The 57,671-nt window shown below is 41.1% G+C and carries 51 protein-coding genes and 2 tRNA genes (2 of these 53 cut by a window edge); 35 read left to right on the top strand and 18 right to left on the bottom strand.

Going from position 1 to position 57,671, the window contains the following annotated elements; genetic code table 11:
• Positions 1 to 724, top strand: the 3' portion of a protein-coding gene (locus tag EXA13_RS03530; protein ID WP_238131920.1) for an aldo/keto reductase. It extends 185 nt beyond the left edge of the window; the window shows 724 of its 909 coding nt (coding positions 186-909); the start codon falls outside the window, past its left edge; its stop codon occupies positions 722 to 724.
• A gap of 70 nt (positions 725 to 794) precedes the next feature.
• On the opposite strand, the gene EXA13_RS03525 is transcribed toward EXA13_RS03530, so the two are convergent.
• Together EXA13_RS03525 and nadE are read right to left on the bottom strand one after the other, a co-directional pair.
• Positions 795 to 2,120: an anaerobic C4-dicarboxylate transporter gene (locus tag EXA13_RS03525; protein ID WP_238131919.1), complete on the bottom strand. Its 1,326-nt coding sequence runs from the start codon at positions 2,118 to 2,120 to the stop codon at positions 795 to 797.
• A gap of 275 nt (positions 2,121 to 2,395) precedes the next feature.
• Positions 2,396 to 3,241, bottom strand: a complete 846-nt coding sequence (gene nadE / locus EXA13_RS03520; RefSeq protein WP_238131918.1) for an ammonia-dependent NAD(+) synthetase — start codon at positions 3,239 to 3,241, stop codon at positions 2,396 to 2,398.
• Positions 3,242 to 3,370: 129 nt separating this feature from the next.
• Between nadE and EXA13_RS03515 the strand changes: the two genes are divergently transcribed.
• A complete protein-coding gene (locus tag EXA13_RS03515) occupies positions 3,371 to 3,889 on the top strand; it encodes a nicotinate-nicotinamide nucleotide adenylyltransferase (RefSeq protein WP_238131917.1) in 519 nt (172 codons plus the stop codon).
• Between the two features lie 93 nt (positions 3,890 to 3,982).
• Positions 3,983 to 4,327, top strand: a complete 345-nt coding sequence (locus EXA13_RS03510; protein WP_238131916.1) for a HopJ type III effector protein — start codon at positions 3,983 to 3,985, stop codon at positions 4,325 to 4,327.
• A gap of 89 nt (positions 4,328 to 4,416) precedes the next feature.
• On the opposite strand, the gene emrD is transcribed toward EXA13_RS03510, so the two are convergent.
• Positions 4,417 to 5,622, bottom strand: coding sequence for a multidrug efflux MFS transporter EmrD (emrD, locus tag EXA13_RS03505; protein ID WP_238131915.1), 1,206 nt, complete (start codon positions 5,620 to 5,622; stop codon positions 4,417 to 4,419).
• Positions 5,623 to 5,946: 324 nt separating this feature from the next.
• On the opposite strand from emrD, the gene EXA13_RS03500 reads away from it, so the two are divergent.
• The 6 genes from EXA13_RS03500 (at position 5,947) to EXA13_RS03475 (ending at position 11,787) form a co-directional block, all read left to right on the top strand.
• Complete coding sequence (locus EXA13_RS03500; RefSeq protein ID WP_238131914.1) at positions 5,947 to 6,222, top strand: hypothetical protein; 276 nt, start codon at positions 5,947 to 5,949, stop codon at positions 6,220 to 6,222.
• A gap of 201 nt (positions 6,223 to 6,423) precedes the next feature.
• A complete protein-coding gene (locus EXA13_RS03495) occupies positions 6,424 to 7,338 on the top strand; it encodes a siderophore ABC transporter substrate-binding protein (RefSeq protein ID WP_238131913.1) in 915 nt (304 codons plus the stop codon).
• 238 nt (positions 7,339 to 7,576) lie between these two features.
• Positions 7,577 to 8,515 carry an iron chelate uptake ABC transporter permease subunit VctD gene (gene vctD / locus EXA13_RS03490; RefSeq protein WP_238131912.1) on the top strand — a complete coding sequence of 313 codons (939 nt, stop codon included), beginning with the start codon at positions 7,577 to 7,579 and terminating at the stop codon, positions 8,513 to 8,515.
• On the top strand, positions 8,505 to 9,455 hold the full coding sequence (gene vctG / locus EXA13_RS03485) for an iron chelate uptake ABC transporter permease subunit VctG (protein ID WP_238131911.1): 951 nt from the start codon (positions 8,505 to 8,507) through the stop codon (positions 9,453 to 9,455). Before vctD ends, vctG begins: the two co-directional genes overlap by 11 nt.
• A gap of 7 nt (positions 9,456 to 9,462) precedes the next feature.
• Positions 9,463 to 10,224 (top strand): iron chelate ABC transporter ATP-binding protein VctC, encoded by a 762-nt coding sequence (vctC, locus tag EXA13_RS03480; protein WP_238131910.1) that lies wholly within the window; start codon positions 9,463 to 9,465, stop codon positions 10,222 to 10,224.
• 372 nt (positions 10,225 to 10,596) lie between these two features.
• Positions 10,597 to 11,787: an acetate/propionate family kinase gene (locus tag EXA13_RS03475; RefSeq protein WP_238131909.1), complete on the top strand. Its 1,191-nt coding sequence runs from the start codon at positions 10,597 to 10,599 to the stop codon at positions 11,785 to 11,787.
• 102 nt (positions 11,788 to 11,889) lie between these two features.
• Here EXA13_RS03475 and EXA13_RS03470 read toward each other — a convergent pair whose 3' ends face one another.
• The 3 genes from EXA13_RS03470 to EXA13_RS03460 form a co-directional block, all read right to left on the bottom strand.
• On the bottom strand, positions 11,890 to 13,470 hold the full coding sequence (locus tag EXA13_RS03470; protein ID WP_238131908.1) for a GGDEF domain-containing protein: 1,581 nt from the start codon (positions 13,468 to 13,470) through the stop codon (positions 11,890 to 11,892).
• 2 nt (positions 13,471 to 13,472) lie between these two features.
• Positions 13,473 to 14,936 carry a tetratricopeptide repeat protein gene (locus EXA13_RS03465; RefSeq protein ID WP_238131907.1) on the bottom strand — a complete coding sequence of 488 codons (1,464 nt, stop codon included), beginning with the start codon at positions 14,934 to 14,936 and terminating at the stop codon, positions 13,473 to 13,475.
• 84 nt (positions 14,937 to 15,020) lie between these two features.
• A complete protein-coding gene (locus tag EXA13_RS03460; RefSeq protein WP_238131906.1) occupies positions 15,021 to 16,655 on the bottom strand; it encodes a methyl-accepting chemotaxis protein in 1,635 nt (544 codons plus the stop codon).
• 406 nt (positions 16,656 to 17,061) lie between these two features.
• On the opposite strand from EXA13_RS03460, the gene EXA13_RS03455 reads away from it, so the two are divergent.
• The 4 genes from EXA13_RS03455 (at position 17,062) to EXA13_RS03440 (ending at position 24,658) form a co-directional block, all read left to right on the top strand.
• The gene (locus EXA13_RS03455) at positions 17,062 to 20,067 is read left to right on the top strand and encodes an ATP-binding protein (RefSeq protein ID WP_238131905.1); all 3,006 of its coding nucleotides are present in this window, start codon (positions 17,062 to 17,064) and stop codon (positions 20,065 to 20,067) included.
• A 315-nt stretch (positions 20,068 to 20,382) separates the two neighbouring features.
• Positions 20,383 to 20,997 (top strand): response regulator transcription factor, encoded by a 615-nt coding sequence (locus tag EXA13_RS03450; protein ID WP_238131904.1) that lies wholly within the window; start codon positions 20,383 to 20,385, stop codon positions 20,995 to 20,997.
• Between the two features lie 108 nt (positions 20,998 to 21,105).
• A complete protein-coding gene (locus tag EXA13_RS03445) occupies positions 21,106 to 22,752 on the top strand; it encodes a response regulator (protein WP_238131903.1) in 1,647 nt (548 codons plus the stop codon).
• A 268-nt stretch (positions 22,753 to 23,020) separates the two neighbouring features.
• Complete coding sequence (locus tag EXA13_RS03440; RefSeq protein ID WP_238131902.1) at positions 23,021 to 24,658, top strand: methyl-accepting chemotaxis protein; 1,638 nt, start codon at positions 23,021 to 23,023, stop codon at positions 24,656 to 24,658.
• A gap of 29 nt (positions 24,659 to 24,687) precedes the next feature.
• Here EXA13_RS03440 and EXA13_RS03435 read toward each other — a convergent pair whose 3' ends face one another.
• The 5 genes from EXA13_RS03435 to proV form a co-directional block, all read right to left on the bottom strand.
• Positions 24,688 to 25,248, bottom strand: coding sequence for a mechanosensitive ion channel domain-containing protein (locus tag EXA13_RS03435; protein WP_238131901.1), 561 nt, complete (start codon positions 25,246 to 25,248; stop codon positions 24,688 to 24,690).
• A 124-nt stretch (positions 25,249 to 25,372) separates the two neighbouring features.
• Positions 25,373 to 25,864 (bottom strand): MarR family winged helix-turn-helix transcriptional regulator, encoded by a 492-nt coding sequence (locus EXA13_RS03430; RefSeq protein ID WP_238131900.1) that lies wholly within the window; start codon positions 25,862 to 25,864, stop codon positions 25,373 to 25,375.
• 47 nt (positions 25,865 to 25,911) lie between these two features.
• Positions 25,912 to 26,916, bottom strand: a complete 1,005-nt coding sequence (gene proX / locus EXA13_RS03425; protein WP_238131899.1) for a glycine betaine/L-proline ABC transporter substrate-binding protein ProX — start codon at positions 26,914 to 26,916, stop codon at positions 25,912 to 25,914.
• A 2-nt stretch (positions 26,917 to 26,918) separates the two neighbouring features.
• Positions 26,919 to 28,013, bottom strand: coding sequence for a glycine betaine/L-proline ABC transporter permease ProW (gene proW / locus EXA13_RS03420; protein WP_238131898.1), 1,095 nt, complete (start codon positions 28,011 to 28,013; stop codon positions 26,919 to 26,921).
• A 2-nt stretch (positions 28,014 to 28,015) separates the two neighbouring features.
• Positions 28,016 to 29,203, bottom strand: a complete 1,188-nt coding sequence (proV, locus tag EXA13_RS03415) for a glycine betaine/L-proline ABC transporter ATP-binding protein ProV (RefSeq protein ID WP_238131897.1) — start codon at positions 29,201 to 29,203, stop codon at positions 28,016 to 28,018.
• A gap of 309 nt (positions 29,204 to 29,512) precedes the next feature.
• Between proV and EXA13_RS03410 the strand changes: the two genes are divergently transcribed.
• The 5 genes from EXA13_RS03410 to EXA13_RS03390 all read left to right on the top strand — a co-directional run bounded on the left by EXA13_RS03410 (position 29,513) and on the right by EXA13_RS03390 (position 35,337).
• The gene (locus tag EXA13_RS03410; protein WP_238132177.1) at positions 29,513 to 30,367 is read left to right on the top strand and encodes a tetratricopeptide repeat protein; all 855 of its coding nucleotides are present in this window, start codon (positions 29,513 to 29,515) and stop codon (positions 30,365 to 30,367) included.
• A gap of 184 nt (positions 30,368 to 30,551) precedes the next feature.
• On the top strand, positions 30,552 to 32,462 hold the full coding sequence (gene speA, locus EXA13_RS03405) for an arginine decarboxylase (protein ID WP_238131896.1): 1,911 nt from the start codon (positions 30,552 to 30,554) through the stop codon (positions 32,460 to 32,462).
• On the top strand, positions 32,463 to 33,389 hold the full coding sequence (speB, locus tag EXA13_RS03400; RefSeq protein ID WP_238131895.1) for an agmatinase: 927 nt from the start codon (positions 32,463 to 32,465) through the stop codon (positions 33,387 to 33,389). It abuts the gene before it with no gap.
• 231 nt (positions 33,390 to 33,620) lie between these two features.
• The gene (locus tag EXA13_RS03395) at positions 33,621 to 34,787 is read left to right on the top strand and encodes a D-alanyl-D-alanine carboxypeptidase family protein (RefSeq protein ID WP_238131894.1); all 1,167 of its coding nucleotides are present in this window, start codon (positions 33,621 to 33,623) and stop codon (positions 34,785 to 34,787) included.
• Between the two features lie 205 nt (positions 34,788 to 34,992).
• Positions 34,993 to 35,337, top strand: a complete 345-nt coding sequence (locus tag EXA13_RS03390) for a helix-turn-helix domain-containing protein (protein ID WP_238131893.1) — start codon at positions 34,993 to 34,995, stop codon at positions 35,335 to 35,337.
• Between the two features lie 116 nt (positions 35,338 to 35,453).
• On the opposite strand, the gene EXA13_RS03385 is transcribed toward EXA13_RS03390, so the two are convergent.
• Positions 35,454 to 36,389, bottom strand: a complete 936-nt coding sequence (locus EXA13_RS03385; RefSeq protein WP_238131892.1) for an OmpA family protein — start codon at positions 36,387 to 36,389, stop codon at positions 35,454 to 35,456.
• Between the two features lie 547 nt (positions 36,390 to 36,936).
• Between EXA13_RS03385 and EXA13_RS03380 the strand changes: the two genes are divergently transcribed.
• From EXA13_RS03380 to EXA13_RS03365, 4 genes are all read left to right on the top strand, one after another.
• Complete coding sequence (locus tag EXA13_RS03380; protein ID WP_238131891.1) at positions 36,937 to 37,521, top strand: fimbrial protein; 585 nt, start codon at positions 36,937 to 36,939, stop codon at positions 37,519 to 37,521.
• 77 nt (positions 37,522 to 37,598) lie between these two features.
• Entirely contained in the window at positions 37,599 to 38,252 is a 654-nt protein-coding gene (locus tag EXA13_RS03375) for a fimbrial biogenesis chaperone (protein ID WP_238131890.1), read from the top strand.
• Between the two features lie 23 nt (positions 38,253 to 38,275).
• Positions 38,276 to 40,687 (top strand): fimbria/pilus outer membrane usher protein, encoded by a 2,412-nt coding sequence (locus EXA13_RS03370; RefSeq protein ID WP_238131889.1) that lies wholly within the window; start codon positions 38,276 to 38,278, stop codon positions 40,685 to 40,687.
• Positions 40,678 to 41,766, top strand: coding sequence for a fimbrial protein (locus EXA13_RS03365; RefSeq protein WP_238131888.1), 1,089 nt, complete (start codon positions 40,678 to 40,680; stop codon positions 41,764 to 41,766). The genes EXA13_RS03370 and EXA13_RS03365 overlap by 10 nt, the downstream gene beginning before the upstream one ends.
• Positions 41,767 to 41,816: 50 nt before the next feature.
• Here EXA13_RS03365 and EXA13_RS03360 read toward each other — a convergent pair whose 3' ends face one another.
• Both EXA13_RS03360 and EXA13_RS03355 read right to left on the bottom strand, forming a co-directional pair.
• Complete coding sequence (locus EXA13_RS03360; RefSeq protein ID WP_238131887.1) at positions 41,817 to 42,299, bottom strand: hypothetical protein; 483 nt, start codon at positions 42,297 to 42,299, stop codon at positions 41,817 to 41,819.
• The gene (locus tag EXA13_RS03355) at positions 42,296 to 43,066 is read right to left on the bottom strand and encodes a winged helix-turn-helix domain-containing protein (protein ID WP_238131886.1); all 771 of its coding nucleotides are present in this window, start codon (positions 43,064 to 43,066) and stop codon (positions 42,296 to 42,298) included. Before EXA13_RS03355 ends, EXA13_RS03360 begins: the two co-directional genes overlap by 4 nt.
• 428 nt (positions 43,067 to 43,494) lie before the next feature.
• Here EXA13_RS03355 and EXA13_RS03350 point away from each other — a divergent pair, with 428 nt between their 5' ends.
• The 7 genes from EXA13_RS03350 (at position 43,495) to artM (ending at position 47,755) form a co-directional block, all read left to right on the top strand.
• Positions 43,495 to 44,232 carry an EAL domain-containing protein gene (locus EXA13_RS03350; protein ID WP_238131885.1) on the top strand — a complete coding sequence of 246 codons (738 nt, stop codon included), beginning with the start codon at positions 43,495 to 43,497 and terminating at the stop codon, positions 44,230 to 44,232.
• Positions 44,233 to 44,483: 251 nt separating this feature from the next.
• Positions 44,484 to 44,570, top strand: a tRNA-Leu gene (locus tag EXA13_RS03345).
• Positions 44,571 to 44,589: 19 nt separating this feature from the next.
• Positions 44,590 to 44,663 (top strand) — tRNA-Cys (locus EXA13_RS03340).
• A 225-nt stretch (positions 44,664 to 44,888) separates the two neighbouring features.
• On the top strand, positions 44,889 to 45,617 hold the full coding sequence (gene artP / locus EXA13_RS03335) for an arginine ABC transporter ATP-binding protein ArtP (RefSeq protein WP_346346943.1): 729 nt from the start codon (positions 44,889 to 44,891) through the stop codon (positions 45,615 to 45,617).
• Positions 45,618 to 45,667: 50 nt separating this feature from the next.
• Positions 45,668 to 46,399, top strand: a complete 732-nt coding sequence (locus EXA13_RS03330) for an arginine ABC transporter substrate-binding protein (RefSeq protein WP_238131883.1) — start codon at positions 45,668 to 45,670, stop codon at positions 46,397 to 46,399.
• 1 nt (position 46,400) lies between these two features.
• Positions 46,401 to 47,090: an arginine ABC transporter permease ArtQ gene (artQ, locus tag EXA13_RS03325; protein ID WP_238131882.1), complete on the top strand. Its 690-nt coding sequence runs from the start codon at positions 46,401 to 46,403 to the stop codon at positions 47,088 to 47,090.
• Positions 47,087 to 47,755 carry an arginine ABC transporter permease ArtM gene (gene artM / locus EXA13_RS03320; protein ID WP_238131881.1) on the top strand — a complete coding sequence of 223 codons (669 nt, stop codon included), beginning with the start codon at positions 47,087 to 47,089 and terminating at the stop codon, positions 47,753 to 47,755. The genes artQ and artM overlap by 4 nt, the downstream gene beginning before the upstream one ends.
• Before the next feature lie 166 nt (positions 47,756 to 47,921).
• Here the strand turns inward: artM and EXA13_RS03315 are convergent, their stop codons facing one another.
• Positions 47,922 to 49,502 carry a BCCT family transporter gene (locus tag EXA13_RS03315; protein WP_238131880.1) on the bottom strand — a complete coding sequence of 527 codons (1,581 nt, stop codon included), beginning with the start codon at positions 49,500 to 49,502 and terminating at the stop codon, positions 47,922 to 47,924.
• Between the two features lie 459 nt (positions 49,503 to 49,961).
• Between EXA13_RS03315 and nirB the strand changes: the two genes are divergently transcribed.
• The 5 genes from nirB to EXA13_RS03290 all read left to right on the top strand — a co-directional run bounded on the left by nirB (position 49,962) and on the right by EXA13_RS03290 (position 55,150).
• On the top strand, positions 49,962 to 52,538 hold the full coding sequence (gene nirB / locus EXA13_RS03310) for a nitrite reductase large subunit NirB (RefSeq protein ID WP_238131879.1): 2,577 nt from the start codon (positions 49,962 to 49,964) through the stop codon (positions 52,536 to 52,538).
• Positions 52,535 to 52,861, top strand: a complete 327-nt coding sequence (gene nirD, locus EXA13_RS03305; RefSeq protein ID WP_238131878.1) for a nitrite reductase small subunit NirD — start codon at positions 52,535 to 52,537, stop codon at positions 52,859 to 52,861. Before nirB ends, nirD begins: the two co-directional genes overlap by 4 nt.
• 110 nt (positions 52,862 to 52,971) lie before the next feature.
• Complete coding sequence (locus EXA13_RS03300; RefSeq protein WP_238131877.1) at positions 52,972 to 53,784, top strand: formate/nitrite transporter family protein; 813 nt, start codon at positions 52,972 to 52,974, stop codon at positions 53,782 to 53,784.
• Between the two features lie 29 nt (positions 53,785 to 53,813).
• Complete coding sequence (cobA, locus tag EXA13_RS03295) at positions 53,814 to 54,578, top strand: uroporphyrinogen-III C-methyltransferase (RefSeq protein ID WP_238131876.1); 765 nt, start codon at positions 53,814 to 53,816, stop codon at positions 54,576 to 54,578.
• A gap of 98 nt (positions 54,579 to 54,676) precedes the next feature.
• Complete coding sequence (locus tag EXA13_RS03290; RefSeq protein WP_238132176.1) at positions 54,677 to 55,150, top strand: NYN domain-containing protein; 474 nt, start codon at positions 54,677 to 54,679, stop codon at positions 55,148 to 55,150.
• A gap of 106 nt (positions 55,151 to 55,256) precedes the next feature.
• Here the strand turns inward: EXA13_RS03290 and EXA13_RS03285 are convergent, their stop codons facing one another.
• Positions 55,257 to 55,439: a DUF2986 domain-containing protein gene (locus EXA13_RS03285; protein ID WP_238131875.1), complete on the bottom strand. Its 183-nt coding sequence runs from the start codon at positions 55,437 to 55,439 to the stop codon at positions 55,257 to 55,259.
• Positions 55,440 to 55,520: 81 nt separating this feature from the next.
• On the opposite strand from EXA13_RS03285, the gene EXA13_RS03280 reads away from it, so the two are divergent.
• Positions 55,521 to 55,910: a nitrous oxide-stimulated promoter family protein gene (locus EXA13_RS03280; RefSeq protein ID WP_238131874.1), complete on the top strand. Its 390-nt coding sequence runs from the start codon at positions 55,521 to 55,523 to the stop codon at positions 55,908 to 55,910.
• A gap of 22 nt (positions 55,911 to 55,932) precedes the next feature.
• Here the strand turns inward: EXA13_RS03280 and EXA13_RS03275 are convergent, their stop codons facing one another.
• Positions 55,933 to 57,087, bottom strand: a complete 1,155-nt coding sequence (locus EXA13_RS03275; RefSeq protein WP_238131873.1) for an MFS transporter — start codon at positions 57,085 to 57,087, stop codon at positions 55,933 to 55,935.
• Between the two features lie 186 nt (positions 57,088 to 57,273).
• Positions 57,274 to 57,671, bottom strand: partial view of a thioredoxin TrxC gene (gene trxC, locus EXA13_RS03270; RefSeq protein ID WP_238131872.1) — the 3' portion only. 37 nt of this gene lie beyond the right edge of the window; 398 of the gene's 435 nt are visible here — the last part of the coding sequence; its start codon lies beyond the right edge, outside the window; its stop codon occupies positions 57,274 to 57,276.

The following is a 57,671-nucleotide window of genomic DNA, read 5'->3' as shown; positions in this document are numbered from 1 at the left end:
TTTATTTGGTGAAGCGCTAGCTCTTGAGCCATCACTTCGTGAACAACTGCAGATTGTGACCAAATGTGATATTAAGCTGTGCAGTGATCAATTTCCGGATCGGAAGATTAACCACTATGACACCAGCTCTGCACATATTTATCAGTCTGTAAATCAGTCTTTGCAACGTTTAGGTGTTAATGAGTTAGATGTACTGTTGTTGCATCGCCCTGATTTGCTGATGGATGCAGATGAAGTTGCAGAAGCGTTTGCTGAATTACATAAAGTCGGTAAAGTGAAACATTTTGGGGTGTCGAATTTTTCTCCTGCACAATTTGAATTGCTACAGTCTCGACTAGGTAAACCGCTAGTGACGAATCAGGTGGAAATCAATCCATTGAATTTTGAGGTTGCTCACGACGGTACGTTAGATCAACTACAAATGCTTCGTGTTCGCCCCATGGCTTGGTCTTGTTTGGCGGGCGGGATGCTCTTTAACGGGCAAAGTGAGCAAGCACAACGTGTGCGATTGGTTCTTGAACAATTGAAAGAAGAGATTGGCGCACAGAGTATTGACCAAGTGGTGTACGCTTGGGTACGTAGCTTGCCTTCTCAACCTTTACCTATCATTGGTTCTGGAAATATAGAACGAGTAAAAGCGGCGGTAGCAGCATTAGAGCTAACGTTAACCCGTGAGCAATGGTATCGAGTTTGGGTGGCAGCGAAAGGGCATAACGTGCCTTAAATTACGCTTTCATGATAAAAAAGCCGCAGCATGGTATTGTGCCGCGGCTTTTTATTTTATAGCTGTGGTATTAACCAATCACAATTTGCCCGAGTACGTAACCTAAGCAACATGCGCTGATCACACCCACTAAACCGGGAGCCATAAAGGAGTGGTTAAAATACCATTTACCTATTTTGGTGGTGCCTGTCATGTCAAAGTTAACAGTAGCAATATCCGATGGATAATTAGGAATAAAGAAGTAACCATACAATGCAGGCATAAGCCCGATTAACAAGGCGGGTTCTAAACCTAGCGCTAAACCAACCGGTAGCATCATCTTGGCAACGACGGCCTGTGAATTCACGACAACGGAAACGATGAATAGTGCGAGAGCAAAGGTCCAAGGGTAGGCATTTACCATGTCGATAATACCAGAGCGGAACTGCGGCATCGCATATTGGAAATAAGTGTCAGACATCCAAGCAATACCAAAAATGGCGATTGCGGCCACCATTCCGGACTTAAAGACAACCCCTTCAGGGACCACTTTAGGGTTCACTTTTGCGACCAGTAAAATAATCCCACCAAAGCAGAGCATCATCATTTGAATGACGGTAGCCATATTGACGGGTTTATCACCGCCAACCATGCGCACTTCTGGGAACATCGCGACAAAAACAATCACTAGAATCGACAAAATGAAGAGTAATACCGAGTTTCTGGCAGCATCGGGGAGTTTTTCATCCAATGATGTTGCAGTAGTGCTCAAGATTTTTTCTTTAAAAATAGGATCTTGTAATCTAGCTTGGTAGTCCTGATCTTGATCCAGTTCCTTACCTCTACGCATGCTATAAAGTGACATTAATATCGTGCCAAATAATGTGGCAGGAACGGAAACCATCAAAATAGAGAGCAGAGTAATACTGTGGTTGATATTAGAGAGTTCTGCTAAGTAATAGACGACAGCCGCAGAAATAGGAGAAGCGGTTATCGCAATTTGTGAAGCAACGGAAGCGGCTGCCATTGGGCGTTCAGGGCGGATTCCATTTTTCAGAGCGACATCACCAATAATGGGCATAATGGAATAGACCGCATGGCCAGTACCCAATAAAAAAGTCATTGAGTAGGTGACTAAAGGCGCGATTAAGGTGACGCGTTTTGGGTTGCGGCGCAATAAACGCTCGGCGACTTGTAACATGTATTTAAGGCCACCCGCCGCTTCAAGAATAGAAGCACAGGTTACAACGGCCAAAATAATCAACATTACGGTAATTGGAGGAGAGGTGGGCGGCATTTTGAAAATAAAAACTTCAATAACCAAGCCAATGCCTGAAACAACCCCTAGACCAATACCACCATAACGAGAACCCGTGTAAAGGATCAGCAAGAGGAATAAAAATTCCAAATAGAGCATAAATAGAAACCTTATTATTAAAATAAATAGCATCTATTTTCCTGCGCTATACATAAAAAATATGAAGCAGGGTTCACACAAAATTACATTTTAAAAATGGAAAGATTTAGGTGTGATGTATGTCGCATTTTCTATGAAAAAAGTAAACGAATTGACGCGCTAGCTGTAGCGAAAATGTTGTGCCACAAAGTGAGAAATGTAAAGGAAAGCCAAACTAAAAAGGTTTGGCTTCACAAGTGATGATTCTCTTGTCACTCTTTTATGCTACTGAGTGTTTATTGTTTTTCGATTTCATCATAAATGGTGGGGATAGGCTGGCGTTTATGTTGTGTCGTCAGATAAATTTGGATCAACCGCTCAGTGACAGATGAGGGTACGGGCTTACCTTCTAAAAAATCATCAATTTGTTCATACGTCAGGTTTAGTGCCTCTTCATCAGCCTTTTGTGGCGCAAGCTCTTCTAAATCTGCGGTTGGTACTTTGTGGACTAATACTTCTGGCGCTCCAAGTGCCGCTGCTACCAAGCGTACTTGACGTTTATTCAGGCCAAATAGAGGTGCTAGATCACAAGCCCCGTCTCCGTATTTAGTATAAAAACCAGTGATATTTTCGGCTGAGTGATCGGTCCCTAGCACTAGCCCCCCTACATAACCAGCAATTTCATATTGAGCGATCATCCGAGCTCGAGCTTTTACATTTCCTTTTACAAAATCAATTTTGGCGGTATCGGTTGGTAATAAGCCCGTACCCGCCAGTGCTTCATGTGAGGCAGCATGCAAACCGTCTACCCCTGATTTTATATTGACAGAAACAGAATAGGTCGGTTGGATAAAAGAGAGGGCGAGTTGAGCTTCTTGCTCATCTTTTTGTTCGCCATAAGGTAAACGAACCGCAATAAATTGGTAGTGGTCGGTATGGTATTGCTGATTTAAGGCATCCACAGCTAATTGAGCTAAACGTCCGCAGGTTGTTGAATCGACTCCACCACTGATCCCCAGTACCAGAGCTTTACATCCAGACTCTAGCAGTTTGCGCTTAATGAAATTCACTCGGCGCTCAATTTCAAATTGTGGTTCTATACTGGGTTGCACCCGCATTTCTTCTCGAATCGTTTGTTCCATAATCTTTCCTTTGCCAGCAAGCGAAACCGCATCGGGAGGCTCGCATCTTGATATGAGTTAGTTATATCATACCGCAAACGATAAATTAGAAAACCGTGAATACGATCTCGAAAATAGAGAGAGAAATCGATGGAAAAAATTGCCGTATTTGGTAGCGCTTTTAACCCTCCAACGCTTGGCCATAAAAGTGTGATTGAGTCACTGACGCATTTTGATCGCATTTTGCTGGTGCCCAGTATCGCTCATGCTTGGGGCAAAGAGATGTTGGACTATGCATTACGCTGCCGTTTGATTGATGCTTTTATTGCAGATTTAAGTTTACCTCAAGTGCAATTAGCGGATGTTGAAAAAGGCCTATTACAGCCGGGGCAAAGTGTGACGACCTATGCTTTACTGACCTTCTTGCAAGAACAATGGCCAGAGGCTGAACTGACTTTTGTGATTGGGCCGGATAACCTTTTTCAATTTGGTCAATTTTACCGTGCGCAAGACATCCTTCAACGTTGGTCGGTTATGGCTTGCCCAGAAAAAGTGAAAGTTAGGAGTACGGAAGTTCGACGGTCTTTACAAGAAAAAAAAGAGATCAGTACACTAACAACATCATCTGTAGAAACGTTACTGAAGCAACTTAACTGTTATTGTCAGTAAGCGTTGAGTGCTAGAAACAATGAATAGACAGCGTTCCCACGCTATCCAATTTTTCTTACACTGATTACTTACGATTTTATAGGATAGAGAAAGATGGAACTGAACGAGTTACTCACCCACATTCAACAGCGCCCGCAAAGCATCACTTTTTCAGACGTGATAGCGACGATTGATGAGCATTACCTATTTACACCTACGGCTTTTACCAATGGTGATATTCATAATGCGGTTAATCAGAATAATGGTTCGTGCAAGATATTTGCTTTTGCTTTACTGCATCAGCTTTCGCTAGAGAGCACGTTGGCATGTTTTGGTGATTTTTATCGACAAGATGTGCTGGAATATCCCCACAATAATGACCACCAAAATATCCGAAATTTCATGCGCTATGGCTGGCAAGGTATTCATTTTAGTGCTCAAGCATTACAGCTACGTTAACGTTATATTCCTGACTTTGTTGATGAGGTTCTGGGTATCTCATACGTAGATCCCAGAACTGTACACCTTGATTTTTTAACTGATGAAGGTCATATCGCCAAAGGCATATGTTGGGAAGGATCTTGATGTTTATAGACGCGTCTTAGCCCGAACAAAGCAAGTATGGACATCACTAACATAATGATGCCTAGAGGCAATTGGTTTGTAGCGGGGAAAAGTGAAGCGACTAACGTTGCAATGCCTGCGCCTAGGTTTTGCATGCCACCAAGAATCGCCCCCCCAGTCCCTGCATGATATGGTAGCGGTTCCAGTGCTCCCGTTGTGGCTGCAGGAAACAAAATACCAGCCCCTAAGAAATAGATGGTTGCACCGCCAATTAAGGTCAAAGCGGTGGTTTGATCAAATAGTCCAGGGATGAGAACAATCATTGAGCCACAGATGATAGCCATCAAGCCAACGTGCAATGCCTGTTTTTCTCCACTTCGCTGCGCAATCACATTAGACAACCAAGCCCCTGTAAGGTAGCCGGGAATTGGGGTGACAAAAAGTAAGCTAACAGTTGTGGCTGGCAAGGTTAATACTCCTCCCAAAAGAACACCTGCGGCACCTTCGAAAACGGCAACCCCAGCAAAGGTGGCGACTAAGCAGAGTAAGTACCCTTGAAAGCGGTGATCTGAGAGCACAAAGTGGTAGCTTTTCAGTACGGGTTCTTTTTTACGTATTTCTTTTGGTAAGGTTTCCATCATATAGGTCATCATGATAATAATGACAGCGATAGCAAATAAAGACAGAAATAGATAGCTGGATCGCCAACCAAATGTTTCAGTTAAATAGCCACCGAGTACGGGAGCGATTAAAGGTGAGAAGATCAAACACATGCTGATCAAACTGTTTGCTTGATGTAGCTTTGCGCCACTGAAACAATCTCGTGTCAGTGTTCGACTCATTGCGCCACCACAGCCAATTCCTAACCCTTGAATAAAACTTCCCGCTAAAAAAATCGTATATTGATGGGCAAAAAGTGCCACTAAAGTGCCAATAATATAAATGGCTAATCCTGCAAGGATGATAGGTTTACGACCAAGACGATCGGATAACGTGCCATAGATAAACTGTGAAAAGCCATAAGGAATCAAGTAACAAGCCATAACAGCTTGTAAAGCGGCGGGTGTGACTAAAAATTCACTTGCCATGTAACCCACAGAAGGTACATACATGGTTTGGGTCATTTGACCGACGGCTGTCAATATAGCGATAAGGAAGGTCAGTTTAGCTAATGGAAATGTTGCAGACATCTTTTTCTCCACCCAACAACATTAAAATAAAAAGGAAAAATTTTACTAATGAGAAATGAAAGCATGGCTACACTCTCAGCGCGAGATGGTAGTGTGTCATTAGTGCTTAATCAATCCTAATTTACTCTATTTAGCACGATATAATTCTATAATTTAGATTAGAAAAACTAATCAAATCTGCGGGGAGAGGGTGGGTTTTTTACTTGATAAAATAAGAGATCCTTATCATAGGAAAAGTAAGGTTTTTTATCGTTAACCTATTGTCTTTCCTCGAGTCGATGTTATTCTTTATGTAAATGATAATTAATATCATAAAGGTGGTTCATGGTCGCCCTCATCTTTACGCTTCTTTTGCTATTGGGGTTGGGATACAAACTGACGATTCCTGTTGATCGACTGCTGGCGCTTGCGTTGTTGCTGGTGGGACTTTCATTACTACAACTGATCCATGTTGTTCTCGTTCTGATTTGCCTATTTACTGCGGCTCCAATCCTCAGCTATTGGAAAAATTGTCAGTGGACAAAAATGGTTTTTCTTCTCTGTGTGTGCATGCCTTGCCTATTGAGCCTATTGTTGATTCTCTTTCCTATCCATCAGTAAGCCTTTTTAGAAATAAAATCTAGCACGGCAGAATATAATTTAGGTGTGAGTGGTTGGCGAAAAATAACCTAATGGTGTGATAAGCCTACGAAATCGTTGCGACGCTATTGCGACCTAAAACAGAACTAGTTATAGTGCCACTCACTTAATGCGAATGCTTATCAAAATACATCGCAATATTTATTGCTAATAAGGAAGGGTATGAAATCAGTAATGAGTTGGGCCGCATTTGGGCTGTTTACTTCACTCTCGGTACAGGCTGCCAATGTAACGATTGAGCACCAAATGGGTAAAACAACGGTAGAGCAGAATCCTCAACGCGTGGTGGTCATTGGTATTGGTCCATTGGATGCGGTTCACTATTTTGGGATTAATCCGGTTGCTGTCTCTAAAGTGGCAGAACTTCCAGAGTATTTAGCGCAGTACAAAGGGGCTGACTACGCACCCGCAGGCTCACTCTTTGAACCTGATTTTGAGCGAATTTATACGCAAAAACCCGATGTCATTATCACAGGACCTCGTGCGGCACGTACGGCTTATGATGAGCTAAGCAAAATTGCACCTACAGTCGTGTTTGCCATTGATGATAAAAAACCGTATTGGGAGAGTACTCAGGCACAATGGCGTAATCTAGGTAAGCTTTTTGCCATTGAAGACAAAGTAGAAGCGAAGATTGCAGAATTAGATAAAACCTTTACGCAAGTGCATAACTACAACCAAAAGCACCAAGCTAAAGCCATGACAGTGATGAGCTCAGGGGGCAACATTACGACCTTTGGGGCCAATTCGCGTTTTGCGGCAGTCTATAAAGATTTTGGCTTTAGTGAAGCCGCGACAGTGAAGCAAACGGCCAATCACGGAAACTTGATCTCATACGAATATATTCGACAAAATAACCCGCAAACGTTGTTTATCATTGATCGCGATAGGTTAGTCAATAAAGGGGAAAGCCGTACTCGTGAAGAGTTTGAAAATGATTTGATTAAAGCGACACAGGCTTATCAACAACATCGAATGGTGTTTCTTGACCTCAATGCTTGGTATTTAGCGATTGCTGGCGTGACCGCAACGGAGCAAATGCTGAGTGACATGCAAGTAAAACTTCACCAAGAGTAAATAACCTATTACTTATATCTTTACGACTTGAAGTGATGATCGGTGATGGCGTTTATCTTCTCAATCTTAGTACAGCTTATGTAGATAAATGGTATGGCTAACAGTACATCCAGTCGTATGGAGAGATATCGTCAAAGGTTACTTTGTTTAACCTTTGACTTTATTTATTCGTGCGGTGTTATTTTTTACCTTCTTAAGCACGATCGTTTTTATTGAGTTTTGTCGTTTGAGGTTAACTTTGAAAAAGTTATTACTCGTATTGTGTATTTTAAGCCTGGCTTCATTGTTTGTTGGGGTGGGGCACCTGTCTTTGACCGCATTGCTACAAGGAGACAGTATTGCTTGGCAACTACTGTTGACCAGCCGTTTACCTCGATTGTTAGCCGTTTTACTGGCGGGTGGCGGGTTAAGTATAGCTGGCCTTATTATGCAGCAAATCAGCCAAAATCGGTTTGCTGCGCCTTCCACTTCCGGCACCATCGAATGTGCTATGTTGGGTTATGTGCTTAGCCTTGTTCTATTTGGACATGGTGAAAGTTTACTGCTTGTTTTTTCGACTGCCATGATCGGAACATTGATTTTTGTCCAGTTTATCCAACGTATTCAGTTTAAGAATGTTGTTTTTGTGCCATTGGTTGGGATTATCTTTGGTAATGTTGTGCAATCGGCGGCGACCTTTATTGCTTATCGTTATGATGCTTTACAAAATCTCTCCGGTTGGGCCGTGGCTAATTTTGCTAATCTATTAAATGGTGATTTTGAGCTCTTATACATTGCGATTCCTGTCGCGTTATTGAGTTATCTGTATGCGGCGCGAATCTCTGCAGTCGGTATGGGAAAAGATTTTGCGGTGAATCTGGGGCTAAATTACCAACAGGTTTTAACGTTGGGCGTGTGTTTAGTGTCGATTATGGCCGCTTCCGTGGTGATGATTGTTGGTCAATTGCCCTTTTTAGGCCTGATTGTACCGAATTTAGTCAGTTATTTTTTCGGCGATAACTTGCGTAAAAATATTCCACGTACAGCCTTGTTTGGTGCTTCACTGGTTTTATTGTGTGACATGATTAGCCGAGTGATTATCTTCCCTTATGAAATCCCCATTTCCATGATCATCAGTATTCTTGGCGGTATCGCTTTTATCTTGCTGATTTTAAGAGGGCCAAAGCATGCAAGATAGAAGTAAGACACTCGTGATGCTGGTGGCGGTATTGGTATTTTCTGCACTTTTCGTTGGCCTTGGATTAACCGCCGATAATTATCAATACTTTTTATCCCGGCGTATTCCTAAAGTATTGGCGATTATCGTTGCTGGAATGGCTATTGCCCAATCGTCGTTGGCATTTCAAACCATCACCCACAACCGCATTCTAACTCCAAGTATTATGGGATTTGATTCGCTCTATTTATTGGTGCAAGTGCTGGTGGTGGCTCTGTTTGGCAGCTTAAGCCATATTATGCTCAATAGTTACTGGAACTTCTCATTATCCGTTGGGGTCATGCTGCTGTTTTCCAGTTTACTGTTTACCTTTTATTTTCATCGTCAGCGCAGCAATATCATCGTATTACTGCTACTGGGTGTCATTCTCGGTCAACTCTTCTCCAACTTTTCCTCTTTTTTCATCATGCTGATGGATCCGAATGATTTTGCAGCGGTACAAGCCAAAATGTTCGCCAGTTTTAATAACGTTAATGTCAATTTGGTTTACGTGGTTTCACCACTACTACTTGTGGTTAGCTATGGTTTATTTCGTTTACACCGAATTTTAGATGTATTGTGGCTAGACACTGATAATGCCATTAGCCTTGGTGTGGATGTAAAGCAAACGACCCGCAACGTCATGCTACTGAGTGCTATTTTGGTTTCAATTTCGACTGCTCTTGTTGGGCCGGTGATGTTTTTTGGGTTGCTCGTGACCAACCTGACACGAGAATGGTTGCACACTTATCAGCATCGAACCTTATTAGTGGCTTGCTCTGCAATGTCGGTTGCGGCTTTGCTGGCGGGGCAGTGGGTAGTGGAAAACGTCTTTTCATTTGGCACAACCTTGAGCGTTATCATCAATTTCATTGGTGGTATCTATTTCCTCTCTCTTCTTTTACGCAATAAAGTGGTATAGGCCCCTTATGATTCAATTAGACAAATTGACTAAATATTTTGGTTCTCAAGCAGTGGTTCATGAAGCAAGTGCCGACTTTGCTAAAGGGAAAGTCACTTCGATCATCGGACCAAATGGGGCTGGGAAAAGTACCCTGTTATCCATGGCTAGTCGCTTGATCTCCCGCGATCAAGGTAAGGTATGGATTGATAGCCGAGAGTTGGTGGATTGGGATACTAAAGCATTAGCGAAGCGGCTGTCTGTCTTGCGTCAAGCGAATAACTTAACCATGCGTTTTACGGTTCGGGAGCTAGTCGCATTCGGACGCTTTCCTCATTCCCAAGGTAAGTTAACCGCTGAAGATCAAGCGGTTATTGATCAAGCGATTGATTATCTGGAGATGAAAAGCTTAGAACATCACTACCTGGATGAATTAAGTGGTGGGCAGCGACAACTGGCTTTTATTGCCATGGTCATGGCGCAAGATACGGATTACATCTTCTTAGATGAGCCGCTCAACAATTTAGATATCAAACATTCGTTGCAGATCATGACTACGATTCAACGCTTAGCCCACGAACTCAACAAGGCTGTTGTTGTCGTGATCCACGATATTAATTTTGCCTCGTGTTATTCAGACACCATCATTGCATTAAAAAAAGGGCAGGTTGTTGCGCAGGGCTCGGTTGATGAGGTCATTCAAGAAGGCGTCCTTAGCGAGATTTATGAAACGCCATTTCGAGTACTTGAGCTAGAAGGGAAGCGGATGTGTTTATACCACACCGCTTAGACTCTCCTGCGATGATTTCATTTAGCCTGCGGTAAGTGCCAACGGCTTTTTTACAATGTTTGTCTCGGCCTCAATGTATAAACACATTTCAGGACGAGACAGTTGGCTGAGCTTAAAAACCCTCGGATTAGGTATGGTCTCTATTTTTTGCTATGTTACTCTCATCAGCCAATCAAAGGTGGAGGGGGAAGGGTTAACAATATATTTCTCTGCTCAAAAGAAATCATTCCTTGTTAAAGATCAACAAAAAAACCTTTCCATCAATAAATAGCAAAACAAAAGTTGAAAGATTCAAAAATTATTGAATAATGGTCAACATGAAATGGAGAAGCATAAGCTTCGAACTCTTAGTCGGAAACAGGATACTGCCCCATGTCGAACTCGTATGTGTTGGTTATCAACTCAGGAAGCTCCTCGCTTAAATTTGCCGTGATTGACTCAGCCACTGGCGAAGCATTGGTCACTGGTCTTGGTGAATGTTTTGGTCTCCCAGAAGCCGCCATAAGCTGGAAGTATCAAGGAGAAAAAACAGAGGAAGCCATTAACACCTCAGAGGATCATCATCAATACGCAGTGAACCGTGTGGTGAAACTGTTAGAAACCTTAGGTTTAAGTTCTCAATTCGTGGCGGTTGGCCACCGTATTGTCGCGGGGGGAGAAACGTTTAAAGGGACAGTCAGAGTCACGGATGAAGTCATTAAAGATGTAGAGCGTTTAGCTGAACTCGCACCACTGCATAATAAAGCGAATGCGGTAGGGATGCGCGCAGCAATGGAAGCCTTCCCAGAATTACCTCAGTTTGCTGTTTTTGATACCGCCTTCCATCAGACAATGCCAGCTAAAGCATTTACTTTTGCTTTACCTTACGAATTGTATGAAAAACATAAAGTGCGCCGTTATGGGGCTCATGGAACTAGCCATTATTATGTCAGCCGTCAAGCGGCAAAAATGATCAACAAACCTATTGAACAAAGTAACTTTATTACCGTGCATTTAGGTAATGGCGCTTCTGTTACAGCGGTGAAACATGGTGAATGTGTTGATACCAGTATGGGGCTAACACCGCTCGCCGGTTTAATGATGGGAACACGCTGTGGTGATCTTGACCCAAGCGTCATTGAATTCCTATTCCGCAAAGGGTGGAAGCAAGAAGAGCTGTTTGACATGCTGAATAAAAAATCAGGCTTCTTAGGTGTTTCAGGGGTGACTAGCGATGCTCGTGGGGTATTAGAAGCGATGGAAAACGGCAACCCTCGGGCCAAATTAGCTTTTGATATTTTCACTTACCGCGTTGCGAAATACATTGGCTCTTATATGGTGGCTATTGGTGAAGAAGTGGATGCCATTGTTTTTACTGGTGGCATAGGTGAAAACTCATTACCGATTCGCAGCGAAATTCTCAGTTACCTCTCTGTTTTTGGATATAAAGAAGATCAGCAAGGCAATGCTGATGCTCGTTTTGGCCAATCAGGTACTATCACTCGTTCAGACTCAAAACTTGCCTTAGTTATTCCAACCAACGAGGAATTCGTGATTGCTCAGCAGTCAGTAGAAATGTTGTAACTACCAAAGTCAGTATATAAAAAGAAAAGCGAATCCAACGGATTCGCTTTTTTATGGATAAGAAGAAATGTCGGTGTATTTTTCACCGACTGATCGACGAAGTTAGATACTCTCAGAACAGACTTGGTTACGGCCGTTAGCTTTCGCTCGATATAAGGCTTTATCGGCACGGTGGAAAGTACGTTGGGTCGTTTCTCCTCGTCGATGCAAGGTAATACCGATACTGACGGTTAAGTTTCTATCTCCGAGGATATCCATCCATGGGAAATTGGCAATTCGTTTTCTAAACGATTCTGCATGAACTTTCAGTTGCATTAATGAAACATCTTCCATAATGACGAGGAATTCTTCGCCACCATAACGTACGCAAGAAGCGCCATAGGGAATAAAATAAGAAGAAATTTCATTAGATACATTTGAGATGGCTTTATCTCCCACTAAATGGCTAAGTTCATCGTTGATCGATTTAAAGTGATCAATATCTACGATTAAGAAAGCAAAAGAACGATCTTGCTCAATTAATTGTTCAAGTTTTCCATCTAACCAGCGACGGTTTTGCAACTGAGTGAGAGGATCGATATAAACATCTTTCTGTAATTGAGTGAGCATCTGTTTTTGTCGTACAGAAGACTCTTGCAGTTCTTTGTAGCGTTTCTCAGAGATAGAGAGCGTGAGTTTAGACTCTATCTGTGAAAGCTTTTTCATCACCTCAACACTTAAATAGTAAATGGGGGCTGTTTTAATCAGATTAATTTCTATTTCTAATGCTTTTTCTTGATAATATAATGCCTGCTCATAATTATCATTAAGTTCATGAACATGACTAAAGGTTTCATAGAACTCTTTTAACAGTGCTGGTGAGCTAATTTGTTTGACGCGTTTCTTAAGGTTTTTTAAATAAAATTTTGCCAATACAGTTTGGCCTAATTCGACTAAATAGTTCACTCGGTCTAAATGTAAGTGATGAGAAACGGTACTATTATTTTTTCTTTTTGTTTCCGTGTTTAATAAACCAAAAACTTTTAAGGCACCTTGAAAGTTTTTCTTTGCTCTATAGAGTCGAGATTTATAGAACAATAACTGACAATTAAGTTCACTATTATGATTGAGCGTGCATAAAGCTTCACACTCGGCTAACAGATGTTCAGCAGTAGTATATTGTTTTAATGCAATGTTACAGCAGAGCAGCCTTAATTTATAAATAGTTAGAATTGATCTTGAGGTGAGAAGGTGCTCTATTTTACTGATTCTTTTATGGATAAGAATAGCCAGCTGATAATCACCATAGGCTTCACATAATCTACCGAGCGTAATCACAGATAATACGTAATGAGTAATATAGCCATATTCACCCGACAGTTCAGCGTAGAGTGAACATTCCTCAAGCGCTTTCTCATATTGTCCATTTTCTATCAAACGATGAATCAAATGAAACTTTGTCATTAAAATAGTATCAATATCATCAGATAGCAGAGATAAAGCATCATAAAGCCCAGAAATACTTTCTTCTAATTTATTTATTTTTAAAAGAAACTCTGACTTACCAATTAAAGCTTTGGCTTTTTCTTCTGGGCTAGTCGCAATATGTTCAATCACGTGATTCCAAAAATCGAGTCTATGTTCTTCATCGATGTTTAGGATATCAAGTCCAGCCTGACTAATTTTGTTGAGCAATGCATCCATTTTTAATATTCTTCTAATTCTTCAAAGTTTAATGAACCATCTAATTGTTCAATGGTAAATGGAAAACTAAGTACATCCTGATAGGAGACGGCCGGCTTTTCTCCAATGAGGCCTTTTCGATCCCAAGGGTATAATCGCATAATCATTTTTATTTTTTTATAAACCGTTTCTGAACCATCTAAACCGAAGATCAGTAATCCTAGTCGTTTATGACTTAAACGAGAGAGAAAGTCATCATTGACACATAATGGAGAAATTAACTTTTCACATTCATCAATGACTTTAGGGTTATCATGGTAAAACATGATAACGGAGTGTGAGTGATTATTCATTGATGCTTTAAATAACATCAATTTCTCCCACCATGTTGTTTCTGATATGAGTGAATTTAGAGTACCATTATCATTGGTATGATGATTTTTTAAGTAGTTAATGGATTTGGTTATCCTAACTGCTAACTGATTTTTTATTTTATAATTTTTATCTAAGTTGTGACTGTTTGTCTTATTTTTCACTACATTTAAAACATGAGTTTTATATTTTTTAAATGAAGATAAGGCGGCTTGATAGTCTTTAGCATCTTGATGCACTTGAGATTGATAAAGATAAATTTGTGCTAATGATTCTTTATCATCAATTTTCATCGCAACAGCTTCAGCGATATCAGATAAATAGAGCGCGCGAGGCTGATTATCACTTGCGAGTGCAATTCTAGATAAACAGCCTAAAGCATTAATCCGAAGTTTTGTTGCATTAGATGACATGGAAAGATTGTAAGCTTGAAATGCTGCATTTTTAGCATCTTTCACTCTACCTAACTTAAGCAGTGCCGTACTTTTTAGTAACCAAAGTTTAATATGCCAAGTGGGGCATTGTTTTCCATCTACTTTTTCTTCTGCAAGATCAAGAACCGTGAGCATATCAATATAATGATTAAGCTCTAAATAGCTAGTCGCTAGTAAAATATAAGCTCTGACCTCCAATTTTCTATTTTTACTTTTATTAGCGATTTTTATCGCTAATTCAAAAATTTCAATGGAGCGAGGATATTCCTCTAATGAGAAAAGAGCCTCTCCAATACCGAGTAAGCTTTCAATTTCTATTACCATATTATTGGTAAACATTGACTTGTCCAGAGCATCTAGCCAATATTTTTTTGCTGTATAATGTTGGGAGCGACTAAGAGCATTCAACGCATACAAATGAAGCAACTCAGGAAGGACATCATCATTATCCTGAGTATTATGATAGTTTTCTGCTTCTTTGACCATTTCGATAGAATGCTCGTAATCACCTTGTAACCAATTGATTCGAGCAATAATAACTAATGCAGTAATAATCCCTGAAACAAAGTTAATTTGCTTAGCTTGCAATAGAAGTTTATTCGCTTCCAATAATATGTCTGAATTATTATTGGCTTCTACTTGTGATTTTAGCAATTCGAGATTTTGTTGTATCTTGTTCAAGATCTTATACCTACAGCTATTAGCCACGAAAAGCATAAACAGCCATAAAGGCTGCTTATGCTTTCTCATAAGGAGTGTTAAAGATTATATTTTAAAAAAGGATATTTTATCTTTTTGATCATTAGCTAAATGAGATAATTCATTACTTGCTGATGTACATTGAGACAATCCAACAAAATTTTGTTGTACGATGTCAGAAATATTCATCATATTTTTGCTGATTTCACTGGTGACATTGGCTTGTTCTTCAGCACCAACAGCAACTTGTGTATTGGTGTCGTTAATCTGACTCATCACTTGGATAATCTCTTGCATAGCAAGATTCGCTTTTTCAGATAACTTATCACTATTTTCTAGCAAACTAATGCTAGTTTGCATATTTTGGTTTGCTTGTGATGATTTATTTTGTAGCTGTTCAATAATGGTTTTAATATCACGAGTGGAATTTTGGGTATTTACAGCGAGCACACGAACTTCATCGGCGACGACGGCAAATCCGCGTCCTGCTTCTCCCGCTCGAGCGGCTTCAATGGCGGCATTCAATGCCAGTAAGTTGGTTTGCTCTGAAACATTACTGATCATTTCTACGACATTATTAATTTGGGTTGATTGCTCTTGTAGCTCTTGAATAATCGAGGCCGCATCATGCAATACTCTTGTGATTTTTTCATTAGCTTGTTGATTTTCTTGGAAGATATCTAAGCTAATTTCTACTTTTTTGCCTGCATTGCGTGCCAGTTCATCTGCTGACGCGGCCGTTTCACTCATACTTTTCGCCATGCTTTCGAGCTCGGTAGCGGCAGTTGCTACTGATTCAACGGCAATGATTTCCTGTTGAGAATTACTTTCTGACTGCACCATGACTGCTGCCAGTTCTTGTGATGAAGAAGCCACGTTGTCACTGATCATATTGAGATCGCGCAAGGTGTTTTGTAAGCGCTCAATGGTTGCGTTAATGTCTTGGCTTAAAATCGCAAGCTCATTTTTGCCTGATGTTTCAATGCGAATTGAAAGGTTACCTTCAGACACTTCTTGCATCGCTTGCTGAATCATTTGTGCTGGTTTTGCAATCACACCTGCAATAAACCAAGCAAAAACGGCAGCTAGGGCTAAGGTAATTAAAATAACCGCAATACCGTGATTAAGCGTTTGGGTGCTGTCGGCATCTAAATCGATAATGGTTTGCAACGAGGCTTGGTTAATATCTTCAGAAAGCTGATTGAATACTTCAACTAAGCGATCGCCAGAGATTCGTAACTCATCAGATAAGCGGGCAAACTGCGTATGATCAAAATCGGTACTGTTAATTTTTTTTGCAGCATTTAAACTTAATGTGGCATTTTCTGCATATGCACTCATTGCATCATAGATATTTTGTAGATCGACAGCGTAGCGTTGTTCGTTAAAGGTACTATTAAGGTGTTGTGTAATAGACAGAAAACTATCATTGATTTTCTTTATAACCGTATCGTTTTCACGGCTATCGATTTGTCCGTAAGCGACATCAATGCGTAATGGATAAAATAAATCATCAATTTCTGCTAGTGTATCTTTTTGAATAACTAAAGTATTAACACTCGCAATGAGTTTTTCATCTGATTCTTCTAATGCTTGTCTTACAAAAATAAGCACGGTAAATAGAATTAGAACAGAAAATAAAACAGGCGCAATAATTTGATTGCGAACCGATATGTTGTTTAGTAATGGTCTTATATCCATTATAATTCTCTATAGTCTGATGGAATAAATTTCATCAAAGCTTACTTCTTTTCCTACGCTTCTTCATGTAGGATGTTTCTTCTTTTGTGTATTATTTGTGTTCGACAATCTTATCAAATACACACATTCCATAAAGGCAGATAATGATATGGAAATTGCCTATTATCTTGTGGGAATATTCTTAAAATCTATTTTTTGGGCAAAATATCAATAAATTATGCAAACGAATACAGGGAATAAGATTGACATCCTGACCCCATCAAATAAAATATAGGGAATAAACCCAATAATACTTCTGGACTTCTGGACTTCTGGACTTCTGGACTTCTGGACTTCTGGACTTCTGGACTTCTGGACTTCTGGACTTCTGGACTTCTGGACTACCGTTAGTAGTGGTTCGCATATAGTGAAAATTAGAATTAAAGTAATTTTATCCTTCATCCTGTTTCTAAGCTTTGCCGCGTATGGCGATACCGCCGACAACGCAGCCGGGAGCGACCAAATTATCCTGCGTTACTCAGCATGGGAAAATAGCTTTCCGATGTTTTTTCGCTCTAAAAATAAAGAGTTAGATGGATATTTGGTTGATATTGTTGAGCTTTTAGAAACGCGAACCATAATATCATTTCAGTATGTTGAAAGTACAGAGAGTCCACTGAAAATGTTACAAGAGGGAGCCATTGATATGCTGCCTCTGATTATTCGAGGTGTGAATACCCCAGATTGGATGTATGTCTCTGAGCCGTATTTGACCATCAAATATATCAATGTTGCTTTTAAAGGTGCCCCCATTAATCGGTCTGGAATTCGTGGCGTTCTTTTCTCTGAAAATGATTCTTATGGCTTTGTGCGGGAATCGATTTTTGATTTTAACTCTAAAAGCTATACCAATTTAGATAAGTTAATTGCTGATTTAAAAAGTGGGGCTATCCAGAGCGCCTACATTCGTGAGGATATGCTTAACTATATTCTTGCGCATCCTGAAGAGGCTCGATTTAGTATCCTTTCGGGCAACGAAAAGAAAATTGAATTTTCGGTAGGTATTAAGCAGTCTCGAGATGATTTAAAGCTGTATGTTGATGAAATACTAAATAATATTTCACCTGATGATGTATTGAGGATGAAAAATAGCTACGCACCAATAAAGGTGACGTATGGCTATGATAAAACGGCGGTTTCGTATTTATTTGTCGCTGCGCTTTTTGGTATCAGTTTGCTGCTGATTATCTTTTTCCTCTGGCATCGAAATATCAAGTTGGTATTAGTATTTAAGAAGAAAGAGATCCAACGCAGTAGAGACGAGTTATTATTCTTGCAGCGTATGGTTGATGCATTACCAAACTTGGTGTGTATTCATGATAGGGATCATCGCTTGCTGCTGTCCAACTATGCCTTTAAAGAGGGGAATTTGGGTTTAGACTGCACTTATCATGGCCAGTTGTCTGAACAAGAAGTGTGTAGCCACCAAGATTTAGATGAAGTGCTGGTGCAACATCGGTCGACTCGCCGTGAAATTACGATTAGCAGAGAAGGGCAACCAGCCATTATTCTTGATTGCTATCGTACGGCGATTGCCAGTACTAAAAATGGTGAAAAATATGTTTTAACAGTAATGAATGACATTACTGAATTTAAAAACCAGCAGCAAGAGTTGTTATTAGCCAATGAAACGGCTCAGTGTGCAGTCGCTTCGAGAGAACGGTTTTTGGCTAGTGTTAGCCATGAGCTGAGAACTCCAATTGCTGGCATGGTTGGCTTGTTGGAAATGCTGAAGTTACAGGAGAAGAACGAAGATTCTCTGTTTATGATTAGTAATGTGATTACTTCAGCTCGACATTTACATTTATTAGTCAATGATATTTTAGATTTTTCAAAATTAGAGGCGCAACAATTCGAACTCGATATTCGAGAAAGTTTTGTGTTAAGAGACATTGGAGAGCTGTTACGGGTGCATTGTCGCGCGGCCCAAGAGAAAGGGGTGGCATTCCATGTACATTGGGCTCCGACCGATATTCAAGTGGTAAAGATTGACCCATTACGCGTCGCTCAGATTATGAATAATATTCTGTCGAACGCGATTAAGTTTACCAGTGTTGGACAAGTTTCAGTGGATGTTTCACTGAATGAACAAACGCTAGATTTTTGCTTTACTGATACCGGTGAAGGTATGAGTCCTGAACTATTGGATAATGTGTTTAATCCCTTTGTTCAAGCGGATTCCACCATTGCAAGGCGCTATGGGGGAACAGGGCTTGGGTTGGCTATTGTTCATGACTTACTGCAAGTGATGGGCGGGGAAATCACCATTGAAAGTACTCTTGGAGAAGGAACGACCATTCGAGTGACGATCCCTCATCAAGTTGTGCGCCGTTATTCTGCTCAGCTCGATGGCGTGACGGTATGTTACTCGGGTGAACATCGGGTTATTCAAGAGTGGTTAGCGATTTGGAATGGAAAGCAGGCTCACTGCTCATGCGCGCCTAAAAATAATTGCATCTCTATCTGGGATGAAGCATTGCCAGAGGGAATGGATACACCTAGTGATTTGCATGTTGTGCTACGAAAAGACTTACCTGCTTTTCGAACCCGTGAAGGGCAATGTATAGCGATCAGCTTAGATCCATTTTTTGCTGATTTGCTCTATGACATTTTGGTTAATGCTCATGAAGAAGTGACGGGTGAACTTGCCATGCCTTCTGGGTTAAAAGGGCGCATTCTTGTGGCTGAAGATAACCCGATCAATCAATTGGTCATGCGTCGTCAATTGGTTTCTTTTGGATTAGACGTTGATGTGGTCAATGATGGCCGTGAAGCGTATGAAAAGATCAGCATGGACCCAGAGTGTTGTGACTTGTTGATTACCGACTGTCATATGCCGCATTTAGATGGTTATGAGTTGGTGAATAAATTGCGAGAAACCATTCCAGAGTTTGCTGATAAAGCCATTATCGGCTGTACGGCAGAAGACTCTCGAATAACATCTGAGAAAGCGTCAGCGGCAGGTTTTGATGAGATTTTATATAAGCCGTATAGTCTATCTCGACTACATAGCTTGTTGGCTAAATATTTATCTTCATCTGAGGAAGCCTCAGATGAAGAATCAACTTGGTGGCATCGATATGATTCGGATGATGCAATCATGTTGGTGGAAGTCTATATTGATACTATGAGTGAGGATCTTCAGTTATTACGTCTTGCTCAGAATGATCAGAAGAAAGTACACCAAATTGCTCACCGGATTAAAGGTGGAGCGAGTTCGGTGGGGGAAGAGACTGTGTATCGTTATGCACAAGAACTAGAGGCGCTAACGACAACGGAAGGTATTGACTATACTGAACCTTTTGAATGGCTCGTGAATAGTTTAGAGAAGAGCATTACAGCGGCAAAGGATTGGTTTGCCGAGCAACAGTAGTCGCGTAATGACTTTATGATAGGAATGCTCTGTTAGCATTCTGTCACTTTATCACTCGTGCTCTTTTAGGTAAGAAAAACTTATGTTATTAAGCATGGTGATAAATTACCCACTGTTTTTATGAACCTTTAAGGCCAATTTGGGGTGAAAAATGGCCTTAAAGGTGACGTCGTGAATGTAACGACAAAAAGAGGAAGATGCGTTTAGTCATTGGAAGGAACCGAAGATTGATAAACAGGGAGGTCTATGCATTTTCTAAGTAGTAGACTGAAAAGCCACATCGATAGAATGTTTTGATTACTGAAGGTGAGTTGAATGACTGAACAAGAAAGAAAGAAGGATTTAACGTGTTTAATTATTGATGACCATGCTCTGGTGTGTGTGGCCATTAAACAATTATTAGAAAAGGAAAATTACTTCTCTAATATTATCATCAAACAAAATCCTACTGATGGTATTAAATACGTTCGCAACTTTGATGTGGATTTTCTGATTCTAGATATTAATTTCTTTGACTACGATGGCTTTGATTTATTACGTCGAATCAAGTTTCATGGTTATCAAGGAAAAACATTGATTGTGTCTGGTAATGATAGCAAAATCTATTCTGATACAGCTTTTCGTGTCGGTGCAGAAGGGTATGTTAGTAAATCAGAGGATCTTTCTACTCTTGTGGATGCCGTTGATACCATTCTTAATGGCTATACTTATTTTAAATCTGAGGTCGATAGAAAGTCACCGGTAGTCACACTCTCTAAGCAAGAACTTGCAGTGTTCCGCTTTTTGGTAGATGGTAAAACGAATAAAGAAATTTCAACCATATTGTCACTAAGCCCTAAAACGATCAGTACTTATAAAACGAGAATATTAGAAAAATATCAAGTAAAATCAATTATTGAATTGATGAACTTAAAAGATAGCATTTTATAATAATTAAAAAAATATTAATTGATTTGTTCAATTATATTTCAGGTATACATGGGAAACTGTGCCTGGTTTTATTTGAAAATTTAATAATGAATGTAGGTAATATTTATTATGAGTATGAGACAGCAAATAATTAAGGAAACAAAAGTCGTTGTTGCTGATGACTCATCACTTGTATTATCGAATCTTAAATTGTTGTTAAGAGAAATTGGTTTTTCTTCTCATAACGTTTATACAGCGAAGGATTCAAAATCCCTAATTAAAATCCTCAGTGAAGAAAAAATAGAGCTGATTATTTGCGATTTTAATTTCGGCGATGATATGAATGGAAAACAAATATATGAGGAAATTCAATACCTTGGTTTAATGCCACCTTGGTGTACCTTCATTATGTTGACTGGGGAAAAACAAGGGGATACCGTTAAGTCTATTGTTGATATTGAACCAGATGACTATCTTGTTAAGCCTTATTCTGTTCAATTAGTTAAAAATAGGATTCTACGCGCTTTTTATCGTAAGTTAGCTTTACGAGAAATGTATACCATTCCTTTAGATTCGAGCGCGGAAGATGTTATTTCTATTTTCGAGTTTACTATAGCAAAGAACCCACAGTATGAAAGTTTCCTCAAACGGTTAGCGGGTGAATCTTTACTGAAATTTGGATACAGTAATGAGGCAAAATCCCTCTTTCTGAGCTGTTTACAGGAAGGGGATCATCTCTGGGCGATGTATGGTTTTATTAATTCTTGTATCGCTAATGGCGATTACAACGATGCATTTTATTATTTGAATGAATGGGAAGAGCGTAATGTTAGGCGTAGCCCAAAGCTTCATGAATGCATGGCAAGATTATATTTGCTGAAAGAAGATTTGACATCCGCCTTTAATGAGATGAGAAATGCGTTTGATAAAGCTCAAAATATGGATCGTCTTTTAAACTTTGCCAAGATATGCGAAGTGAATAAAGTGTTCGATAAAGCGTACGATCTTTTTTCTATGTATCTTGCGATGTCTCAAGGAACATATCGTGAATCGCCCGTTAATAATTTATTTTTAACTCGCGCTATTCTATTTAGAACCCATGAAGAGTCTTCCGATAAATCGAAAGTCATGCGGATTGTAAAAAAAGAAATGCGTGGGATTGAGCTCGCACAAGAGCCACATGCTTACTTATCTGCTTATCTTCCTTTATTGGACATGCATTGTGACTGGGTGATGGGGAATTATCGACAATTTCGAGAAAAACTCTATTTAGCAGTAAAGTCTATTTCTTCTGCGAGCCTCGATATTCAGATTTATTGTGCACGATTAGCATTATTGGGCCAGCAAACTGAATTATGTCGCTCACTGCTGCGGAAAATCCCTCAGAAGAATGAGTCTGATACGGATTTTGAAATGCTATTATCTTATGCACAGGTAAAAGCATTGCAGGATGAGTGTCAAAGCACTTTGACAGAGACGAAAGAGATTTGGCGTCAATTTAAGACACTTTTGCAAGAGAATCGCGTGCAAATGTTGAGATACGTTTTAGATTGTTTTAACAAAAGAAGTCAATGCCCTCAAATGGCATTAATGATGCTAAAAGCAATGGAATATGGTTTTCCACCTTCGTTAAGCGCGGGTCGTTTGCGAGAGTTGATTTTTAGTTGTGAGCAAACGATAGATACCTCGCTCATACTCAGTAAAGAAGATTTACTGGCAGCTCGTAAGTCAGCGCATAAAGTCAAAGTTTTATTCAATACTAAGCTGGCACAATAGTTCAGTTTTTAAACACCCATTCATTGTTTGGATGAATTGTAACGCTATTGTCATTTTGTTTGGGAATAATCCATGCCATCTAAGGCGGCATGGATTGTCCTGAAACTCAGGTATTGATCTGTGATACTTTCCTACTTGAAGCTGCGTTGGCGGTGATTGTCTTCCTCCTGTATTGAATAGCCTGGTGGGGAGGGGGATCACTGAGCCTCCTCTTCATATCGTTTGGTATGTACCGTCGATTTTTCTGTTTTCAATAGCGATTATCGGCATGTTTAAATTAAACCAAGTCAAAATCAGTACCCGTTTATTTTGTTTAAGTGCGTTGCCTATCATTAGCCTACTGGTGGCACTTTTCCTCTCTTTTCAAGTCACGCAACAAAAAGATCGTTTATTTGATCGCCTTTATCAGCAGCATTTATTGCCTCTTAGTGAAATCCTAGCGACTCATTCATTACTTAGGCAAACGGGCCTCGATGATTTAAGACGCTATCGAACGGGGTGGGCAGGTCAAAATGAAACAGTAGAAAAGATTGAAAGCGTATTAGCTCAAGTTGGAGAGCGCTGGGGCGCCTATCAACAGCAAAGAGGAGAGGCTGTAGACCCATTGAACCAACAAGCGGATGAGCAGTTAGAGCAAGCTATTCAACTCTATCAGCAATGGATCTCTCGAGCGGGCACTGATGCAATTACGGTTCGGATCCTCAATGAATCCACTTTTAATAATGAAATCAATCAAGTGCTTGTTCCATTAGGTGAGACGTTGAATCAACTGGTGAGCCAGCAGATTGGCATGGCGGGGGATGTACAAAAAGATGCGGCGAATCTTACCCATTCTATGGTTCAATTTTATCTGTTTGGTGGGGCGATTTGGGTTACCTTGTTAGTATTACTGGGTTGGTTTATTCAGCATTCTATTCAGCAGCCCTTGCGTCAACTGCGTGAGGGGATACAACAATTAGCTCACTCTTCTGATTTAACAACGCAAGTTGCTGTACAAGGTCGAGATGAGATTGCCCAAACAGCACAGGCATTAAATACCATGGTGAATCATTTTTGCCACTTGATCATTGAGATTGAGAATAAGAGTGTTGAACTTAGACAAAATGCGAAGCGGATGCTGATTGTCAGTGAAACGGTTGAGTCGAAATCCAATAACCAATCTTTACAAACGGCAACGGTTACCCAAGCCATGGAAGAGATGAGCCAAGCCATTAGCGCGGTAAGCCAACATACGCAATATGCACAAACGGTGATCATTCAGGCGGATGAGCTTAGTTTGCAAGGAGCCCAAACGGTTCAGAAAGCCAGTACACGGATAAAAAGCTTAGCCAGTGCCATTGATCATTCTGCCCAGATTATTCGCCACCTCCATCAAGAATCAACAGAAATTGCACAAGTATTAGGGGTAATACAAAATATTGCCGAGCAAACTAATTTACTTGCGCTCAATGCGGCAATAGAAGCGGCACGAGCGGGAGAAGCGGGGCGAGGGTTTGCTGTGGTTGCCGATGAAGTGCGAAATTTATCAGGTAATACAGAAAAGGCCACTCGTTCGATTGGTGATGTGTTATCACGCTTGCAGCAAGGAGCGGATAATGCGGTAAGTGCGATGCAATCGGCTAACCAACAAGCATTAGAAAGTGTGGATTTTTCTAATCAATCTGAACAAGTTTTAAGTCATATACGACAAGCTTTTGAAGATGTCGCGCAAGTGAATCGTTCGATTACGACTGCCAGTGAGCAGCAAGCTTTAGTGGCTAAGCAAACGGAGCAAAGTATCCATAGTTTAAGTGGCGATACACAGGATTTAGAGCAACAGGCCAAGCAGGCGCGTGAAGTCAGTGAAGTGCTGAGCCAAGCATCTGGCGAGCTACGAGAGAAGGTCCATCATTTTGTGACGGCATAAATTCGACCTTCTCTTTTTCGTTTCCACGGTCAAGAAAGTTTGGGAAGTTGTTTTTTCTCAACTTTCTTGACCGTGTTTGTTGGGGCTTTGTTGAGCATTACAACAGGACGAATAATAAATAGATTATTTGGGTAAAGAATTCGGTGGCCTTCCGTGGTTTCTAAAACCACATTGAGCAGTGTCATATCAATAATTTTACCTTCAATAAAATTGCTACCATCGATGACTCTTATCCATAAACCAATTCGACAGTGATTTTGGACAAACAGAACTAAAAATGAGGTGACGTTACTAAGCAAAGACCAACTGGCAAATAGCCCCACTCCAAGTAAAGCAAATAAAGACGAACCCACCACTAATAGCCCACGTAATTCGACGCCCCACATCATCATAATTGCCAGTAAGCAGAGGAGCAGCAGTAGAGCCTTGACGAGCCATCTGGCTCGCTTTATTCGGTGTGCATCTTCTTGACTTCTTACCGCTTTATCTAACAGCCGCAAGCTAATGAAGACCAGCTTAGGGTAGAGTAGCAACACCAGTCCGGTGAGTATCCATTGATAATAATCAGGTAATAAATAGAGGTAGTCCATAATGCTTACTGAAACGGGTTTTTATCAAAAGATAACGGAAATTCAATCAATGACAACTAGAAATTTCTCATGTTGAAAGTCAGCAGGAGCAGCGGAATGGCATGATGGATGCTTGTTCTCCCTATTATCGAGTATTGGGTGGCGGTAAAGAAGGTTTATTGAGTGTTAATTGAGAAGGTTCACCGGCGAGATCAGAGGCTGTCATCATTTTTGATAAACGCTGTAGAGAAGAAAGCAGTAGGGTCTGTTCCCAGCCATCCAGTGACTGAAAGCGTTGAATAAAATCGCGCTGCATGAGTTGTGGAGCCGCTTGTAGCAAGGCTTGTCCATGAGTGGTGAGCATAGCATGTACCTTTCTTTTATCATGAGTATCTCGTGTGCGTACGACAAGCTGCCGTTTTTCCAACCGATCTAAAATACTGGTGGCTGTCGCTTGGCTCATGTTGGTTGCTATCGAAAGTTGACGAATGGTCATATTAGGTGATGTATTAATGGCCCGCATCAGTAACAGCTGTGGGCTAGTTAGGCCAAAGGTTTTATTCAACTGTTTTGAATGTAGATCAATAGCGCGAATAATTTGTCGCATTGAGACGAGTACTTCTTCGTGAATATCCAAAATTTCCTCCATAAGGAAGAGGCTGCTCAAGCAGCCTCTATCATCGATTATTGCGCCGCTTTTTTGGCGGTTTCTATCCATGAATTAAATAAAGCCTGATTGGCTTTTATCCAACCATTGGCGTGAGATTCAATATCTCGGGCGGAGTTTTTCCCCTGACTCATCAGCATGTTTTGTGCACTGATGTCATTGATACTGAGCTTCATGATCTCAAACAATTTCGCAGCCGCTGGGTTTTCCATGGCAAATTGTTTATTTGCCATAATGTTCATGGCATTAATCGGGAAACCGTAGTTTTTGCCATTGGGTAGTGTGGTATCGATCTCCTTTTGCGTTCCTGGCAGTGCTGAGAATGGAACTTCCAGCCAAACGACATCTTTACCCGGAACTAAAACACCACTGACCCAGTAAGGTGTCCATGTGTAGTAAAGAATGGGGGCACCTTTTTTATAACGAGAGATGGTATCTGCGATAATGGCCGCGTAGTTACCTTGGTTGTGTGTCACCGTATCACGCAGACCAAAAGTATCGAGCTGGTATTCAACCACACTTTCACATCCCCAGCCTGGGTTACAACCCGTTAAATCCGCTTTTCCGTTGCCATTAGCATCAAAGAGCTTCGCGATTTTGGGATCGTTGAGCTGACCTATATTGGTGATGTTGTATTTCTCAGCGGTTTTTTTATCAATTAGGTAACCTTGTGCTGCGCCTGAGATATAAGTGCCTTTACGATAAAACTTCTCATCACCACCAGAGGCAAGGTATTTATCATCGTGCAACGGCTGCCAGTTCACTGCTAGGTATGTGGCATCACCTTCAGCGATTGATGTATAGCCGACGTTGTAATCAACTTCTTTGGTGGGCAAAACGGTATAGCCCAACGCTTCCATTGCTTTATTGACGATTAAAGTTTGGAACGTTTCTTCTGCAACCGTAGATTGCACTGGTTGCACGGTAATCCCTTCTCCGGGAAGTTTGGCCCATGCAGAAGTAGATAAAGTCGCGCTGACGGTAAGCCCAGCGGTGAGCAGCGTCTTCCATGCGTTATTCATTTCTATTCTCCTAGTGTTTTATTTCCATCAAGTGTTTTGTTTGGCTTAAGTCGGTACACAAGTGAGGCGGGGCCTTTTTCGTACCAACGCGTTTTTTTATCTCGGCTATTAATACCGATGGTTTGAGTGAGTCTATCGAGTAAGATCGCAAGAATGACAATACCGAGTCCCCCAACGGCGGCGAGACCCATATCAAGGCGACCAATACCGCGTAAAACCATTTGTCCTAAACCCCCAACGGCAATCATTGAGGCAATCACCACCATAGAGAGAGAAAGCATCAAGGTTTGGTTAACCCCGGCCATAATGGTTGGCATTGCCAGTGGCAGTTGAATGCGATAGAGCATCTGTTTTGGGCTGGCCCCAAAAGCATGTCCGGCCTCAATCAGTTCTTCAGGGACTTGCTGAATGCCTAAAATGGTTAAACGAACAATGGGTGGAAGTGCAAAGATGATAGTCACAACCACACCGGGGACGTTACCAATACCAAATAACATCACTATCGGAACTAAGTAGACAAATGCAGGGGTTGTCTGCATCGCATCCAGCATGGGGCGAACCACCTTCGCTGCTGTTTCACTACGAGCCAGCCATATCCCCGTGGGAAGGCCGATAAGTAGACAGAAAAATACTGAAGTCATTACCAGAGCAAGGGTGATCATTGCTTCATCCCAAGCACCGATAAGGCCAATCACAAGCAGAGAAACGAAAGAGGCAATTCCCAAACGTCGGCCCGCGAACTGCCAAGTAATGAGTAATACAATCAACAGCATGATGGGTGCAGGGGTCGAAATCAGAGCGGTTTGAAATGAACTCAGAATGAAATCAATAGGGACACGAATGGCCTGAAAGAGCGGTCGACCGTGTTCTACTAATCCATTAATGGCGGTTTCTACCCAGTGATCAAAAGGAATATGTGCCTCTTTAAATGGGTGCAACCAGTCAAAAGGTTCAGTGGTGACGGGAGCGGCATTGAGCCAATCATTTCCCGCTGTAGCACTTGACGTGGTTGACCAAGGGTCGTTGCTGACCGTTTGAGCCGCCGCTCCCCAAGGGTCTGCGGCTTCAGCCGCTGAATGACTTGTTTCCGTGGTCATAATTATTCCCTATCTAAAGTTTGCAGTAATCGTGATTTAGTGATGACGCCAAAATAATGTCCTTGCTCATCCACAACGGGGACAGCATAAGGAACATTGGCAACTTGGCTGATCAGGTCTCCGACAGAAACATCTGGATGGATGGTCATGGTGTCTGGCAATAAAGCGCTGCTGAGTGATCGTTGCTCTTGCTTAGCGGCTTTTAATGAATCAAGTGAAACAATGCCGGCATATTTGTTGGCGCGATCCACCACGATGCCAAATTCTCGATCGTTATCCAGGAGTAATTGCAATGCGGTTGCCGGACCATCGTTGTCATGTTTTTTAAAGACGGCCGCAGGTTTTTTACGGGCGATATCTTTTGCACTGAACACGCTGGCGACATTGACGCCACGGAAAAAAGAGCTGACATAATCATTAGCCGGTTGGTGCAAAATTTCATCGGGTGTACCGACTTGCACGACCACACCATCTTGCATGATTGCGATGCGATCCCCAATGCGCATGGCTTCATCTAAATCATGGGAAATAAAGACAATGGTACGTTTGTCATCATTTTGTAGACGAATCAGTTCATCTTGCATTTCGCTGCGAATAAGAGGATCAAGGGCGGAGAAAGCCTCATCCATCAATAAAATATCGGGGTCGTTAGTGAGTGCTCGAGCGAGCCCAACTCGCTGTTTCATCCCACCAGAAAGCTCATCGGGGTAAGAGTCACAGTAGGCCTCTAACCCGACACGTTCAAGTGCTACGCGAGCAATCCGATGACGTTCTTGCTCCTCAATCCCCGCCAGTTCCAGACCAAAAGCCGTGTTTTCAATCACGGTCATATGTGGCATGAGGGCAAAGTTTTGAAACACCATGGAAATACTTTGACGACGAACGGTTCTCAGCGCTTTATCTGAGATTTTGGCAATATCGTTACCTTTGAGTAAAACACTGCCCTGAGTAGGTTCAATTAAACGGTTTAATAACCGAACAAGGGTTGATTTTCCGGAGCCTGAGAGCCCCATAATGACAAAGATCTCCCCTTCATTAATGGATAACGACACATCTTTAACCCCGACCGTGAGACCGGTTTTTTCAAAGATTTGATCTTTGTTCAGCCCTTTTTCGATCAGGGGGAACGCTTCATCCGGTGTCTCTCCAAACACCTTATAAAGGTTCTTCACTTCCAGCATAGTTGACATCTTTCATATCCTTTCTATTTGTCAATATGACACAATGAAAAATTGTAAATATGCATAGAACACTAAACATTATTTTGCGGTTTTTCAAGTTACCTCTTGCGTTGCTTGCTGTGCATGCATGGTTAACTTTTTGTTTTTTAATGAAAATAAAAAATTCAAAAAAATTATTTTAATTTGAGGTAGAATGTTTCGAGCAGAATGAAGTATTGACGGGAATATTCGGTATATCAACCTGTTTAGCGTCATAAAATGTAGGACGTTAAACCGAACCGATAAGATTGAGGAGCGTAACGCGTGCGACAATTTTGGATGGTGCTATGTGGAGTTGTGTTGTTGTGTAGCAGTGCGGCAAAAGTATTGGCCCAAGAGGAACAAGAAGCGGTTCCTTACTCGGAGTCTCCAATATTAGATAGACCCTTGGTGGAACGTTACATTTTAGATGAGTTGAAAGCTTTACGTCAGGAACAACAGGATTTAGAGCGCCGATTAACAATTCAGATTACTGATAGAGAGTTGGCCGTCGCGGATAAATCTCTCAACTATTCTAATGTGACGGTGACCTATTTTTTCTATGTGATAGCTGGGGTAGCTTCTCTGGTGGCCTTAATTGGTTGGCAGTCATTAAGGGAAGTGAAGCATAACACGCGGGAAATGGCTGATAAAAAGCTCAATAAAATTGCTCAAGAGTATGAACGAAAATTTGTGGCTTTAGAGCGTGATCTTAAACGCAAAAGTAGCATCATTAGTGAAAACAACCGAGAAATTGAAATTATTAATGAAATCCATAACTTATGGTTACGTTCACAGAATGTTCAAACCGCTGAGCAGCGAATCGAAGTGTACGATGAAATACTTAAGATTCGCCCAGGCGATCTAGAAGCCTTAACTTACAAAGCGGATGCAGTGATGGAGATGCAAGAGTACCATTGGGCAATGAGCTTATGTAATCGAGTACTTGAGTTGGATGAAAGTAACGGTCCAGCACTTTACCAGCGAGCTTGTGCTTATGCTCGGTTAGGGGCTGAAGATCAAGCGTTGGAAGATATTCAGCGTGCCACCGATATCAGCCCTTCACTGCGAGAATTGATTGCCGATGAACCAGATTTTGAATCACTCTACGGCAATAAGCGCTTTGATGCGTTGATCAGCAGTAGTACAAGCTAATTTTATGCAATGGAGGTTGAAGGCTAGACGTTTGACTCATAACGAAGTGTTGTCCTAACGACAAATTATTATCATTAGACACACCCTAGCTTTTCACGGATAAAGCGCGTGACATTCAGGGTGTCAGGGGTAACCGCTTTTATTGAGCGGTTACTACATTCTCTTTGTTTTTGTGAGATATGAAGTGGAAAAATCATCCAAGCTGGATCGCGTTCGGGCAGATTATAATGTTCATTACTGGAGCCAAGGATTTTATGGCATTAATGACCAAGGGGAAGTGTATGTTTCACCTCGAAAAGATCGAGCATACCCAACGGCATTAAGCGCGATCGTTCAACAGTTAGAAGCTCGTAACCTTAACCTTCCGGTTCTGGTGCGTTTCCCACAAATTTTGCACCAACGTGTTCACAGTATCTGTGATGCTTTTAATCAAGCAATAGAAGAATGCGATTATCCGAATCAATATTTGTTGGTTTACCCCATAAAAGTAAACCAACAAAAAGAAGTCGTGGATGAAATTCTTGCCAGCCAAGCCGAGCTAGAAACGAAGCAGCTCGGCCTTGAAGCTGGAAGTAAACCGGAGCTTTTGGCGGTACTGGCTATGGCTCAGCAAGCCAGTTCGGTGATTGTGTGTAATGGTTATAAAGATAGAGAATATATTCGCTTAGCATTAATTGGTGAAAAGCTCGGTCATAAAGTTTTCATTGTGTTAGAAAAACTATCGGAACTGGAGCTGGTGCTTAAAGAGGCGAAAAGCCTTGGTGTTAAACCTCGCTTGGGGCTACGTATTCGCTTAGCTTCACAAGGGGCGGGGAAATGGCAGTCGAGTGGTGGAGAAAAATCAAAATTTGGTTTAGCCGCGGCGCAAGTATTAACCGTGATTGAACGCCTAAAAGCCGAGCAACAGCTAGACGCTTTACAACTGGTGCATTTTCACCTTGGTTCACAAATGGCCAATATCCGCGATGTCAGAAATGGCGTCAATGAAGCTGCTCGTTTTTACTGTGAATTAAGAGAGCTTGGTGCGCATATTGATTATTTTGATGTGGGTGGTGGCTTGGCGGTCGACTATGACGGAACGCGTAGCCAGTCCTCAAACTCAATGAACTATGGTTTGCAGGAGTATGCCCGTAACATTGTGAATGTTGTGGCGGATATGTGTAGCCTTTATGAACAGCCGAAACCTATCATTATTTCAGAGTCTGGTCGTTCGATTACTGCTCATCACGCGGTATTAATTACCAATGTGATTGGAACCGAGGCTTATAGCCCAGAGACGATTTGTGAACCTGATGATGACGCCCCATTATTGATGCAAAACATGTGGCGTAGTTGGGAAACATTACGTGAAGGGACGGATGCACGAGCTTTAATTGAGATTTACAACGATACACAAAGTGATTTATCCGAGGCACATACGCTATTTGCATCTGGGGTGATAAACTTGCCTCATCGAGCATGGATGGAGCAGTTATCACTACGCATTTATCATGAACTTCGTTTGAAAATGAGTACAAAAAACCGCTTCCATCGTCCTATTTTAGATGAATTACACGAGCGATTGGCGGATAAGTTTTTTGTTAACTTTTCTCTTTTTCAATCGTTACCAGATGCATGGGGTATTGATCAGGTTTTTCCTGTGTTACCTCTGTCGGGGTTAGAAAATGTCGAAGATAGACGAGCGGTGATGTTAGATATTACTTGCGACTCAGACGGCGCGATTGAGCAATACGTCGAAGGGCAGGGAATTGAAACAACGTTACCCGTTCCCGCGTGGTCAAAAGATACACCCTATCTGATGGGTTTTTTCTTAGTTGGAGCGTATCAGGAAATTTTAGGTGATATGCATAACCTATTTGGGGATACTCATAGTGTTGTGGTTCAGATCAATGATCAAGGCGAATCAGAGATTACCTTTATTAATGAAGGGGATACTGTTGAAGACATGATGCGTTATGTGCATATTGATGTGGATGCCATTCGTACCAATTACCGACAGTTAGTGAGTCAGCGAGTCGCTGAGCAAGAACAAGCAACCGTACTGGCTGAATTAGAACAAGGCCTGAGTGGTTACACTTATTTAGAGGATTTTTAAATGAATGATTTGTTTACGAAAACTGATTATTCACTCTACTCCAATGCGATGACTTTTGTCCGTCGTCCCTATGTGAGAAACCCCGTAGATACTGAAGCAGATGTCGTTGTGCTTGGGGTTCCGTTGGATATGGCGACATCTGGTCGCCCCGGAGCAAGAATGGGGCCGGATGCGATTCGTCGCGCATCGGTGAATTTAGCTTGGGAAGGAAAAAAATTCCCTTGGGAATTTAATTTATTTGAGCAAACTAAGGTCATTGATGCTGGTGACTTAGTGTTTGATTGTGGTGATGCGGAAGATTTTACTTACCGTTTAGAAGCCGCTGCTAATGAAATAGTGAAAAGTGGTAAAACGCTACTCGCATTAGGGGGCGATCATTTCATCACCTTACCTATTTTGCGTGCTTATGCGAAACATGTTGGTGAAATGGCATTAATTCATTTTGATGCCCATACCGATACTTATGCTAATGGCAGTGCTTATGATCATGGAACGATGTTTTATCATGCGCCCAAAGAAGGGTTGATTTCACCAAAGCATTCAGTACAAATTGGCATTCGAACAGAATATAAGCAAGAAGGGCATGGCTTTAATGTGATTAACGCCATGCAAGCCAATGACATGCCTGTTGAGGAGATTGTAGAGCGGATTCGTCATATTGTTGCAGATAAACCGGTTTATTTGACCTTTGATATTGATTGTTTAGATCCTGCGTTTGCTCCTGGAACGGGGACCCCTGTGTGTGGCGGTTTAAATTCTGATAAGATTTTAAAAATTATTCGCGCACTCAAAGGCATTAATATCGTCGGGATGGATGTGGTAGAAGTCTCTCCTCCTTATGATCACAGTGAGGTGACCGCATTAGCGGGAGCAACGATTGCCTTAGAACTGCTGTATGTTTGGGCATCTCGCCAGCCGGCGGAATAACGAGATCTTGTTCGATGGATCAAAACCGAGCTTGTAGAGGCTCGGTTTTTTTATACACTTTTTATAATAACCCTCGCCACTCGCATTTGGGGCGAAAACGGAAGTCAATCGTTCGCTATTTTCATACATAGGTTTGTTACGTTCATTTACATAACGAACAAAATATAGGTCGAGAAACAGGGTAATCTAAGGTCTATCATTTATTTTTTGCATAATTTAGGGATACCGATTATGAAAAATTTTAAGCCAATCGTGTTGTCTACGATAGGGTTGTCTTTTCTTCCAATCACCAGCCATTCAGCACCTATTGTGGTCCCTAACCCACCTCAACTTTCAGCAAAAGGGTATGTCTTGCTCGACTACTACACAGGACAGGTATTGGTTGAACATAACGCTCATGACAAGCTCAATCCCGCGAGCTTAACGAAATTGATGACTTCCTATGTGGCTGGGCAAGCGATGCAGCAGGGGAAGATTAGCCCGGATGATCAAGTGAGCATTAGCCATAACGCTTGGGCTAAAAATTTTCCAGATTCCTCAAAAATGTTTATTGAGGTAGGAAAAGAAGTCAACATGATGGACTTGTATCGTGGGCTGATTGTTCAGTCTGGTAATGATGCGAGTGTTGCCATTGCCGAACATGTTGCGGGCTCAGAAAATGCGTTTGTCGCTCTCATGAATTCATGGGCTAAAAATTTAGGGTTGGATAACACTTCTTTTACCAACCCTCATGGTTTAGATAGCGATGGACAATATAGTACGCCTTACGATATTGCCAAACTGGGTCAAGCCATCATTCGTGATCTACCGGAAGTTTATCCTCTCTATAGCGAAACAGCCTTCTCCTATAACGGAATTACACAATATAACCGGAATGGATTATTGCGTGATCGCAGCCTGAATGTGGATGGAATAAAAACAGGCTTTACCCGTGGCGCAGGTTACAGTCTGGCAACTTCAGCGACCCATGGGAACATGCGTTTACTCTCGGTCGTGATGGGCACTACGAGCCAGAAATTAAGAGAGTCAGAGAGTAAACAATTACTGAGTTATGGCTTTCGATTTTTTGAAACTCTTTCACCACATCAGAAGAATGCCGTGATAGAGCACGCTAGGATATGGATGGGCAAACAAGATCAAGTGGCTGTCGGGGTAGCCCAAACCACCTATTTAACCGTGGTTAAAGGGGAGTTATCGAAGCTTAGTGGTGTTATTGAGCTAGATAAAGATCTACAAGCCCCCTTGAAGCAAGGAGAGGTGGTTGGCAAAGTGATTTATCAAGTAGAGGGCCGTCAAGTTGGAGAAGCATCACTCATCGCATTGGAAAGCGTGGAAGAGGGGAATTGGTTTAAGCGTCTGCTAGATAGTCTCAAACGTTTATTTGTCCGTTGGTTTTAACTTTCATTGAGTAGAGATAGGTTTCTCACCATAAGAAATCGTTCAGGAGGATGGAAGAGTGATGCAACAAAACGAGATCAGGCTTCCAAAAAAAATTGCTTGAAGGTTTCTAAACAGAGCCTTACCTATCACTGACATCGCTTCGGTCTCTTTTTGAGAGCCTGATAGGCCAATGTGTCTATGAAATAAACGGAGCAAAAGAAGAATGGAGTTTAACGCTGAAGATCGCCAAGCGTTGTACAATGTATGGATGTCACAAAAGGCAAAAATGCATTTAACCCAGATGGAAATGGCAAAGCGTCTTCATGTCAGTCAAGTCGAGTTCTCACACCTTTTACGGGGCGATGTTCCATTATCGATGGCTTTTATCACCCAATTCTGTCGCCATCTTCATGTCGAACCTCACACGATTTTACCCAGCTTAAAGCAAGGGATGCAGGGAGAATCGCAAGTGATTAGCTTGAAAAATCGAGTGATCATTGATGGCGAAATCCAACAGGTATCCATTGAAGGAAACCAAGTGATTATTGACTATATTCATTATACATAGCCGATGATGTACTGGTCGGCTATCCATAATAATGCATTGGCACCAGTGATGGATTGACCTCAATAACAGGGAGAATGATGTTGTTGAGGTCTTATATTTTGGGTGATGATGACTTATTATTGGATAATAATCTCAACCCGACGATTTTTATTTCTTCCTTCTGGTGTGGTATTTGTTGCTATGGGTTCTCGTTCTCCTCGCCCTTCATCTTTTATTCTATGGTAAGGAATGTTCTTATTAATAAGATAATGCACAATTGCTTTTGCTCGCATTTCAGACAGTGTTTGGTTATAGGATTCTGGACCGATAGAATCCGTATGACCAATGATGTTTACAGTAGAATTAGGTGTCGAATATAAAAAACTAACCACATGGTTAAGTTCATTTTCTGCCTTATCATCAAATGTTGTTTTCCCAAAATCAATATTGCTAATTAAGTAAACTTTCTGTTTTTTTATGATTTCCAACTTTTTATCTGGAATGATTGTAATATTATTTTCATTATTGGTTTCTTTTATGGGGGCTGTCTTTTTTGTTAAATAATGAGTGGGGAATGAATATTTAAACCCAAGCATTAACACGTTTGAATCAAGGTCGGTGAATGGATGGTTTATATTGTTAACTCTTTGATATTCAAGTCTTATTGAGGAGTTTTTTGTGGCGAGATAATCAAAGCCAATGGCACTGTGAACTCGATAGTCATCAATATTTTTACTGCTTACACTGACTAAACCTAACTTAGAAAATATCCGAATTTTTGGTGTGATATCAAAGTAAAAGGTAGGAGATAGTGACAATTGAGTGATCTTTTCTTTATTTAAACTTTTAATGTTAAAGTTACCCAGATCTGTGTAATCCACTTCCAAAGAAATCCAGTCTCTGAAATCATACCCAAGGAAAAGACCTACTGATGAATTTTCATCAGTACAATTTATATTGCTTGAACAAGCATAATTTAACCAAGATTTACCCATTTTAGCACCGATATAACTATTGGATAGTACAGGGAAGGCGGTTAGCGATAATAATATGGTGTTGATGATTTTTTTCAATATTACTTTCATTCTTCGTTGATTCATTATTTTAGATAAATATATGAGTAAAGATATCCATTAATCGGTATCTACAGTCAGTATCATCCCGTGGTCATTAACTTATGGACGTTAATTAAAAGCTCACCACTAAAAGGAAACCTTTTTTAGTATTGTCTGAAATTTTTTGTAATGTAAAGCCATATCAAAGGGCGATATTTATCGGTTAAAGTGTTAGTGAATTGTATCGGTTGGTGTCTTTTTTGTTGCATTTTGTTTGATTTTTAATGCTAAAAACAAAAAAATATCATCTATCTCAATTTTTGTTGATTTCGTTTCTTTAAGTAAATTTGGAATAGATCAAATTAGTTCGACTTCGCTTATCATCTAAAATTAATTTATTTTTTGGGTTTTTGTTCTGTTATTTTTAAATAATTAGCCTCTATTGCCGAAAATGTTGAGTTTACATGGTGATTGTTCTGTTGTTTAATCTCCCTGCTCAAGCAGTGGTCATTGGATTATCTGCGACATGAAAAATCATATTTAGAGGTTAAAAATGAATAAGCTTATGAAAAAAAGTCTAGCCGCTTCCATCATCAGTGGGCTATTTATGGCATCGACAAGCTTTGCTGCAACAGAGTCTGGTGTTGCCGGTGGAACCATCACATTTAATGGCTCTGTGACGGACACAACCTGTAATGTCACCACTAACAGTGGTCAAGATTTCACGGTTAACTTGGCTCCGATTTCTATCGATGAGATCAAAGCTCCAGGAGTGGCTTTATCTGGTTCAAAACAGTTTTCAATGATGGTTTCGGGTTGTACTGGGTATGTTGCTAGCAGCAATTCAGCTCAAGCCTTACAAATCACCTTCACGGGCGCAAATGTTTCTGCGGACGAAGTTTACCTTGAGAATAATGGTGGTACAGCAGAAGGTGTGGGTATCGTTATCACTGATGGATCAAACATCTACCCTCTAAATAAAGCGATTGCTACTTCGTTGAAAACCACTTCATCTGATGGTGAATTTTATGACCAAGATGCAGAAGGTACGCTGAGCTTCTTCGCTAACTACTACAATTATGCGGGTGAAGATGCGGTAACAACGGGTTCTGTTATTACGAATGCAACTTATACGTTTAGTTACGAGTAATTTGATGGTGGGAGGAGGTTGCTCCTCCTTCACTTTAAGGGCAAATGATGAAAAAACTGCTTCTATTGATAATAAGCATGATGGCATCTGTATGTGATGCAAGTGTTGTGGTTAATCGTACTCGAGTTATTTATCAGGAGGGGGCGAAAGAAACTTCATTTCAGCTTTTAAATAAAAGTAAAACGACACACTTAGTTCAAGCATGGATTGACAATGGAGATGCAGAGGCGCCACCGGAAGAAATAAAAACCCCCTTTGTTATTTTACCGCCGATCGTAAAAATAGCAGGAGAGAGTGGCCAGGTAATGAAAATTCAAGGTGACGAAACCTTGATGGACTTACCTAAAGATCGAGAATCTGTCTTTTGGGTTAACATTCTAGATATTCCTCCTTTACCTCAAACGACAAGTCAAGAAGGTGGGAATTATTTACAAGTCGCGCTGAGAACTCGGATTAAACTTTTTTATCGACCAAAGGGGTTGCTGCTGTCTAAATCATTTATGAATGAAAATTTACAAGTCAACGATTCATATAATTGTCTTGATAATCGGTCTCCCTTTTATATGAGTATTGTAAAAATAGAAGAAAAATCAAATAACATCTTAGAAAATGCAATTATGATTCCTCCATTCTCATGCCAGAAAGTCGAAGGAATTACATTTAATAACGAAAGCCACTATAAAATTTCTTGGCTTGATGACTATGGTAGTTATCAAGTTACTTATTTATAATTATATGTCATTCCAGGTTTCTCATGTATAAGAATTGGTATTGGTTATATTTACTATTATTGATGAATTCTCTTTATACTTATGCTGATTCTTTTAATACAAGTTTTTTAGTCGGAAATGCGGCAGCAAGCAAATGGAATTCAGAGATTGAAATAGAACCTGGATATTATGATTTTAATCTATATATCAATGAGCGCTGGCTTGGTGTCTATTCTATTTACGTAAAAGAGGGCACCAGAAATAGTGTCTACTTCCGTGAGCAAGATCTCATTGAGTTTGGACTTAAACTTGAACGCTACCCTAATACGTCAATATCTAATACTTCTGGTTATATTAATATCGAACCTATTCTTGCCGGAGGAAGTTTTGACTTCGACCCTAACGAATTTAACCTTCACCTAACAATTCCACAAGCTTATATTGAAAATGATGATCCAAACTGGGTCACTAAAAATAATTGGGATCCCGGTATTAATGGGCTATACATTAACTATCATGCTAACTATTTTAATAATTATGAAAAAAATTCAAATCAATACAATGAAAGTTTATTTCTGTCATTGACTTCTGGGCTTAACCTATTGGGTTTCCATTTTGTCGATGTCGGGTCTATTACTTCAGATTCTGGTTTGGATGACGCTGCTTATATGAATACGTATCGTTATGTTGAAAAACCGATACTGAGTTGGGATTCCGTGTTGCGAATTGGAAAGCAGCCTTCATCAACTGGGTACTTTGATTCTATTAAGTATACTGGTGTCTCCTTACGCAAGGATATGCGCATGTTACCCGATAGTTATGGCCGCTATATGCCTGTCATTCGTGGTGTTGCTGCTGAGAATGCGATTGTAACGATTAAACAAGATGGCCGAGTTCTGGAAAGGATTAATCTTCCTGTTGGTGAATATTATATTGATAATCTAATGCCGACAGGTTCTCGTTCCGACCTTGAAGTGACGTTAAGTTACAGTAGTGGTAGAACGGAATCTTTTATTGTTCCTTATTCCACCATTTCCGGAATGTTGAGAGAAGGAAGCTCTGACTATAACATTAATATTGGACATGTCGAAGATGTAGGTAATGATGATGCCTTTATTCAAGGTGAGTATACTCGTGGAATTAATAACTATTTAACTGGCTATATGGGGATCACTTTAGCAGATAATTATCAATCTTACTTGCTTGGAAGCTCTATCTCGATACCTAAAGTTGGCTCGTTTTCATTAGATGTAGAGCAGAGTTTTTCTGATTTGGATTATCTTGGAAGTTATCAAGGTCAAAAAATTAACATCTCTTATAGTAAATACTTTTCAACTAAGACTAACTTAACATTAGCTAGCTATTTTTATAAAACAGATAACTACTTATCTTTGCAAGAATCATTGAAATTAAAAGATCAGCTAGATGATTTTTATTTAACGAGTCGAGTAAAGGAAAGCTATAATTTAAATTTAAGTCAGCCAATCGGTAAGGGTCAGTTATATTTTGACGGTTATTTTTCTAGAAAAAATGGGATGCGATCATTTGATAAACAATTTAATTTAACCTATAACCAGACGATAGACCGTGTGCATTATTCATTAACTCTTGGGCGTTCATATACCAATTATGAATATTTTAATCGTGAATCGACCGAGCAAGAAAACAGAATTGGGGTATCTATTTCAATGCCGCTTGCTATTTTTGATAACTCAATGACACTCACAAGCAGACTTTCTGTGATTGATGATAAGTATCGTTCTGGTGATGTTATCTTAAGTGGCTATGAAGACGATTTAACTTATAGTTTTAATGTTGGTCATGATAAAGAATCAAAGTCTTACCTCAGTGCTTATGCTTCTTATCAAGCGTCTAAGATGTACATTAATGGTAGTTATTCAGAATCAGAAAGTGCTCGTCAAGTTGCATTCGGAGCAAGTGGCAGCCTTGTGGCTTATGAAGGTGGCGTATTAGCCACATCACAAAGTGGTAATAACTTTGTCATCATTGATACGCCGGGAATCGAGGGGGCGGTTGTTAATAATGATAAAAATACGGTGACCAACAGTGATGGGCAAGCCATTGTCGCAACTGCTTCACCGTATCGTAGAAATACCTACACGGTTCAACACGATGATGAACAAGGGAATGTCAACGGGAATGTGAAATATTTAGTACCTTTACGTGGCACTATTTCAAAAGTTAGCTACGAGACGGATACCGATAAACGCTTTATTTTCCAAGTTACAGGCAGTGATGGTCGAGCGCTTCCTTTTGGTTCCGATGTGTTTAATGAAAAACAAGAGTCGATTGGTTATGTTTTACAGGGTGGAAAAATGACCTTTAGAGCGGCTTCTTTACCAAATCAAGTGTCGATCCAGTACTTAAAAAATGGGGCGTTAGTTGAATGCCAAGTTGACTTGCACACTGATGAAGAGAATAAACTATGTTTTTAATGATGATGATAAAAAAGTTTAAGCGATTGTTGCTCAGTGTGTGGCTACTTACCCTTCCCGTTGGAGTCTATGCTGGTGTTATTACGGATACTTGCACCGCTGGTGGGGCAATTATTTCCAGTGAACCTTATTCTGCGACAACGAACATTGATATTTCACCGATGTTTACCTTTTCTGATCATTACTCCGTGAGTTTGCGCACCAGTTGGAGCGGCAGGATGTGGTGTGGTATTGGCGAATTACTCGATGATGTTTATTATTATTCACCGATTCAAGGTGCTCCTGATGGAACGTATATTGGTTTTTTTAACGCTGCAACAGGGGATATGACTACATTCCATGTGACTGTTGAACCAGAAAAAAGCTATGAAGGGGTCAATGGTTTGCCGGGAAGCCACTCTTTAGGTTATCAGGTAAATTATACGGTGACGTTTACTCTAGTAGAAAGTGCGCCGAGTGGGAGTACACTGATTACGACAGAGAATAATATGGTGACAATTGGAGCCATCGCATCGAGTGGACAAAAGCGGTCAGATAGCGCGGCTTATGAGGTATGGAGTTCAAATAATTGGGGGAAAAAACGTTGGCTGACTTATCAGAATTTAAATATAACCTTTAATATCACTAATACGACTTGTAGTACTCAAAATCAAACTGTTAATTTACCCGAAACATCAATTGATGCGATTCGTCATGGGCGGGCGGCGAGAAAACCCTTTATTTTGGAGTTTCAGTGTTCAGGTACAATTAATAATTTAGCGACTCGTAATGTACAAAGTTGGCTTTATAGTGCGGATAGAGTAGGCGATATTGGACAGGGTTATGTATTGCGTAACCCTCAATCAACAGCAAAAGATATCGGAATTGTATTAACGGATTATTTTGGAAGGCCAGTTAAACTCTCTGATAGTATGGCAAGTGCTAACAATGCTGACATTATTTTGGAGATAAAAAAAGGAAAAGTATTTCAAACGAAACCGGATGAAGCGTATGTGTTTGCTACTTATGCGATTTATGGTGAGGATCCTAAACCGGGTAGCATTACAGCAACGGCAGTCGTTGTGATTAATTATGATTAGTCATGGATTATTAATCTATTCAACAATAAAAAAGCGCCGATGGCGCTTTTTTATTGATCAATAACACAAGTTATCATAGGAGCATGGCGATTTGAAATTAATAGAGTATTATCCGTTATTTTTTCAAAAGAAAGATGGCGTGTATTTCCTAATGCTAGGGTGGGGAGATAATGGTAAATAAAATCCTCACTAATATTATCATTATATAAATTTGTGATGTCTTTAATTTCAACGTGATAATTTCTATTATCTATATATTTATAGTTAAAACTTTGTCTTTTATTGATAAAGGATGGTTGCCCATTTAGTTCTGCTTTTCCAGAAATATATAGTTCTCCTCTCCTATTTTTATGGAATGTCATAACTAGATCGACATCCATAGAAAACTTCTCATTATTTTGTTCTGTTATATAGTTAAGTGTCGTTCGGCAAGTTTCTGAAAAATAAATGGTAGATTGATAGTAAAAGTAACCCGCCAGTATGGATGCGGAACAGGTTGCCGCTAGGGATACCCCAAATTTTAAATTGTTCATTTATTATCCCATATATAATGATAGTAGTTTTTACAGGCTATAATTTCATCATCATCTTTTAAACATTTTGAAAGGAATAATCGTCCTGGATTTCCGTAATATAAACTATTTTGCCCAGAAACGAAGAAGACTTCATCTTGCTCACAGCTTTCTTGACTATTTGCGATTTTTGTTTCTGTAAGATGAACTAAAAATTCTTTCACTTGCGGAGAGCTGGATTGAAAATTATAAAGTTTACAACTTTCTATCGTACCAAGATAATATGTATTCATTATTGAATTTTTTGAAAAAAATTGATGGGAACTTAAAGTTGAAATAATGGCTACACCTATAATTGTGGCTATTTTTAGCAAGTTAGACTGTTTTTTTCTTTTAGTCAAAGGGTGGAGTATTTCGGGGGAGGCGGTGATTGGGATATTTTCTACTGTAAGCTTTTCTATAATAACGTTATCACTTAGCATGAAACCAACTTTAGGTATGGTAATTATTATTTCGTTGTTTTCCATTTGTTGTAGTAGTACTTTTCTGAGTTGACTTATATATTGATTGAGTGAACTGTATGAACCTTTGAGCCCAAACTTATCCCAGGCCTCAGTCAGTAAAATATCTTTTTCTATTGGTGAACCTTGATGTTTAATCAAAAGTTCTAGAAGTCGGTTAGCCGTTGGTGTTAATGAAATAGATTCATCATCGGAAGGGGAATCTATTCGACGTAGTGTCCCATCACTTGAGTTATAAAGTACAACATTATTAATTAGTGTTTTCATTTTCCATATTTAATCCATGTGAATGAATTTTATTATAGCAAGTTTCTGATTATCAACAAAAGATCTTGTTTTAATATTTGAAAATTTATCCTGAAATGTCAAACTAATCTATAATAATTCTTATTACATAGGTGATTTATGTGAGCGAGTTATTAGATTCTTACTGGGTTATTCACCAGAAAAACGCCTGTTTTTAGTCTTTCTAAAGAGTAACCTGCCCTAGTAACGCTTTATCGAGATCTTACTATCACACTGTCATTTTTTTAGTTATAACCAATAAAAAAAATATAAAAAACAGGATTAAACACTGAATATAACATTAATGTCTTTATAAGGTTCTATTTGTAGGGGGTTTCCGATACTTTGTTCATCACAAAATGAACACACAAAAAGTGTGTCGACTGTCTTCAAATTGTTAGGTAATACGCATGAATCGCTCAATTGTAAACTCTCATATCATCAATAAGATCAGAGCCACGATACCTTTCTTCCGTGGGTTAAAATTTGAACCGATTGTTGAATTGGATAACCTTTCGACGGTGGCCTATGAAATGCTATCTTTGTGTGATATTGAGATTGATGTTGAAGAAAGCTTTAATTCTTTAGATATGAATAAAAAACGGGTTCTTTTTAATCAACAACTGAATCTCATTAATATTATTAATGAGCAGAGAGTCTTTATTAATTTATCCATAACTGAGCTTCTTCGCAGTGATTTTATCTTGGAAATTAAACGAGCGAATATTGTTCCAGCAGCATTATCGATTGAGTTACAGAACTTACCGGATATTTATCAATTTACTGATATAGAGCTGAATGAGTTTAAGTATCAAGTCAAAAAATTGCAGGCTCTTGGGGTTGAACTTTGGTTGGATGATCTTGACGAGGAACTTATTGACTACTTTTTCCATTTGGATGTTGTTTTTTATGGAGGAAAGATTGATAAAGAAACGTTCTGGTCATTACGTAAAAATAAGAAACTGCTTAATTTCTTGATTATGCGTTGTAATCTGATATGCGATAAGGTTCTTATTGAAGGTATAGAAAACGATTCAGATCTAAAACTGGTTCGTGCAACCAAAGCCGATTATGCACAGGGTTTTTATTGGCCTGCTATTTGTTGCTTTGATGACGCTGATGGTTATTCTTTAGACGAAGCCGCATAATTTTACGTATCAGCCAATGAATAACAAGATTAGCGTTAACCAACGCTAGGAATGAGAACGGCATTAAGTGCTCAATAAATTGTTCGGTAATTATCCTATTTGATGTCTATCTATACTGAATGGTGTGTTTCTTAACCATTTGATTGATTGAAGTAAATTTTTTATTGACCTGGCTGCTGAATGCGTTAAAGTACGCCTCGTTCCCAAGACAAACAGGGAATAGATAGTGTGAGCCTATAGCAATACGCGTTGCCCTGGTGGTGAAATTGGTAGACACAAGGGATTTAAAATCCCTCGACTTTCGAGTCGTGCCGGTTCAAGTCCGGCCCGGGGCACCATCTATCGAGATACAATAAAGGCGCGTTGGCAGAGTGGCCATGCAGCGGATTGCAAATCCGTGAACCTCGGTTCGACTCCGGGACGCGCCTCCATCCTCTTTTTATTATCAAAACTTCCTATTTTGCATTCAATCATTGTTACTGAATATTCTCTTTTTCTCTTATTGCATTTTTCGGATTGAATCAGTCATTTTTACTACCTGATTGCTACATTGCTATACAAAAACCTCATTAATTCCATTTTTATACATTTTTATTGCATAAAAATGCCTTCGTAGTAGTATTAGCCATAATTGACAATTAATGCAGTATATGAGCATGAATATCCGAATTGATGGCATAAATAAGTCTTATGGTACAACTCAAGTATTAAGTGATATCAGTTTTGAGTGTGCGAAAGGAGAAACTCTCGTTTTACTTGGCCCCAGCGGTGCAGGAAAGAGTTCTCTGCTCCGAGTACTTAATTTGTTAGAAATGGCTGACAGTGGTCGACTACATATCGCTAATCAATCTTTTGATTTTTCTCAGAAACCTTCAGAACAACAAGGCTTAGCATTACGCCGAAAAGTTGGAATGGTATTTCAGCAGTACCATCTATGGCCGCACATGACAGTAATGGAAAATCTGATTGAAGCGCCAATACAAGTCGCGGGTTTAGATAAAGCACAAGCGAAGAAACAAGCGCTTGAAATTCTCACCACATTGCAGTTATCCGATAAAGCCGATGCTTGGCCGTTGCAGCTTTCTGGTGGTCAGCAACAGCGAATTGCCATTGCTCGGGCATTAATGATGAAGCCTGATGTCTTATTATTTGATGAACCAACCGCCGCACTGGATCCTGAGATTACAAATCAAGTCGTCAAAATAATTCAAGAATTAAGTGGCACAGGAATAACCCAAGTTGTTGTGACACATGAAGTTGATTTTGCAAAGAAAATTGCCAGTCATGTACTGTATCTAGAGAAAGGCCAAATGATAGAATATGGCACTCATGATGCATTTATTCATCCGCAAACTCAGCAGTTTGCCGATTACTTAAAACATTAGTTTCCTCTGGCGGTAATTTGCCAGTACCGCAGCACAATTGGAGTATTGCAATGAAAAAAATCCTGTTAGCGTCTTTGATTGGTTTGGCCTCGGCAAGCGCGAATGCGCAGCAAGAGATCAAGTTTGTGATGGAAGCGACATACGCACCGTTTGAATTTGTGGATGAAAATAACCAGATTCAAGGGTTTGATGTCGATTTAGCGAATGCCCTATGCCATCAACTGGAAGCCAAATGTAGTTTTCATAATCAAGCATTCGACAGCCTCATTCCTGCGTTGAAATTTAAACGATACGATGCCGCTATCTCGGCAATGGATATTACGGACGCTCGTTTAGAGCAAGTGAATTTCTCCCATCCTTATTACGACAACTCAGCAGCCTTTGTATCACTTTCAGGTAAAATTACCGATCAAGCTGCTTTGAAAGGGAAGCGCGTTGGCGTTCAAAACGGTTCCACTCACCAAAGTTATTTGCTAGAGCAATTGCCTGATGTGGTTGCTGTACCATACTCGAGTTATCAAGATGCATTTATTGATATGAAAAATGGCCGTATTGATTCCGTTTTTGGTGATACTGCCGTTGTTGCTGAGTGGTTTAAAGGCGACAGCAACCTCACTTATGTGGGTGAGCATGTGACGAACGCTCAATACTTTGGCAATGGTTTTGGAATTGCGGTCAATAAAGACAACCAAGCGTTATTAGAGCAATTAAATACGGCACTGAGCGCTGTAAAAGACAATGGGGTGTACGCTACTATCTTTGCCAAGTATTTTGGAAAATAAGATGGTGTTAACGGGCTATTCTTTATCTCTTGTACAAGCAAGCTGGATGACGCTACAAATTGCGTTCGCCAGCTTGCTGGTAGGGTTACTGCTGGCTTTGCTGTTTGCGAGTGGCGAAATGGCAAAGTTCAAAATGATCCGGTGGCCGACGACACTCTTTGTTATGGTGATACGCGGCTTACCTGAATTATTGGTTGTGTTGTTTATCTATTTTGGCTCCACTCAAGTTCTCTTTCTTATTACTGGCGAGTTTATTGAGATCAGCCCCTTTGTTTCTGGGGTTATTGCTTTGTCATTGATTTTTGCCTCTTATGCTGCTCAGACCTTACGTGGGGCTTTGAAGGCGGTTGATAGAGGACAACGTGAGGCGGCTAGTGCATTAGGTATATCATCTAGCCATACTTTTTTTCGTATTGTGCTACCTCAAGCGGTTCGACATGCGCTACCTGGGCTAATGAACCAGTGGTTAGTACTGCTAAAAGATACGGCTTTGGTCTCACTTATTGGGGTGACCGATTTACTTAAGCAGGCACAGCTGACGTCTGCTGCGACTCATGAATCATTCACTTGGTATGCAACGGCAGCCGCTGTGTATCTGGTGATCACTTTGATTACTCAGCGTGCTGTGAAAGTGATTGATAAAAAGTTTTCCGTACAGGGAATGAGTTCAAGTGAAGGAGTGACTGCGTGAAAGAACAGCATCTCTGGCAGTTGTTAGAAGGGTTAGTAACAAGCTTACAACTGACCGCGGCATCGTTATTGGTTGGGTGTTTGTTATCATTACTCATGACCGTTTCTCTTATCATGCGAACACCTTTGTTGCATTGGATTAGCCGAGCCGTGATTACGCTCTTTACTGGAACTCCTCTGCTTGTACAAATATTTTTAGTGTATTACGGCCCCGGCCAATTTGAATGGATCCGCGAAAGTATTTTATGGGTATGGCTGAGTCAGCCATGGTTTTGTGCGATGGTTGCGTTGGCACTCAATACTGCTGCATATAGCTCACAGTTGTTTAAAGGTGCATTTAATGCAATCCCAAGTGGACAATGGCAAGCTTGTCGAGCTTTAGGGATGAATAAAGTGTCAACACTGCGTGTTTTATTGCCGTATGCGCTTCGCCGTGCAGTGCCAGCCTATTCCAACGAAGTGATCTTGGTATTCAAAGGCACTTCGCTTGCCAGTACGATTACTATTATGGATCTGATGGGGTTTGCACAGCGGATCAACGCTCAAACTTACGATACATTAACCGTATTTGGTGTGGCAGGGCTTTTTTATCTTACGGTTAATGGGTTACTGACATTGGTATTTCGCCAAATAGAGAGAAAAGCTTTGGCATTTGAGGAATATTAAAAAAGAGACGAGGTCAGCTATTGGATCTCCTCATTTATTCCTTATTTTCAAAAAAAAATCCCTCGATTTTAATCGAGGGATTTTTTTAAGTATCTTTGATTGTGCCGCCTAGAAAGTTTTTGTCAACAGGTGGAGGCCAGTAATAGCTGGCCTGATGAATCAAATATTAATGATAACGTGCTTGTTCGGTTCTTAAGCCTTGGATCAAGCTGACACACATCAGCAGTAAAACAAAACTAAACGGTAGAGCTGTAGCGACAACGCCAGATTGAAGAGCCTGCAGAGCTTCTGACCCTCCGACCCACAACATAACGGCGGCGATAGCGCCTCCGATTGTGGCCCAAAAAATACGTTGTAGCACAGGAGCATCGACTTTTCCGCCAGCGGTAATACTGTCAATCACTAGGGATCCTGAGTCGGCAGAGGTGATAAAGAAAATCAAGATCAATACAATCGACATGATAGAAATCGTACTGCCTAAGGGTAATTGTTCATAAACATGGAACAGCGTTAATGAAATATCCGTCAGCCCATTGGCACCCAATTCACCGATCTGATTTGAGACTTGATCAAGGGCAACACCACCAAAGACAGCCATCCAGACCAGAATGAGCAGGGTCGGAATAAAAACAACGGCGAGAATAAATTCACGAACGGTTCGTCCTCTTGATACTCGTGCGATAAACATGCCGACAAATGGTGACCATGAGATCCACCACGCCCAGTAGAAGACGGTCCAACCATGCATCCAGATTTCATCCTCTCGACCATGCGGATTACTTAAAGGAATGATATTTTCAATATATGCCATGAATGTGTCAGGAATGGATTGAAGTGTGGTATCAAAGCTGACAATGATCATAAAAATCAGTAGTGCAAAAGCAAATAGCATGTTGATGTTACTGAGTACTTTTACACCACCATTGATCCCTCGAAATACAGAGATAATGGCAATTAAGGTCACAAATACAATGACGGTAAATTGCATGCCGATGCCGCCATTCGTGCCAAAGATGTAGTTAATACCACTGGTGGCTTGTTGAGCTCCCAACCCTAATGAGGTGGCGAGTCCAAACAAGGTGGCCAATACGGCCATAATATCAATGATGTGTCCTAGCCACCCCCAAGCGCGATCACCAAAAATAGGGTAAAACACGGAACGAATAGAAAGAGGAAGCCCTTTGTTAAAGGCAAAGAAACCCAGTGATAAAGCAACGATGGCATAAATTGACCACCCATGAATTCCCCAGTGGAAGAGGGTAGCCCCCATGGCTAAAGATTTCGCTTCAGGAGTATTGGCTGCCACATTAAATGGGGTTCCCCACCAGTTAGTATAATAGGCGGTAGGCTCTGCCACACTCCAGAACAACAAACCAATCCCCATTCCCGCGGCAAAAAGCATTGAGAGCCAGGATAGGCGTGAATGATCCGGTGTCGCTTCTTTCCCTCCTAAGCGAATTTTACCCAAGGGGGAGACCATCAAGACTAAAGCAAAAAATAAAAAGAAGTTAGTTATCCACATAAAGAAAGCATCAAATTCTTGAATGATGCTGTTTTTCAGAGTGTCGAGCACTTCTTTCGCTGTCGTGGGGCCGACCCAAATGACGGAAAGTAAGAAGAGAATGATCAATCCGGCGCTGATACCAAAAACAGGGTTATGAACGTCAAACCCCCATTTCTGCACGTTATCTTGTCCCACCCGATAGTCGGTGGTTTCTATACTGTATTTTTTTAATGCGTCTTCCATAGTATGACTCAATCGGTTTCGCATTCGTCACTTTTCTACTTTTAGAGAAGTGATGAATACGTTAAAGGTGAAGTAAATAATTAGAGTACAAATTATTTTCCATCGGTAATTATACCGTTGTTTCATTTTTTATCTAGAGTTTTATTAGGTTCCATTATTTTGATCGCGTTTTTATACATAAAAAAGATATGTACACGAATGGTTTGTTAGGGGGGCTAACTCGTACTGATACAAGGCTATGGGTCTGCAGAATTATGAATCAAGGTGGCTGGTTTTTTATTTTCCAAACTGTAAGTTAATGAAATACGTATAGGGCTTTCATGGCGTTAATTAGCGAAATAATGCTCTTGTACCCCTTTAGGGTAGTTTGAAGGGGTAATTGATTTACATCATTAACTCATTTTCTTTCATAACCAACAATTCTGACTTAATGATAAAGACAGTTACCTAGGAATCCGTATGAGCAAGTTGAAGCTAGTGATTATCGGTAATGGCATGGTTGGCCATCGCTATATCGAAGATCTTGTGGAGAAAATGGACACATCACAAGTTGATGTGACGGTTTTCTGTGAAGAACCTCGAATCGCTTATGATCGCGTCCATCTTTCCTCCTATTTTTCCCATCATACCGCCGAAGAATTATCACTGGTTAAAACGGGTTTCTATGAAAAGCATGGGATAACCGTACATGTTGGCGAACGAGCAATGAATATTAATCGTGAGCAGCGTGTTGTTTATTCTCAGACTGGGCGAGAAGTTCAGTATGATAAGTTGATTCTAGCAACGGGGTCTTATCCGTTTGTCCCTGCAATAAAGGGCAATGATAGTAAAGATTGTTTTGTTTACCGTACGATTGAAGATCTTAAAGCGATTGAAGCTTGTGCCCAAAAAAGCCGTAGTGGTGCCGTTGTCGGTGGCGGTTTATTGGGGCTTGAGGCCGCTGGTGCATTAAAAGCGTTAGGGGTGGAAACTCATGTCGTTGAATTTGCTCCAGTATTAATGGCCGAGCAGTTAGATCAGCAAGGCGGCCTGCAATTACGAAATAAAATTGAACGCATGGGCGTGCACGTTCATACCAGTAAAAATACCTTAGAAATTGTAGCGCAAGGTGAACAAGCACGTAATACCATGCAATTTGCGGATGGCTCGGCGTTGGAAGTTGACTTTATTGTCTTCTCCACGGGAATTCGCCCACAAGATAAACTTGCTCGTCAGATGGGATTAGAGATTGCTCCTCGCGGGGGGATTGCGATTAACGATCATTGCCAAACGTCCGATCCAGATATTTACGCGATTGGTGAGTGCGCCTCTTGGAATCAAACCTTTTTTGGCCTCGTCGCTCCCGGCTACAAAATGGCAACGGTAGCGGTTGATCATCTTGTGGGGAATGACAGTGTCTTTTCTGGTGCTGACATGAGTGCCAAGCTGAAACTGCTGGGTGTCAAAGTAGGTTCGATCGGTGATGCAAATGGGCGAACACCGGGCTGTAAAAGCTATGTGTATCAAAATGAAGAACAAGAAGTTTATAAACGAATTATTGTTTCGGAAGATGGTAAAACATTGCTGGGTGCCGTCATGGTTGGAGACACCTCCGATTATGGTGATTTATTGCAATTAAAGCTCAATGGTATTGAGCTGCCGAAACATCCCGACACCTTAATTCTGCCAGCTCACGCGGGTGCTGAAAAGCCCGCACTCGGTGCGGAGGCATTACCTGACAGTGCGGTCATTTGTTCTTGTTTTGATGTAACAAAAGCCAAAATTGCTCAAGCGGTTGCCGACGGGTGCCACACTTTAGCTCAAGTGAAACAAGCCACTGGTGCTGGAACCGGTTGCGGCGGATGCTTACCACTCGTTACCTCTGTACTAAATGCGGAGCTTGCGAAATCTGGGGTGGAAGTTAAAAATCACCTTTGTGAACATTTTGGGTATTCTCGTCAAGAACTGTTTCACCTCATCCGTATCGAAGGGATTAAAAGCTTCGATAAACTATTGGCGAAACATGGGCAAGGCTATGGTTGTGAAGTGTGCAAACCGACCATTGGTTCTATGCTTGCTTCATGTTGGGGAGAGCATGTTCTTAATCCGTCATTAGTCTCATTACAAGATACTAATGATAACTTTTTAGGCAATATGCAAAAAGATGGCACCTATTCGGTGATTCCAAGAATGGCGGGTGGGGAAGTGACTCCACAAGCTCTAGCGGCACTCGCTCAAGTAGCGGAGCAATATCATCTTTATACCAAAGTCACTGGGGCGCAGCGTATCGGTTTATTTGGAGCACAGAAAGATGATCTCCCTGCTATTTGGCAGCAATTGATTGATGCAGGTTTTGAAACAGGCCAAGCCTATGCGAAAGCACTACGCATGGCCAAAACCTGTGTTGGTTCTACCTGGTGTCGCTTTGGAGTACAAGACAGTGTGGGGCTAGGGGTTTCAATCGAGAATCGTTATAAAGGTATTCGTACCCCACATAAAATGAAGTTTGGCGTGTCTGGCTGCACCCGAGAGTGTGCTGAAGCGCAAGGCAAAGATATTGGCATTATTGCGACAGACGCGGGCTGGAATTTGTATGTCTGTGGGAATGGCGGAATGAAACCTCGTCATGCTGATCTGCTTGCAACCGATCTGGACCAAGCGACACTGTTACAATACATCGATCGTTTTATGATGTTCTACATCCGCACCGCCGATAAGCTACAACGTACGTCTGTATGGCTGGATAATTTAGAGGGGGGTATCGATTATCTACGCGATGTGATCATAAACGATAAATTGGGTATTAATGCTCAGTTGGAATCGGATATCGCTCACTTAGTCGAAGCGTATCGTTGTGAATGGCAAGAAACCTTAAACCAGCCGGAACAACTAAAACGTTTTGCTCATTTCATTAACAGCCCACAGCGTGATGACAATGTTCAGTTTGTAACTGAGCGAGCTCAGCATCGTCCGGCAACGTATGCGGAAAAATACCCAAATGCGCCAGAAAATCAGCGTGGCGATATTTTACACGTCGCTTTGGAGAGTGAAGTATGAATCAGTGGCTAACTATCTGTGATATTAACGATATTGTCCCAGGAACGGGAGTTTGTGCGCTAGTTAACCAAGAGCAAGTGGCGATATTTCGCCCTTCTCAAGAACAAAGTGTATGGGCTATCAGTAATCAAGATCCGTTTGCTCGTTCTAATGTGTTGTCTCGTGGCTTGATTTGTGAGCACCAGAATGAACTTTGGGTTGCGAGCCCTTTAAAGAAGCAACACTTTAACTTAGCAAGTGGGCGTTGTTTGGAAGATGAGCGGTTTAATGTCAAAACTTACCAAGTGCGGGTAAATGACGGCGTGGTAGAAATCGCGGTTTAATGCATTCCCCTCCTAAGGTTAGGAGGGGCAATAGGGAAAGGCTTTGTCATCGCACGTGTGCGTTGCAGAGTCTTTTTCTATTGATTTTTTATTTTTCTTAAGGGCGCATTATGTCTTACGTTAAACCTGCTGAATTAGTACAAACCATGATTAATGTCGGTGAAAGCAAAGTGTTTATGTCTACCCGAGACACTTTGATTCGAAGCACGATGGCGGGCGCTATTTTAGCCATTGCGGTAGCCGTGGCAATAACTGCCGCGGTACAAACTGGGGTTCCCATCGTGGGCGCTTTGGTCTTTCCGGTTGGTTTTTGTATTTTAAATTTAATGGGATTTGACCTACTGACAGGAGTATTTGCGTTAGCCCCTCTTTCTCTCTTTGAAAAAAGAGCAGGAGTGACATGGGGGGGAGTATTTCGTAACTGGGCATTAGTGGGACTCGGTAATTTGTTGGGAGCTGTTGTTGTCGCATTTTTTGTTGCACTCACTTTCACCATGAACTTTACCCTAGAACCCAATGCGGTCGGACAAGCTTTTATTAAAGCCTCAACCGCTCGTTCTCTTGGGTTTGCTGAGCATGGTATCAACGGTTGGATCACCGTATTTGTGAAAGGCATTCTTTGTAACTGGATGGTGAGTTTAGGCGTTGTCAGTGCGATGGTTTCGAAGTCAGTAAGCGGAAAAATTATGGCTATGTGGTTACCTATTTTTATCTTCTTTGCTTTAGTCTTTGAACATGCTGTGGTGAATATGTATCTGTTTCCGCTTGGCATGATGCTTGGGGCAGATTTTACGATTATGGATTGGTTAGTTTGGAACCAAATTCCCGTGACTCTGGGTAACCTTATCGGCGGTTTATTGGTGACCGGGCTGAGTTTATATGTGACACATGGAAAGACGCTACCAGAACGTCAACGTAAATAGTTTATCAGCCATGATCGAGTGAGGGTTTTATGCCGATAAATACGCATCTTGATACAGAGTCAGGCTTTGTTTCTTTAGTCGGGGCAGGGCCGGGTGATCCAGATTTACTGACCGTGAAAGGAATGCGCGTCATTCAGGCGGCGCAAGTGGTGATTTATGATCGCCTCGTTTCGGCGGAAATCCTTGCGCTTGTGAGCGCGAGCGCGGAAAAAATCTACGTCGGTAAGCAGGTCGATTTTCATTGTGTGCCTCAAGATCAAATCAATCAGCTTCTTATCGATCATGCTATAGCCGGAAAACGTGTTGTGCGTTTAAAAGGGGGAGATGCTTTTATCTTTGGACGAGGGGGGGAAGAGTTGGAAGCCCTTGCCAAACACGGTATTCGCTATGAAGTTGTACCAGGGATTACTGCTGCGCTCGGAGCGAGTGCCTATGCTGGTATTCCGCTGACCCACCGAGACTATGCGCAAAGTGTGCAGTTTATTACTGGGCATTTGAAGAAAGAAGGTACGCCTCTGAACTGGTCCTGCTTAGCGAATCATAATCAGACACTTGTGTTTTATATGGGGCTAAAGCAAAGTGGTTATATCCGTGAACAATTAATTAAAGCAGGGTTAAGTGAAGAGACGCCTTGTGCCATTATTGAACGGGGAACGACTCCTCAGCAGCGAGTGTTGAGTGGGAATGTAGCCCAATTAGCCTCCTTAGCGAAGCAGGCACAAAGCCCTGCATTGATTGTGGTTGGGCAGGTGACTCAACTCCATAAGACGCTGCAATGGTTTGCCAAGCCATAGTTTGTCTGAGAAAGAGTGTGTTACAGTATCTCTCACCTTACTCACTTTGGCGATAAGCTGAAGGCATGAGTGTAATCGTAATGAAAAAGAAGATACTGATGGAAAAGATCGCCATATTGGTCGATGTACAAAATGTCTATTACACCTGCCGTGAACGTTATGGTCGGCACTTTAATTACAATCAATTTTGGCAAACGGTGGTTCCAACGCGAGATGTTGTGAAGGCGAATGCCTATGCGATTGCTACCCAAGATCCTCGTCAACGACAGTTTCACCATATTCTGCGCGGAATCGGGTTTGAAGTTGTATTAAAACCGTTTATTCAACGTGGAGATGGCAGTGCCAAAGGGGATTGGGATGTTGGCATTGCGTTGGATGCTTATGAACTGGCTTCACAAGTGGATACGTTGGTTTTAGTTTCCGGTGATGGTGACTTTGAGCTGTTGGTTGAACGAATTCAACGTCGTTTTGGCACTCGTGTGATCGTGTATGGGGTACCAGGGTTAACCGCGAAAAACTTAATTGAGGTAGCAGACGAGTATCAAGCGATTGAACTGCCTCTATTACTCTAGTCATTCCCTTTTGCATCCGTTGATGTCGTGATCACCAACATGCCATGATGAAGCCAGCGATACTCGTTTCCCCACCCTTTGTCGGTGGGGGAGCCATTTGGCTGCCTTATGAGCGATCCAAATCGGTAGCGGAAGTGTCTTGGTCCACTATTTCATCGGATACTCGCGTTTCTGTTTTTTCTCGCTCAGCCTTGGAAATATAACGAGGTTTGCTACTTTTATGCAACTTAGCATTTTGCTTCTTCTGTTTGGATTTTAAAATTTGATTGATTCGTTTCTTACGGTTCATCTTAGTGACTAACAGGTTAAGTTTCGGGCGGTGAGCTTACGGGGTTTTATCGCTGAACTCAATGCATCAGTAGGAGATAGGATGGAAAAAATACTCAGTGGTCAGTTATTGACGGAATTTAAAACCGTACAAGGGATGGTACACATATATTGCCGTCAACAGCATGGCACATTAATAGGTACTTGTGCGGAGTGTCAGTCTTTGATTGAATACGCGCAAATGCGCCTAGACCGCTGTCCTTACGGGCAAAACAAACCCACTTGTAACCAATGTCCTATCCACTGTTACAAGCCAGAACCCAAAGAAAAAATGCGCCTTGTGATGCGTTACGCTGGGCCAAGAATGTTACTCCATCATCCCATTCTGGCGATTCGTCACTTACTGCATGAGCGACGAGCATTACCTGAATTACCCTCAAGTAATCAGTCTCACCGTCAGCAGCGATTAAAAGCGAATAAGAAAAAAGGGTAACGAAGGTTACCCTTATGAAATGTTATTCTCCAGCAACCCATTGACGTTTGGTTTTGAGGCTAGCGGCTAGCATATACAAACACGTTGCCAGTAAGGTGACGAACAGATAACCCAGTAAGCTTTGGTTCGTTTGAATAAACCAGTCGGCCAGTACCGGCCCTAATACAGATCCCACACTATAACTAAATAACATCACTTGAGTGGCCGACACAATGTGATGAGCATCAAGTTTGTCACAGCCTAAATTAATCGCGATCGGGTAAAGAGCAAAGGTTGCCATACCAAGCATGAACAAGCTAATGGCGAGAGTGCCCATTTGGCTATCTAATAATGGAAGCACTGCTGACGTTGCGCCTAACAAACAAAATAGAGCCATGAGTAGCGTTCGCCCTAGATGTTTTGATAACCAAGGAACCAGAGGCTGCACGGCCATTGCACCAAGGATGACTAAAGCCATCAAGGTTCCTACTTCAGAGTGGCTAATTCCACGTTCTGCGAGTTCAACCGGCATTAGCCCATAAATAGCACCCAAGACTAAACCTGAAACTAAACAGCCAATCACTGCTGCGTGGCTGAGTTTGGTTATCTGTTTCCAAGAAAGGCTTTGTCCTGATTCTGTGGAAGGTTGATCCGATTTTCCATAAATCAACACCACAGTGGCGAGCATAAGTAGCGAACAAATCGCCATAAAGGGAACCCAACCCGCAACACCGAGAAAACCAATGCCTAGCTGACCAATGGCTGTTCCGCCATAAAGCGATGCCATATAAATGCCCAGTCGTTTTGCTCGGCCAGATTCATCACCATGTAATAACCAAGACTCAACCACCACAAATACGCCTGCGACGGCAATGCCAGCAATAAAGCGAGCCGTTAACCACACGGCACCGTGGTGGTTAAGTGGTAATATCACGATAGAAGCGAGCAAAAGCAGCAAGCAGCCAATAAAGGCATTGCGATGTCCCAAACGATTCACCAGTGGCTCCATAAATAGAGCGCCAAGCAATAAGCCTGCATAAAAAACACTGGCTAACCAGCTGGCAAGTGACGTTTCTAACCCATAGTGGGAAAGCATTAAGGGAATTACACTCATCAAATACCCAGAGGCGACGGCATATAGGGTTAGTGCAATAACCGGTACGGAAATACGATGAACGGAAGGTGGGGACATGTCCATAGTTATCGCCTCGCAGGAAGTGGAGAATTTGCGGCGAATATGGGACTTTAAAATAGAAAGGTAAAATGAAAAATAATGCTCTTGACGATAAAATTTATTTATCAATCATCAAGTCTGCATAAATAGTAATAAAGTTGGCATAACTTGGCAAGGTAGGCCAACTTGACAGATGCTTTTACTCGATATTTATTGAGTGATAACCTGAGTTATCCATTGATTAAACTGACTTTTTGGCAATGCGCCATTTATCATGTTTATCATTTTTCCCTCTTTAAACACCATAATGGTTGGAATACTACGAATTTGAAACCTTCCAGCTAATTCTGGTTGCGCTTCTGTATCCACTTTTACAAAGCGGATACGGCCTTGGTGTTCTTTCGCTTCCTCAGTAAAAATGGGGGCAAATCCAATACAAGGGTTACACCAAGGTGCCCAAAAATCGACGACAACAGGTTGATCACTTTTTAGCAGGGCATCGAAATTAGCTAAGGTTCCTTCAATGGGAGCACCATCCAGCAATGATGCTTGACAGGTTCCACATCGAGGACGATCGGAAACTCGATCTAAGGGGATCCGATTGAGTT

The sequence above is a fragment of the Vibrio cincinnatiensis genome, from assembly GCF_022113815.1.
In the GTDB taxonomy this organism is placed as follows: domain Bacteria; phylum Pseudomonadota; class Gammaproteobacteria; order Enterobacterales; family Vibrionaceae; genus Vibrio; species Vibrio cincinnatiensis_A.
The sequence above is the reverse complement of the archived record's forward strand: the minus strand, read 5'-3'. Positions and strand labels throughout refer to the sequence as shown.

Excerpts from the sequence above, each read along its gene's own strand:
- nirD (WP_238131878.1), top strand. The coding sequence starts at position 52,535 with ATGAATCAGTGGCTAACTATCTGTGATATTAACGATATTGTCCCAGGA.
- EXA13_RS03495 (WP_238131913.1), top strand. The coding sequence starts at position 6,424 with ATGAAATCAGTAATGAGTTGGGCCGCATTTGGGCTGTTTACTTCACTC.
- EXA13_RS03410 (WP_238132177.1), top strand. The coding sequence starts at position 29,513 with ATGGTGCTATGTGGAGTTGTGTTGTTGTGTAGCAGTGCGGCAAAAGTA.
- EXA13_RS03525 (WP_238131919.1), bottom strand. The coding sequence starts at position 2,120 with ATGCTCTATTTGGAATTTTTATTCCTCTTGCTGATCCTTTACACGGGT.
- EXA13_RS03360 (WP_238131887.1), bottom strand. The coding sequence starts at position 42,299 with ATGAACAATTTAAAATTTGGGGTATCCCTAGCGGCAACCTGTTCCGCA.
- EXA13_RS03280 (WP_238131874.1), top strand. The coding sequence starts at position 55,521 with ATGGAAAAAATACTCAGTGGTCAGTTATTGACGGAATTTAAAACCGTA.
- EXA13_RS03435 (WP_238131901.1), bottom strand. The coding sequence starts at position 25,248 with ATGGACTACCTCTATTTATTACCTGATTATTATCAATGGATACTCACC.
- EXA13_RS03470 (WP_238131908.1), bottom strand. The coding sequence starts at position 13,470 with ATGGATGCATTGCTCAACAAAATTAGTCAGGCTGGACTTGATATCCTA.
- EXA13_RS03445 (WP_238131903.1), top strand. The coding sequence starts at position 21,106 with ATGAGTATGAGACAGCAAATAATTAAGGAAACAAAAGTCGTTGTTGCT.
- EXA13_RS03500 (WP_238131914.1), top strand. The coding sequence starts at position 5,947 with ATGGTCGCCCTCATCTTTACGCTTCTTTTGCTATTGGGGTTGGGATAC.
- proX (WP_238131899.1), bottom strand. The coding sequence starts at position 26,916 with ATGAATAACGCATGGAAGACGCTGCTCACCGCTGGGCTTACCGTCAGC.
- EXA13_RS03365 (WP_238131888.1), top strand. The coding sequence starts at position 40,678 with ATGTTTTTAATGATGATGATAAAAAAGTTTAAGCGATTGTTGCTCAGT.
- EXA13_RS03475 (WP_238131909.1), top strand. The coding sequence starts at position 10,597 with ATGTCGAACTCGTATGTGTTGGTTATCAACTCAGGAAGCTCCTCGCTT.
- vctG (WP_238131911.1), top strand. The coding sequence starts at position 8,505 with ATGCAAGATAGAAGTAAGACACTCGTGATGCTGGTGGCGGTATTGGTA.
- emrD (WP_238131915.1), bottom strand. The coding sequence starts at position 5,622 with ATGTCTGCAACATTTCCATTAGCTAAACTGACCTTCCTTATCGCTATA.
- proV (WP_238131897.1), bottom strand. The coding sequence starts at position 29,203 with ATGTCAACTATGCTGGAAGTGAAGAACCTTTATAAGGTGTTTGGAGAG.
- cobA (WP_238131876.1), top strand. The coding sequence starts at position 53,814 with ATGCCGATAAATACGCATCTTGATACAGAGTCAGGCTTTGTTTCTTTA.
- EXA13_RS03355 (WP_238131886.1), bottom strand. The coding sequence starts at position 43,066 with ATGAAAACACTAATTAATAATGTTGTACTTTATAACTCAAGTGATGGG.
- EXA13_RS03395 (WP_238131894.1), top strand. The coding sequence starts at position 33,621 with ATGAAAAATTTTAAGCCAATCGTGTTGTCTACGATAGGGTTGTCTTTT.
- EXA13_RS03380 (WP_238131891.1), top strand. The coding sequence starts at position 36,937 with ATGAAAAAAAGTCTAGCCGCTTCCATCATCAGTGGGCTATTTATGGCA.
- artP (WP_346346943.1), top strand. The coding sequence starts at position 44,889 with ATGAATATCCGAATTGATGGCATAAATAAGTCTTATGGTACAACTCAA.
- nirB (WP_238131879.1), top strand. The coding sequence starts at position 49,962 with ATGAGCAAGTTGAAGCTAGTGATTATCGGTAATGGCATGGTTGGCCAT.
- EXA13_RS03330 (WP_238131883.1), top strand. The coding sequence starts at position 45,668 with ATGAAAAAAATCCTGTTAGCGTCTTTGATTGGTTTGGCCTCGGCAAGC.
- EXA13_RS03300 (WP_238131877.1), top strand. The coding sequence starts at position 52,972 with ATGTCTTACGTTAAACCTGCTGAATTAGTACAAACCATGATTAATGTC.
- EXA13_RS03460 (WP_238131906.1), bottom strand. The coding sequence starts at position 16,655 with ATGGATATAAGACCATTACTAAACAACATATCGGTTCGCAATCAAATT.
- EXA13_RS03375 (WP_238131890.1), top strand. The coding sequence starts at position 37,599 with ATGATGGCATCTGTATGTGATGCAAGTGTTGTGGTTAATCGTACTCGA.
- EXA13_RS03275 (WP_238131873.1), bottom strand. The coding sequence starts at position 57,087 with ATGGACATGTCCCCACCTTCCGTTCATCGTATTTCCGTACCGGTTATT.
- EXA13_RS03390 (WP_238131893.1), top strand. The coding sequence starts at position 34,993 with ATGGAGTTTAACGCTGAAGATCGCCAAGCGTTGTACAATGTATGGATG.
- EXA13_RS03315 (WP_238131880.1), bottom strand. The coding sequence starts at position 49,502 with ATGGAAGACGCATTAAAAAAATACAGTATAGAAACCACCGACTATCGG.
- EXA13_RS03290 (WP_238132176.1), top strand. The coding sequence starts at position 54,677 with ATGGAAAAGATCGCCATATTGGTCGATGTACAAAATGTCTATTACACC.
- EXA13_RS03350 (WP_238131885.1), top strand. The coding sequence starts at position 43,495 with ATGAATCGCTCAATTGTAAACTCTCATATCATCAATAAGATCAGAGCC.
- vctC (WP_238131910.1), top strand. The coding sequence starts at position 9,463 with ATGATTCAATTAGACAAATTGACTAAATATTTTGGTTCTCAAGCAGTG.
- EXA13_RS03285 (WP_238131875.1), bottom strand. The coding sequence starts at position 55,439 with ATGAACCGTAAGAAACGAATCAATCAAATTTTAAAATCCAAACAGAAG.
- EXA13_RS03370 (WP_238131889.1), top strand. The coding sequence starts at position 38,276 with ATGTATAAGAATTGGTATTGGTTATATTTACTATTATTGATGAATTCT.
- speB (WP_238131895.1), top strand. The coding sequence starts at position 32,463 with ATGAATGATTTGTTTACGAAAACTGATTATTCACTCTACTCCAATGCG.
- proW (WP_238131898.1), bottom strand. The coding sequence starts at position 28,013 with ATGACCACGGAAACAAGTCATTCAGCGGCTGAAGCCGCAGACCCTTGG.
- nadE (WP_238131918.1), bottom strand. The coding sequence starts at position 3,241 with ATGGAACAAACGATTCGAGAAGAAATGCGGGTGCAACCCAGTATAGAA.
- EXA13_RS03515 (WP_238131917.1), top strand. The coding sequence starts at position 3,371 with ATGGAAAAAATTGCCGTATTTGGTAGCGCTTTTAACCCTCCAACGCTT.
- EXA13_RS03510 (WP_238131916.1), top strand. The coding sequence starts at position 3,983 with ATGGAACTGAACGAGTTACTCACCCACATTCAACAGCGCCCGCAAAGC.
- EXA13_RS03450 (WP_238131904.1), top strand. The coding sequence starts at position 20,383 with ATGACTGAACAAGAAAGAAAGAAGGATTTAACGTGTTTAATTATTGAT.
- EXA13_RS03440 (WP_238131902.1), top strand. The coding sequence starts at position 23,021 with ATGTTTAAATTAAACCAAGTCAAAATCAGTACCCGTTTATTTTGTTTA.
- artQ (WP_238131882.1), top strand. The coding sequence starts at position 46,401 with ATGGTGTTAACGGGCTATTCTTTATCTCTTGTACAAGCAAGCTGGATG.